Origin of the sequence: Enterococcus sp. HMSC076E04, assembly GCF_001814285.1 — a bacterium.
Classification (GTDB): domain Bacteria; phylum Bacillota; class Bacilli; order Lactobacillales; family Enterococcaceae; genus Enterococcus_B; species Enterococcus_B lactis.
The window spans coordinates 1-56,702 of the sequence record NZ_KV815638.1 but is presented as its reverse complement, the minus strand read 5'-3'; the positions used below and the strand labels follow the sequence as shown (position 1 = coordinate 56,702).

Genomic DNA, 56,702 nt, shown 5'->3' with positions numbered 1-56,702 from the left:
CAAATATCAGGTCCGACAGGCGCAATGGCAGCTATTCTAATGTCCATTGCGGCAACAAAGGGAATGCAAGGTGTGTTGCTTGCTACTTTTTTGGCAGGTCTATTTTTACTTGCAGCAGGACTTTTCCGATTAGGAACACTAACTTCTTTTATCCCAGCACCAGTAATCACAGGATTTACTTCAGGTATTGCTATTATTATTGCATTAGGTCAGATCGATAATTTGTTTGGTGTTCATTCGGAAGGTACAAATGTTATTGAAAAGCTAAGTAGTTATCAAACACTAGGTTTTCCAATAAACATAGCATCTTTGATTATGGGAGGACTAGTCATTTTAGGGATGTTCATCTATCCGAAAAAATGGGCGAAACGAATGCCTAGTTCGCTGTTGGCCATCATTTTAGCAACAGCAGTTACGCTACTGTGTCATTTACCAGTAGCCACTGTTGGTAACATCCCACAAACACTGATCAGCAGTAATCGCTTGGGCTTGGGAGATTTTAGCTTTTCTGCCTTGCAACAAGTAGCCGTTCCGGCCATTAGTATTGCTCTGTTAGGGATGATTGAGAGCTTATTATGTGGTGCTTCTGCTGGTCGAATGGCGAATAAATCATTAGACAGTAACCAAGAATTAGTGGCACAAGGGGTTGGAAATCTATTGCTTCCTTTTTTTGGTGGGATTCCTGCTACTGCAGCCATTGCTCGTACAAGTGTGGCCATCAAATCTGGCGCACAAACCAGATTAGCTGGCATGATCCATGCAGTTGTCTTGTTGCTCTCCATGCTTGTTTTTGCGCCAGTGATGTCACAGATTCCGATGCCGGCACTTGCAGGCGTTTTGATCGTGACAGCTTGGCGTATGAATGAATGGAGAACGATTAAGGAGCTATTTGTTCATAAATATTGGTCAGCTATTCTATTGTTTGTTCTTACAATGATTTGTACAGTCATCTTTGATTTAAGTATTGCTATTGTAATTGGGATTATCGGCGGTTGTGTATTTTTTGTTGTAAAAAGTGCGGCTATCACGATTTCATTAGAAACAATCGATTGGCAAAGAATGGGGCTGCCAGAAACGGAAAAGCTGAATAATTGGACAGTAGTGTACATTAGCGGTCCGCTATTTTTCATGTCTTCAGAGAAACTAAAAAATAAATTGGAAGAACTAAACCATCACGACGGTGTTATCTTCTCCATGCGCGGGGTACCAAGTATTGATTTGACGGCACGTGCAGTTTTTGATGAATTTCAAGAAAAAGCAGAACAGAGAGGACAAACGATTATTTATACTTCCTTGCAGCCAGAAGTAGAAAAACAGCTTTCTCACCTATGGGAATATACATCCACACATCAACATCAAACAGTTGCTCATGCGTTGACAGCATTGCATGCGAAATATACGGCAATGAGCCATTAAAACAATGAAAAAGAACAGACAAGACTGTAAACTAAAAATTACACCGTCTTGTCTGTTCTTTTTAATCTTGTTGTAAAAGTGAAGCTAGTACTTGCCAATCTTGATGGATAACAGGTACAAGGGAACGATTATAAAAAATAGCTGCTGGATGAAAAAGTGGAAGGATACGGTAGTTTTTTTCTGACCATTCGTAGGCATCTTTTTGTTCTGTTAGCTGTAAGACGGGACCTGTATAGAGTTGACCATGGTTTTTGGTAACTGTATATTCTTTACCAAGTAATCGTTGCAGGCCAATATTTCCAAGTGTTGCAATTAATTTTGGCTGGACTTCCATCAGTTCGTAATCCAGTATCGGTGCGTGTGCAAATACTTCGGATCGCGTAGGTGTACGATTTGGATAAACAGTTTCTGTCTGTTGTGTCCGTTTATTGATCCGATGAGTCACGCGATACGGGCGACTCCGTACAGCACTGGTGATATAAACCTCTTCTCGTGTTAAACCAGTGGAAGAAAGTGCCTGCATCAATTCTTTTCCAGCTTGTCCGCTAAAAGGGATGTGTGTATCAATCTCTGTTTTCCCTGGGGCTTCTCCTACAAGCATTAATTTAGGATGAAGAGGTCCTTGCCCAGCGACAAACCCTTCTACAGGACGGCCGTTCATCCTTAAAGAAGCCTCTTGTATCAATTCTGTTGGGTATTCCATTTGTGCTCCTCCTTTTTCTTTTATTATAAGAAGAAAAGAAACGCAATGCGACTATTTTATTTGGCAGAAACGAAGGGGAAAGAAAAGCAGGAGAACGATTGTTTAAATCTTTATTTCATTTTTTGACTTTAAATTTAGTTGACGAACAGCGGCTGTTCTGGTAAGCTAGTACTGTTGTAATTGTGGACTCCACAGCTACAACCGCTCAGAACAAGTAATAAGCACAGCAGATGCTGTCACTTCGGATGGCGAGTCTAAGTATATCAGAAGGAGGTGCTTTATAGCATGTACGCAATTATTAAAACTGGTGGTAAACAAGTAAAAGTTGAAGTTGGACAAGCAATCTATGTTGAAAAACTTGACGTTGAAGCAGGAGAAAAAGTTGTTTTTGACGAAGTTATCTTAGTAGGTGGCGAATCTACAAAAGTAGGCGCTCCAACTGTTGCAGGTGCAACTGTTGAAGGTACTGTTGAAAAACACGGCAAACAAAAGAAAGTCGTTACTTTCAAATACAAACCTAAAAAACATTCACACCGCAAACAAGGTCATCGTCAACCATATACAAAAGTGGTTATCGACGCGATCAACGCTTAATCAGCGTTTGAGAAAGAAGGCCTATATATGATCAAAGGAACATTTAAGCGAAATGACGCAGGTCAGATCGTTTCATTCACTTTGACCGGGCATGCTGATGCTGGTCCTTATGGAAGTGATATCGTTTGTGCAGGTGTTTCTGCGTTAGCGATCAGCACTGTCAACGGGATTGCCTCATTAGCCGGTTTTGAACCGATTGTTGAAATGAATGAAGAAGAAGGCGGTTATCTTTATACCGAAGTCACTTCAGGAATGACACAAGAACAAAACAATATTGCTGAGATTCTATTAGAAAATCTTTTATTAGGTTTACAATCAATAGAAGCTGAAAACTCAGAATATATCCAAATTAAAACAATCAATGATAAATAGGAGGTGCAGACCATGTTGTTATCTATGAATCTACAATTATTTGCCCACAAAAAAGGTGGCGGTTCTACATCTAACGGCCGTGACTCAGAATCAAAACGTCTAGGTGCTAAACGCGCTGATGGACAAACAGTTACAGGTGGATCAATTCTTTACCGTCAACGCGGTACAAAAATCTATCCAGGTGTAAACGTGGGTATCGGTGGAGACGACACTTTATTTGCAAAAGTTGATGGCGTAGTACGTTTCGAACGTAAAGGCCGTAACAAAAAACAAGTGTCTGTTTATCCAGTAGCTCAAGAAGCTTAATTGAATCTTGCGATTAAAGAGGTTGTGACAAGACTTTTGTCACAGCCTCTTCTTTGTTTATAAAAATAAAAGTTGTAATGAAGGATGCGAAGGTTACCATGTCTTTTTACGCTTAATATTTTTTTGCCATCTTGTAATCAGAATGTTTTGATAACGATTGTTTTTATTAATGAAAGCGATATTGTTTGCTATCAGCAGCATCATTGTAGAATAAATAGTGTTCTTTTTCTTGTTTCCAATATAAAAATGGAATTGATATTTTGTGTTCTTTTATCTTCATTACGCTTGTCCCTTCGCTTGTTGTCAACGAAACAAAATCAGGTAAATAGTTGACGAAACGGAAATAAATACATAGTATTATGTTTTGAAGCCTAAGAACAACAGTCTATAGAAAAGGAGCGATACCATTGGCAAAACGCATGGACCGAATTTATATGTATGTCAAAGAAAAAACCGCTCATTTAACAAAGGCAGAATATGACCAAGGAGTAACGACACAAGAAATTGCTGAAGTGTTAGGAATCCAACGAACGAATAGCAGTAAGGATCTGAATCAGCTAGTGCGCGAAGGAAAATTGATAAAGACAGATGGACGACCAGTACGTTACATATATCAAACACTCGCTACGCACGTAAAGCCAGCTGCAAAACATGTGGTCAGTTACAAAGAAACGCCGGTCTCTGAAGAAAAAAATACGCTCCAGATAGATACTAAGGATATCTTTGCAAAAATCATTGGAGCTAATGGTAGCATGAAAAACTCAGTGGAACAGGCAAAAGCTGCGATCTTGTATCCGCCAAGAGGATTAAATTGCTTGATTACAGGACCTACCGGATCAGGAAAGACTTATTTTGCGCACGCGATGTATCATTTTGCCAAAGCACATCATGTAATAGATGAGGAAACGGAACTGATTGTTTTCAATTGTGCTGATTACGCGAATAACCCTGAGCTTTTGATGAGCCATTTATTTGGGTATGCAAAAGGAGCCTTTACAGGTGCAGATGAAGAAAAAATGGGAATTATCGATCAAGCGGATGGTGGTATGCTATTTCTGGATGAAATTCACCGATTGCCTCCAGAAGGTCAAGAAATGATCTTTTACTTTATGGATCACGGGACTTACAGTCGACTTGGAGAAACAACGAAATCTCATGAAGCAAATGTACGAATCGTAGGTGCGACCACAGAAGATCCAGGCTCTTCGCTATTGGAAACTTTTGTTCGGCGTATCCCAATTAATATCAAACTTCCGGCTTTTGAAAAACGTCCTGCAAATGAGAAAGTCGATTTAGTAAAAATTATGATTGCCCACGAAGCGAACCGCACGCAACGAAAGATCTCTTTGACAGAAGATGTAGCAAAAGCACTGATTGGCAGTGTGACTTATGGTAATATAGGTCAATTGAAGTCGAATATCCAGTTAGTATGCGCACGAGGATTTCTAAATCATATGCAATCTCCCGAAATATCGATTACGATTGATGATTTGACAGAAGGGATTCGTAGCGGATTGATTCAATTAGCAAGCAACCGCAGTGCAATGGCAGAGCTTTCTAAAATATTGGAGCCAAAGATAACTGTAGCACCAAACGATACGATCATGAAAATCCAATCAGACTCCTATGAATTACCTTATAATCTATATGATATCATCGGAGATAAAGCAGCTTTGCTGAAGTCGGATGGGTTGGACCAAGAAGCAATCAATCACTTTATTTCTACAGATATCAACATCCATCTGAAGTCTTTTTATAAAGACCATGGGTTTTCTTTTAATGCAGATAGCAAATTAGCAGAATTTGTAGATCCAAAAATCATAGAAGTGACCAATCAGATTTATGTAATGGTCAAAAGATCTTTACCATATGACTTTCAGCAAAACTTTATTTATGCTATGAGCTTGCATATCAGTTCGTTTTTGAAAAAGATCAATTTAGGAGAAGAACGGCATACGAATGATAATATCCGTGAGATGGCATTTGATTTTCCAGATGAATATGCTGTTGCGAAAGAAGTGCGTAGTTATATAGAAACGTATTTTCAAGTGGATATTCCAGAAAGTGAAGACTACTACTTGACTGTTCTACTCGTCTCGTTACGGGCGAACCAAGCAAGCGGCAGAATCGGTGTAGTCGTTGCGGCTCACGGAAACAGTACAGCAAGCAGTATGGTTCAGGTTGTCCAACAGTTGTTAGATGCAGAGAATGTACGAGCAGTAGACATGCCGTTGGATATGGATCCGAAAACAGCTTTAGACCGAATTGAACGCAATGTACAAGAAGTAGATGAAGGAAGCGGGGTCATACTATTAGTGGATATGGGGTCCCTCGCCTCATTTAATTCGCAAATTCAGCGAGACACCGGGATACCTGTACGTACCGTTGACATGGTAACAACTTCTCTAGTTTTGGAAACTGTGCGAAAGGTCTCTGTATTAGGGACAGATTTAGATATGTTGCATGAATCATTGAAGAATTTTCGAGGTTACGCAGAAATATCTTCTGTAGAACCTGTCCAGGAAACAAAACCTATCCATAAGAAAAAAGCTGTTTTGGCCATTTGTGCATCTGGCGAAGGTACAGCGCAAAGAATCAAAGAATTGATCGAACGAGCGGTAAATAAGCGTCAAGAAACAGAATTAGAAGTTCTAGCTTTGTCGATTGTGGAAGTGAAAGAAGAATTGCCAGTTATCCAAAAAGAATATCAGATCATAGCAACTACTGGAATTACTGATTTGAATATCCAAGCACCATTTATTCCTTTAGAGCGCTTCATTGATCAAAATATCGAAGTCATTTTGGATCAGTTGCTTATGGAATCAGAAATGGAAGAAACTGAATTCGTCTCGCTAGATGAAGAGACAGCTAAAAAAACATGTGTTGAGTTTATCTCTGAGAACTTCATCTTTATCAATGGTAGTAAACTAATCGATCCAATGTGGCAATTTTCTACACAAGTCTCTCAGACGATGGGAATTGGCAATGAAGAATATGGTTTTAAGATCAACTTAGTGATGCACGCAGCAGGAATGATCGAACGGATTATTCGAAATGAAACGTTGACGGTGGAAGAAAACGAATTGACGAATACAATGAGTGATCCTCTTTATAATCAATTAACAGCCTCGGTTGTCCTGCTAGAAGATAAGATAAAAGTAAAAGTGCCAATAGAAGAAATGTATTATCTGCTACGTCTAGTGCATAATCAGCTAGATAAAAAAGAATACACTATGCCTTAAATACACAAAAACGATACACTTTCATAGTGTATCGTTTTTGTGTATTGGTTAAGAATCCTTTAAATTCAATTAGTGTATCATAAAAAAGTTGGCACGCTTTTTGCTTATAGTAGTGTGTGCTAGGAGGTGGTTGTTCACACAGAAATGATAGGGGTTTCTGTGAAGTAGTGAGGAAGAAGGAGTTTTGCAGATGGATATTCGATTGGCACGTATAGATGATCGTTTAATCCACGGGCAAGTCGCAACAGTTTGGTCGAAGCAAACAGGTGTTGAACGTATCATTGTGATTAGCGATGTAGTTGCTCAAGATAAATTGAGAAAGTTTCTATTAAAAGAAGCTGCACCGCCGGGAATCACAGCAAATGTAATAACCGTGCAGAAAATGATTCAAATCTATCATAGTGGACTATTATCACGAGCAAAAGTGATGCTTTTATTCACCAATCCCCAAGATGTTGAAGCGGTTGTCCGCTGCGGTGTACAGTTGAAGTCGTTGAATATCGGCGGTATGAGTTTTACTGAAGGCAAATCAATGATTACCAATTTTGTTTCAGTAAATCAACAAGATATTGATTCCTTTCGTTACTTGAACAGTCAAGAAGTGGAGTTAGAGATTCGAAAAGTACCTGCTGACAGGAAAATCCTTTTGATGGAACTACTAGCGAAAATCAAAAAGGTGTAACAAAAATGGTTGTTGGAAAAGGTCAAATAATTCTGTTGTAATGGTTAGCAATTATTAATATTTTTGAATTTGTTACAACAAAAGTAAATAGGAGGTATAAATATGGTAGGGATTATCCTAGCAAGTCATGGACAATTTGCTGAAGGAATCTTACAATCCGGTTCAATGATCTTTGGCGAACAAGAAAACGTCAAAGCCGTGATTTTGAAACCAAGTGAAGGTCCAGATGACTTGAGAGCCAAATTAGAAGAAGCGGTTGCTTCTTTTGATAATCAAGACGAAGTGTTATTCTTAGTTGATTTATGGGGCGGAACACCGTTCAATCAATCAAACACATTATTCGAAGAGCACAAAGATAAATGGGCAATCGTCAGCGGTTTGAATTTGCCAATGTTGATTGAAGCCTATGCATCACGCTTTTCAATGGAATCTGCTCATGAAATTGCAGCGCATATCATTGAAACAGCAAAAGATGGTGTAAAAGTGAAACCGGAAGAATTAGAACCGGCAGAAGCACCGAAAGCAGCAGTTGAAGACGCACAACCTAAAGGAGCACTTCCAGAAGGAACTGTGGTCGGAGACGGGAAAATCAAATATGTATTAGCTCGTGTTGACTCACGTCTGTTACATGGACAAGTTGCGACAGCTTGGACAAAAGCAGTGCAACCAAACCGTATTATCGTTGTTTCAGATGCAGTATCAAAGGATGATCTGCGTAAGAGACTAATCGAACAAGCTGCTCCTCCAGGTGTAAAAGCAAATGTTATTCCTATTAGCAAAATGATCGAAGTCGCAAAAGACCCTCGTTTTGGAAATACCAAAGCATTGCTTTTATTTGAAAATCCTGAAGATGTATTGACAGCTGTTGAAGGTGGCGTGGACATCAAAGAATTAAATGTTGGGTCAATGGCGCATTCGGTTGGTAAAGTCGTTGTAAGTAAAGTATTGTCTATGGGACAAGAAGATGTTGAAGCGTTTGAGAAGCTTGAACAAAAAGGTGTGAAATTCGATGTACGTAAAGTACCTAATGATTCACGCGATAACATGGATGACATTTTGAAAAAAGCAAAAGCTGAATTAGCAAAAGCGTAATAAATAATATTAAAATTTATAGGAGGCTTATCATGTCTATTATTTCAATAATTTTAGTCGTATTAGTTGCCTTTCTAGCTGGTATGGAAGGTATTCTTGATGAATTTCAATTTCATCAACCACTAGTGGCATGTACATTGATCGGTTTAGTTACCGGAAACCTCGAAGCTGGTATCGTACTTGGCGGTACGCTTCAAATGATCGCTTTAGGTTGGGCAAATATCGGTGCTGCTGTAGCACCAGATGCTGCATTAGCATCAGTAGCATCAGCAATTATTTTAGTTTTAGGTGGACAAGGTGTTAAAGGTGTTCCTTCTGCGATCGCGATTGCCGTTCCTTTGGCTGTTGCAGGGTTGTTCTTAACAATGATCGTACGTACAATCGCTGTTCCAATCGTTCATTTGATGGATGCAGCTGCTGAAGAAGGAAACATCCGTACGGTTGAAATGTGGCACATCATTGCTGTATGTTTACAAGGGGTTCGTATCGCGGTCCCAGCAGCAGCATTGCTATTTATCCCAGCACAAACTGTGCAATCATTCCTTGAATCAATGCCAGCATGGTTAACAGATGGTATGGCTATCGGTGGGGGAATGGTCGTAGCTGTAGGTTACGCTTTGGTAATCAACATGATGGCTACAAAAGAAGTATGGCCATTCTTCATTATCGGTTTCGTTGTAGCTGCAATTTCTCAATTAACATTGATTGCTCTAGGTGCTTTAGGTGTTGCATTAGCTCTTATTTACTTGAACCTTTCTAAAATGGGTGGTTCATCAAATAATGGAGGCGGAAGCAACTCTGGTGACCCTTTAGGCGACATTTTGAATGACTATTAATCTTGAAGGAGGAAAATAAAATGGCAGAAGAAAAAATCAAATTATCAAAAAAAGATCGTTTAGCTGTTGCATGGCGCTCTACCTTCATTCAAGGTTCATGGAACTACGAACGTATGCAAAACGGTGGCTGGGCATTTTCTATGATTCCAGCAATCAAAAAATTATACAAAACAAAAGAAGAACGTTCTGCAGCATTGAAACGTCACTTGGAATTCTTTAATACACACCCATACATTGCTTCTCCAATTTTAGGGGTTACATTGGCACTGGAAGAAGAACGTGCGAATGGCGCACCTGTTGATGATGTAGCGATTCAAGGGGTTAAAGTAGGTATGATGGGTCCTTTAGCTGGTGTTGGTGACCCAGTGTTCTGGTTTACAGTACGTCCAATGCTAGGTGCACTAGGTGCTTCATTAGCTATGGGAGGAAATATCCTTGGACCAATCATCTTCTTCTTAGGTTGGAACATTATTCGTTGGGCATTCATGTGGTATACACAAGAATTCGGCTACAGAGCTGGTTCTAAAATTACGGATGACCTTTCTGGCGGATTATTACAAGACGTAACAAAAGGTGCTTCTATTTTAGGGATGTTCGTATTAGCTGCCTTGGTACAAAGATGGGTATCAATCAAATTCTTACCAGTTGTATCAACTGTAAAATTAGATAAAGGTGCTTACATCGAATGGGATAAATTACCTTCAGGTGGTGAAGGAATCAAGAGTGCATTTGAACAAGTTAATAATGGCTTAGCCCTTTCTCCTGAAAAGGTAACAACGTTACAAGACAACTTAGACCAATTGATTCCTGGTTTAGCTGCATTAGGATTAACATTGTTCTGTATGTGGTTGCTTAAGAAAAAAGTTTCTCCAATCGTTATTATCCTTGGCTTATTCGTAGTCGGTGTTGTAGGACACGTCATCGGACTTTTATAATCCATAAAAATATAGCTCGGGCGTTGTCCCGAGCTTTTTTTATATAGTATACTGTGAATAAACAGATATTTGGAGGGAGAAAATGGTTCAATCAATCAATACAAAAGTAGACTTAGTAATTGACGCTACTTCATTTACGGGGCTGACAGATTACGGACAAATCATGATAGGCGATAATGGCTTTGAATTTTACCATGCGCGAGATAGACGCAAATATATCCAAATTCCATGGGAAGAAGTGGATTATGTACTAGCATCGGTCATGCTAAAAGGAAAATGGATTCCTCGATATGCCATTCAAACGAAAAAAAATGGTACATACACATTTTCTTCCAAAGAACCTAAAAAAGTACTTCGTGCGATCAGAGAATATGTAGATGAAGATAGAATGGTACAGTCATTGAGTTTCTTTGATGTAGTGAAACGTGGTATCCGTAGCATGTTTAAACGCAAATAAAAAATAAAGAAAACTTCTAAGGGGAGGTTTTCTTTATTTTTTACTTTGCAGAAGAAAATATGAAATAGCAGAACCAATTATTTGTCCCCTTTAAATCCCTTATGCTAAAATTGATTAGCAAAGAAGGAGGTTATATTATGAGTTGGTTATGGACATTGATTGTTGGAGCTGTGATCGGAGCGATTGCAGGTGCAATCACTAGCAAAGGAAATTCGATGGGCTGTATCACGAATATCATTGCTGGATTAGTTGGTTCAAGTATTGGACAAGCGATTTTCGGCGAATGGGGACCAAAAGCTGCAGGTATGGCACTTATTCCATCTATTTTAGGCGCAGTGATTTTGGTAGCAGTTGTCTCGTTTTTCTTTGGAAAACGGTCATAAGTTTTTTACAAAATAGTAAACTAAAAGGAGTTGCAGCGAGACTGTGACTCCTTTTTGGCTTTCTTTCTTTAAAAGAAAAAGAAGTTTTCCGGAAATTTTTATTTAACTGTCGTGTACGAAGAAAAGTTTGCTATAATAGAAAAAAGCGTGCAAAGAAAGAGGGAGTTTCATTATGATGCTACGTGTAGAAAAATTGCGCAAAAAAATGCAAGAAGAAAATTTGGATTCATTTTTGGTTACCAGTCCGTACAATCTTCGTTACTTAACGAACTTTACAGGTACGACAGGATTAGCTGTTATTACTTTGGAAAAAGCATTTTTTATTACTGATTTTCGTTATACCGAGCAGGCGGCAGCGCAGGCTCAAGGGTTTGAAATTATTAAAAATGTCGGACCTATTTTTGATGAGGTAGCAAACTTAGTACGCAAAGAAGAACTGCACTCATTAGCTTTTGAGGAAACAACAGTCTCATTTTTAGAATATTCGGTTTTAGAAGAAATCATCGATGCGGAATTAGTACCTGTTTCACAGATGATTGAAGAACTTAGAGAAGTGAAAGATGAAGAAGAAATCGCCATTATCGAAAAAGCATGTAATATTGCGGATATGGCTTATGATCACATCCTGAAAATGATCCAACCGGGCATGACTGAGATTGAAGTCGCAAATCAACTAGACTTTTATATGCGTTCTCTTGGCGCTTCAGGTGTTTCTTTTGATACGATCGTTGCTAGCGGATTGCGTTCGGCTATGCCGCATGGTGTAGCAAGCAAGAAACTCATCGAACAAGGTGACTTGATCACGTTGGATTTTGGCTGCTATTACGAAGGGTATGTTTCTGATATGACACGTACATTCGCTATTGGTGATCCTGGAGAAAAATTAAAAGAAATATATCAAGTAGTTCTAGATGCGCAATTAGCGGTTATTGATGCTGCGAAACCAGGAATGACTGGTGTACAATTAGACGCAGTTGCTAGAGATTATATTTCAAAACATGGTTACGGTGAAGCATTTGGACATTCTACAGGACATGGGATCGGTCTGGAGATCCACGAAGGACCGAATGTTTCTTCTCGTGCGGAAAAGCAATTTGTACCAGGAAATGTAATTACTGACGAGCCAGGGATCTACTTACCAGGAATCGGTGGGGTACGTATTGAGGACGATTTGCTGATCACAGAAGATGGCAATCGTGTATTGACTCGTTCACCAAAAGAATTGATCATCTTATAGTCTCGTCCATAAAAGAAGTAAGCGTAAAAATCAGTGTTCACAGACTTTGTTATAGAAAATCGCTTGATTTAATGATACACTATAGAAGAACTTTTAAGCTGTAAGAGATAATAAAGTTGGATATTTTCTCCAATTCATAGCAATTTGCAGCTGATCGGCGGCAGTTTTTTTACCAAATGATCATTATAGCCGCATCATAGAGAATTCGGATGTATCTCGTGCTTAGGCAAAGGGAGGAATAAATAAATGGCAGATGAAAAAAATTTGATTTTAAACGCAAACCAAGATTTGGGAGAGATCGTGATTGCTCCTGAAGTCATCGAAGTAATCATCGGGATTGCTGCTTCTAAAGTAGAAGGCGTATATGGAATGCGCGGAACTTTTGCCAGCAATGTCACTGAATTATTAGGACGAGCAGCTCACGGAAAAGGTGTTTACTTGGCAAATGAGGAAGATGGCTTGAAAGTAGATCTTTACTGCTACCTGGAATATGGTGTTTCAGTTCCTAAAGTTGCAATGGAAATGCAAGAACGGGTTAGCCAGCAAGTCCTTTTCATGACAGATATCGATCTAGCTGAAGTCAATATCCATGTAGTAGCTGTTGTTCCTGAAAAATTAGAACAACCAACAATCGAAGAACTTTTTGAAGACGAAGAGGAAGAGAATGAATAAAGAATTATCAAGACACGAGATTCGGGAGATGGCATTGCAGGCTTTATTTCCGTTAGACTTCAATGCAGACCTAACAAAAGAAGATGCGATTTTCAACGCAATCGAATTAGACCACCGCGACATGATCAATGAAGATGAATCAGAGTTTGTTCCTGTTTATCTTGATACGCTAGTTGGCGGTGTCTGTGCAAAAAAAGATGAATTGGATAAAGTAATCGAAAAACATTTGAAAAACAATTGGCATATCAATCGGATCTCAAAAATGGATTTGGTGATCTTGCGTATCGCGATTTTTGAAATGACTTATGTGACAGATGTACCAGCGGCTGTTGCTTTAAATGAAGCAATTGAGTTGGCAAAAACATTTAGTGATGACCGTTCGCGTAAATTCGTCAACGGTGTTTTATCCAATGTATTAAAAGAATTAGAAGCTGGGGCGTAAGTCCTAGCTTTTTTCTGTGAATCATCATAAACCTGTTATAAATCGGGAAAATTCTATGGTAGAATGAAAACACAAAAAATATCTGGGAGTGGTTAGATGGCAGAATTGATTAACGGAAAAGAATTAGCTGAAAAAATGCAGGCAGACATTGCTGAAAAAATCCAAAAATTGAAAGATAATGGTATCCATCCCGGATTAGTTGTTTTATTGGTAGGGGAAAATCCAGCCAGTCAAACCTATGTAAGAAATAAAGAACGCGTAGCAAAAGAAATCGGAATCCATTCATCAGTAGAGCGTTATCCTGAGACGATTTCTGAAAACGAACTACTTGCAGAAATCGAAAAATACAATCAAGATCCTAGATTTCATGGTATATTGGTCCAATTACCATTGCCAAAGCATATAGATGAAGAAAAGATCCTGTTAGCTATCCGTCCTGAAAAAGACGTAGACGGTTTTCATCCAATGAATTTAGGCAGACTCCTTGCGGGTAAACCGGACAAGATTCCTTGTACGCCATATGGCATCATGAAAATATTTGAAGCTTATTCTATCGATCCGGCGGGTAAACGAGCAGTAGTTATCGGACGAAGCAATATCGTCGGCAAACCGATGGCTCAGCTGCTCTTGATGGCAGATGCAACTGTTACTGTTGCTCATTCTAAAACCGAAAATCTGGCTGAACTGGCACAAGAAGCAGATATCTTAGTCGTAGCGATAGGACGTGGACATTTTGTCACAAAAGAATTCGTAAAACCAGGTGCTGTAGTGATCGATGTAGGGATGAACCGTGATGCTAACGGTAAGCTGATCGGTGATGTGAAATTTGATGAAGTGGAGCCTATTGCAGGCTGGATCACTCCTGTGCCAAAGGGTGTAGGGCCAATGACTATCACAATGCTGATGTATCAAACCGTAAAATCTGCCGAAGCTTTTGGAGCAGGTGAATAAATGGCACAAGAATATTTAACTGTCACTACATTAACGAGGTATTTGAAACGTAAATTTGATGCCGATCCTTATTTAGAACGGGTATATTTAACCGGTGAAATATCGAATTTCCGTTTACGCGCCAATGCCCATCAATATTTCAGCTTAAAAGATGATCATGCAAAAATATCTGCTATTATGTTCAAAGGTGCATTCCAAAAATTACGATTCCAGCCAAAAGAAGGAATGAAAGTCCTTGTTGTTGGGCGTATTTCACTCTATGAAGCGGGAGGTTCGTATCAAATCTATGTAGAGCACATGGAGCCTGATGGAATAGGTGCGTTATATCAAGAATTGGAAGAACGAAAAGAAAAGCTGATGAAGGAAGGCCTTTTTCAAGGTCCTAAAAAAATGTTGCCGCGTTTCCCAAAGCGAATCGCGATTCTTACCAGTCCAAGCGGAGCGGTTATACGCGATATCATCACGACGGTGAAAAGAAGGTATCCAATTGTCCAATTGGTTTTGTTCCCAACCGTTGTACAAGGGAATCAAGCAGCGGACAATGTTGTCAAAAATATCCGACGAGTAGAAGAGATGGGCGATTTTGATACAATGATCATTGGTCGTGGGGGCGGATCGATTGAGGATTTGTGGCCGTTTAATGAAGAACGGGTTGCCCGAGCGATTTATCAAGCCAATACACCGGTGATCTCATCTGTGGGACATGAAACAGATACCACGATCGCTGATTTAGTAGCAGATGTTCGGGCTGCTACTCCAACAGCAGCTGCAGAATTAGCTGTTCCTGTTTTGTCAGAAGAGTTGATGCGCATTCAAGAACGGCAAGCTAGATTGCAGCAGGCGTTTGTACGCCAGATCCAGCGCAAACAAGAACGGTTCGAGCGTGCTCGACGTTCCTATGTCTTTCGGCAGCCTGAAAGATTGTATGAAGGACAGACCATCAAATTAGATCAATTGAAACAGCGATTATATCAAGCTACACAGCAGATTTATCATGCAAAAGAAAAGCAAACGATCGCGTTAAGCCACCAATTGGAACAAGTGGCTCCGCTTTATCGAGTCAAAGCAGCCCGCCAAGAAACTGCTTATCTAGAAAAACGTTTAGAAGAGAAAATCCAACAATATATGAAACAACAGCAGCAGCGTTTTGCTCAAGCTGTTCAATCTCTTGATTTGTTGAGTCCATTGAAAATCATGGGAAGAGGCTACAGCTATACGACGTTAAATGATCAAGTAGTAAAAAGTGTCTCCGAGATTCATCAAGGGGATTTGCTGACAATCCATTATCAAGATGGAATCGTTAAAGGACAAGTACAAGAGATAGATAAAGGAGAATAAGAATATGGAAAATCCAACTTTTGAAGAGTCACTGCAAGAATTAGAAAAAATCGTCATGCAGCTAGAACAAGGAGACGTTCCATTAGAATCAGCTCTAGATTCGTTTAAACGAGGAATGGAATTAAGCAAACATTGCCAAGATACCTTAGCTAAAGCAGAAGAAACTTTGACGAAAATGATGACAGAATCAAATGAAGAAGTTGATTTTGACGGAAACGAGGAAAGCTGAGATGAGATTAACTGACTTTTCAGCTATTCATCTACCTGCTGTAGAAAAAGAAATCTTGTCTTTTTTAGATGAACATACGACGGATAGAGCACTCTGTGATGCGATGACTTATTCAGTGAAAGCAGGTGGAAAAAGAATCCGTCCCTTATTACTTTTAGCGGCCGTTGCTTCCTTTGATGAGCCTATCGATGTTCCCGTCTATCAAGTAGCAGCTGCTTTAGAAATGGTGCATACGTATTCCTTGATCCACGATGATTTGCCTGCGATGGACAATGATGATCTTCGAAGGGGAAAACCTACCAATCACAAAGTATTCGGCGAAGCGTTAGCTATATTGGCTGGAGATGGTTTACTGACAGGCGCATTCCAGCTGATCAGTATGGCACACTTGGGTCATTCTCCTAAGCTTCTGTTGCTTCAGCAATTAGCTGTTTGTGCGGGGTCACAAGGTATGGTGGCTGGACAAGCTGCAGATATCGAAGGAGAATCAAAAAAGCTTTCATTAGAGGAATTAGCATTTATTCATGAAAGAAAGACAGGACGTTTGATTCGTTATGCCTTGCTAGCTGGAGGTATATTAGCGAAGCAACCTGAAGAAATCTTATTGCTACTTCAACGATTAGCCGAACATTTAGGTTTGGCTTTCCAGATAAGAGATGATCTACTTGATGTGATTGGTACAACGAAAACGTTAGGGAAAACAGCTGGCAAAGATGAACGTATGGAAAAAAACACTTACCCGCGTTTATTAGGACTAGAAAAGACACATGAGGCGTTGGAGATTGAGTTGTTATCCGCTAATAAGATCATAGACAAATTAGAAGAGGACGTTTTTTCTTTTGATGGCGGGCTGATGCGCCAGATGATCAAGCAATTTGATGTGGAGAAATGAGGGAAAGAATGGAAAAAGAACGCGTAGATGTATTAGCGGTCAAACAAGGATTATTTGAAACAAGAGAACAAGCCAAACGTTCAGTTATGGCTGGGTTGATTTACAACGAAAAAAACGAGCGGTTTGATAAACCGGGAGAAAAAATTCCAGTAAGTAGTGAATTAAGAGTCAAAGGTAAAAAACTTCCTTATGTTTCTCGGGGTGGATTAAAATTAGAAAAAGCGCTCAAAGCATTTGATCTATCTGTTGAAGGAAAAACATTGTTAGATATCGGTGCTTCCACTGGCGGATTTACTGATGCAGCTTTGCAAAATGGCGCTAAAATGAGTTATGCTTTAGATGTCGGTTACAATCAGCTAGCTTGGAAAATCAGACAAGATCCTAGAGTCGTCGTAATGGAAAGAGTGAATTTTCGTTATGCAAAACCCGATGACTTTACCTTAGGGATTCCAGAAGTTGCTGTCATCGATGTTTCTTTTATTTCACTAAAACTGATGCTGCCTCCATTACATGCTATTTTAAAAGAAGAGGGAGAAGTGATTGCCTTAATCAAACCCCAATTCGAAGCAGGCAGAGAAGCTGTAGGGAAAAACGGAATTGTTCGTGACGCACAGACCCATCAAAAAGTTTTAGAAGACATTTTGTCATTTGCGGCACAAGGTGGATATGATGTGCTGGAAGTAAGTTATTCTCCAATCACGGGGGGAGAAGGAAATATCGAGTTCTTGGCTCACTTGAGGAAGGTACCTGAAAGCGGCACGATCAATCCAGCTATTAATATGGCAGAAGTGGTTTCAAACGCACACGAACAGTTTGACCATAAATAAATTGTAACTGTGAAAATCAAGTGAGAAGTATGCGGATTCTTCTTTATTATACCAAGGAAATAAGCTATCATTGGTTAAGAAGAATAAGCTAAGGAGCGAAGACGTAATGAGAAAAAAAGATCGGCATCGTTTGATTACTCGATTGTTGAGTGAGCAAGATATCCGAAAGCAGGAAGAATTTGTTGAAATCCTGAAAAGCAAAGGAATATCTGTTACTCAAGCTACGATTTCCAGAGATATAAAGGAACTAAAACTGATTAAGGTACCGGCCTCAGATGGCGGCTACCGTTATAGTATACCAGCTGAAACAAATGAAGATGTAAATACTAAATTGGAAAAACTGTTAAAAGACGCTTTCGTAGCAGTTGACCAAATGGAAAAATTTGTTACTTTGAAAACTTTGCCGGGGAATGCTTCGGCAGCAGCGAATTTGATCGATAAGCGCTACAAGAAAGAATTATTTTCGATTATCAATGATGACGATAATGTTTTGATGATTACACGAACTGAAGACCAGGCAGTTTTACTAAAGAAAGACTTCCTGCATTACCTTTAAGTTGAGGAGCGAATGTGATGCTACAAGAAATCAGTATTACTAACTTTGCGATTATTCCGGAATTGCGGCTTTCTTTTCACGAAGGAATGACCGCGCTGACCGGAGAGACTGGTGCGGGTAAATCCATCATTATCGATGCTTTAGGTTTGTTAGCAGGAGGAAGAGGTTCAAGCGATTATATACGTCAAGGCGCAGAAAAATGCATTCTTGAAGGATTGTTTGAACTTCCGAAACAAGAAGGATTCTCTGAATTGATGGTTGAATTAGGTATCGAAACGGATGAAGACAATCTGATCGTTCGACGAGATATGTCGTTGACTGGAAAAAATGTTTGCCGAGTGAATGGTCACATCATCACGCTAGCTAATCTAAGGAAAATCGGCAGTTATTTAGTGGATATCCAAGGGCAAAACGAACATCAGGAACTGCTCCAGCCTGAATCACATCTTGCTTTATTGGATCGTTTTGGAGATGCAGCTTTCCAACAGAAGAAAAAGAGTTATCAGCAAGAATATACCTCTTATCGTGAGCTGGAAAAAAGGGTACGAAAAGTGCAGCAAAATGAAAAATCCTATGTTCAGAGAATAGATATGCTCCATTTCCAGCAAGAAGAAATAGCTGCTGCTGATTTGCAAGTCGGAGAAGAAGAGAAATTAAAAGAAGAAAGAGAAAAACTTAGCAATTATCAAAAAATTGCTGATGGATTAGCTGCAGGCTACGGAGCACTGACGAATAATGAACAAAACAGTGTAGATGGCGTTGGCTTGGCCGTTGCAGAATTGCAAGGGATCGCACATCTAGATGTGGAGTATGAAGCAATTTATGAAAATATCCAAAGTGCTTACTATTTGTTACAAGATGCAATCGGAGACATGAGTCGTCAAATCGATTTGTTGGAGTTAGATGAGAACCGTTTAGAAGAAGTGACTCAACGTCTAGAATTAATCCGACAGTTGAAACGCAAATATGGCGAATCCATTGAGTCGATATTGGCTTACTATGACGAAATCACCGAAGAGCTAGCTTCTTCTGATTTTTCAGAAGGTCAATTGGACAAAATGAAAGAGGAACTAGAGCAAAAAGAGCTTCTACTTCAGCAACAAGCCGCAGATCTTCATGAAGCGCGTAAAAAAATCGCAAAAGAATTGGAAAAATCCATTCTGCATGAATTAAAAAGTCTGTATATGGAAAACACTGAGTTTGAAGTACGTTTCTTAAAAGAAGAAAACAGACAATTGAATCATGATGGGTTTGACCAAATCGAATTCTACATTACGACCAATCCAGGAGAGCCGCTGAAGCCTTTAGTGAAAGTCGCTTCTGGCGGCGAATTATCTCGGATGTTACTGGCTTTGAAAACGATTTTTTCTTCTGAGCAAGGTATGACAAGTATTATCTTTGATGAAGTGGATACAGGTGTAAGTGGAAGAGTTGCACAAGCCATCGCGGATAAAATTTCTCAAATATCGAAATACTCTCAAGTTTTGTGCATCACTCATCTACCGCAAGTCGCCGCAGTCGCCGACTATCAATATTATATCGTGAAAGCAGTGATTGATGGTCGTACGCAAACTTCTGTTTCAGAATTGAAAACAAAAGAAAGAGAAGAAGAAATTGCACGCATGCTAGCTGGAAGTGAGATTACAAAACTGACACTCGAACATGCAAAAGAACTATTGCAACTCGCAAGAAGGACCTGATCCACCTCGTAGTGGTTCAGGTCCTTTTTAGCAGCTGATAGCTATATTTTATTTTTTACATGACACTCATGACAGCAGTCAAGACAACAGACCCAATCGTTAAAATCAGCATCGTCCAAATGACAAATTTTGTTACTTTAGCAAAAGTACTTGTTTGTTTTTTTTCACGCATTGTTTTCAACCTCGTAATTAATTAGTTAATCCAAGTGTACAATCTTTTTGTCTTTTCTACAAGAGGTCTTTTTTATAAAAACTTCCCTTTTTTTAAATAATAGGTAGTTACGATACAAATAAATAATGTTAATAGGACTAGCCAGATAAACGCATCATCTCTTTCAGCAATGGGTAGCTTGATGTTCATCCCATAGATACTTCCGATGATTGTTGGTATAGTTAATATAATCGTTAAAGAAGTTAAAATTTTCATAATATTATTCAAATTATTCGATACAATTGCTGAAAAAGTCTGATTCATTTGTTCTACTAGTTTTAATTGAATGCGAGAAGTAGTCATTGCTTGCTCTGTTTCTACCAATACATCACGCAGATGGTTTTTCAACGCATGATTTTCTTGGAAAAGTTTATTTTGCGCTAATTCTTTCAATGCATCTAAATTAGCAGAAGTCGCTTCTCTGAAATAAACAAGGCTTTTTTGGATATCCATGATTTGATAAAGTTGTTTGTTTTCAGTTGATACTTGAAGTTTGGCTTCCAAAGTATCGCATTGAGATTGAAGCGTAGCTAAATAACTGTTATAAGACAGTGTAACCTGCCAGATGAATTGAAAGAAGATATTGAGATTGGGTGAAACATCGCTTTTTGGAAAGGTTTGACTAAAGACTTTCTTTAAAAATAGTGGTTCATGATTCGTAATTGTGATAAGCTTCTTTTTGGGCGTCAAAATGATAGAGAGCGGGTATGTATCCACTTGAAAATAACCGCTAGGACTTGTTTTAGCAAACGGATATTGTAACAATAATAACGCTGGTTTTGTCAACTTTGATTGATTGAATTCTTCTGTACGGGAATTTTCTGCATCGTCCAATATGGAAGTGATGTAATCTGACGGAATTTCAAATTGATGTGTCAGCTGATGAATCTCTTCTTGATTGGGACGTTCTACACAATACCAGATCGTTTGGTCAGTTTCCTTTCCGGTATTACGCAGTTTCTCATTATCTAATGTAAAATATTTGATCATGATTTTCCTCCTGTTGCCTGTTTCTTTTATTATAACGGATAGGGGATTGGAATACATGGAATGTGTTTGTAAGATATAGAATATAACTGCATAAATTTAAATAAAATGAAACAGTTGTGTAAAGTATATACAGTATACTTGAAGCAACGATAAAAAAGGAGTTTACGTTCATGGGCACATTCACACCACTTATCTTGTTTTGGTATATTTACCCGGTAATCGTTTTGTTTGGTTGCCAATTTCTTGTAAAATTATTTTCGTTAAATCGTCGTTTTAAAATAAAAGCCCCTGATTTGGCGATTCCTTTTTTGTGGGGCGGTATGCATGCGTTGTCTAGAAACACAGCGACAATTTCTATCCTGCCGTTTTTCTTTATTTCTGTTTTACTAATGGGCATCTGTATTGCTGTTTTTCAAGCATATTATTATGAAGAAATCATTTATCCGCGTTATTTCAAGATGACTTGGCGTTTGGTATTTCTGCTGACGATCGTCTTGTACGCGGTCTTGATCATTGTGAATATACTTTCTTACCTATGAAAAAAGCAGAAAAGCTGTAAAAAGTCTTTTAAAAGGCTTTTTGCAGCTTGATTCTTAAAAAAATGTTTATGAATAAAAAAAGTTGTTCCCGGATTTCCTAGAAAAGGTGGTAGAAAGTGGGGGATTGTGGTAGACTAATTTTAGTTAGTGGAGGAATGGGGGGCTTTCAATGTTGATGGGTGAATTCCAACATAATATTGATGCAAAAGGACGTTTAATCGTTCCCTCAAAACTTCGTGAAGAACTTGGCGAAAAGTTTGTTCTGACACGCGGATTGGATGGTTGTCTTTTCGGCTATCCGATGAGCGAATGGGAAAATCTGGAAGCTAAGCTGAACGAAATGCCGTTGGCTAAAAAAGACGCACGTACATTTGTGCGATTCTTCTATTCGGCTGCCACTGAATGCGAACTTGATAAACAAGGACGGATCAATATACCAAGCACGTTAAGAAATTATGCAGCTTTGACAAAAGGGTGCGTAATCATCGGCGTATCTAACCGAATTGAAATTTGGGATGAGACACGATGGGAAGATTTTTCTGCAGAAGCAGAAGAGAATTTTGACGAAATTGCTGAAAATATGATTGATTTCGGACTATAAGAATAGGAAGAGGCTGACTAATGACTGAAACATTTCAACACTATACAGTCATGTTGAAAGAAACGGTAGATGGATTGAACATCAAACCGGATGGCGTTTATGTAGACTGTACACTCGGCGGTGCCGGACATAGTGAATATTTATTGAGCCAACTAAGTTCTAAAGGGCACCTGTATGCGTTTGACCAAGATCAAAAAGCAATCGATCACGCCAAGCTGCGTTTAGCTTCTTATGTCGAACAAGGGATGGTCACATTTATCAAAGCGAATTTCAGAGAATTAGAAGAACGCTTGAGTGAGTATGTAGATAAGGTAGATGGTATTTTGTATGACTTAGGGGTTTCCTCTCCTCAACTAGATGAAGCAGAACGTGGATTTAGTTATCATCAAGATGCACCCTTGGATATGCGTATGGATCAGTCAGCTCCTTTAACCGCTTATCACGTAATTAATGAATATTCCTACCATGAATTAGTAAAGATTTTCTTCCGCTATGGCGAGGAGAAATTTTCCAAACAAATTGCTCGTGAAATCGAACGAGTACGAAAAACAAAACCAATCCAAACAACTGGTGAGCTTGTCGAAATCATTAAACAAGTCATCCCAGCTCCCGCAAGAAGAAAAGGCGGGCATCCTGCAAAAAGAATTTTTCAAGCTGTGCGGATTGCAGTAAATGACGAACTTGGTGCCGAAGAGGCCTCTTTAGAACAGGCAATCCGGTTATTGAAAGTCAATGGAAGAATCAGTGTGATCACATTCCACTCATTAGAAGACAGAATTGTCAAAAGTATGTTTAAAGAATATAGTACGGTTCAAGATTTACCACCGGGACTTCCTGTCATACCTGACGAATTTCAACCGGAACTGAAAGTCATTACTCGTAAACCAATCCTTCCTTCAGAGGAAGAGTTAGCAGAAAACAATCGATCACGCAGTGCAAAGTTACGTATTGCAGAAAAAATAAGAATGAAAGAGGAGTAGAATGATGGCAGAATTAAAGAAAATGCAAGAGTACGAATATGATTTACCTGAATTGGTGGATCAGCCAGAACAACAAATGCCAGATTCTTCTTCGAATCAAGAAATCATTCTTCCACAATCACCAGCAAAACGATTGAAGCAGATTTCTGCTTTGGAAAAAATTGCTGTGGCAAGCGTGGCGATTGCTATTGTTGCTTTGTGTGTTTTAACAGTCATGTTGCGTACAAATATCAGCGGAGCTGAAAAAGAAATCACATCAATACAAACAGAAATCAAGGATAAAAAGCAAGAAAAAACGAGTTTAGAACAAGAAAAAAATGAACTTTCTCGTACTGAACGGATTAAACAAATCGCAGAAGAAAAAGGATTGTCTATTAATGACGACAATTTAAGGAAAGTGAAGTAAATGAGTCTTAAAAATAAAATTCGGCGGTTTATGGAAAAGAAAAATCTAAATCCGATGAACAATCGCAAAAAAGTAGGTATCATTTTATTTGCTACGAGTATTGGATTGTTCTTTTTATTTGCCGTCCGTTTCTCGTATATCGTTATTGGAGGTCATGTTGCTGGTACCTCATTAGCTGAAAAAACAAAACAGTTGTACCAAGGAAGTGAAGTAGTAAAAGCAAAAAGAGGAACGATTTATGATCGTAACGGTGTGGCGCTCGCAGAAGATGCCTCCTCTTATTCAATTAAAGCGATACTCTCAAAAACATATACTTCTGGGGATAAAAAACTGTATGTCGAAGAAAAGAATTTTGATAAAATAGCAGAAATCCTGCATAAGAATCTTTCTATAGACAAAAAAGATGCACTGAATATTTTAGAAGACGGCGCAAAAAAAGAGCTATATCAAGTTGAATTTGGTAGCTATGGGAAAAATATCTCCCAAGAAACCAAGCAAAACATCGAAGCAGATATGAAAAAAGAAGGTGTCGCTGGTCTTTACTTTGTCGACCATCAGGCTCGGATGTATCCAAATGGCGTCTTTTCTTCTCATTTTATCGGATATGCAGTTCCAGACAAAGATGAGAATGGCTTAGTTGGTAAACTAGGTTTGGAGTCTGCTTACAATGATATTTTGAGCGGTAAAGATGGTAAGATTATTTATCAAAAAGATAATTTTCAAAATCCTCTGCCAGGTACAGTAGCAGAAGAAGAAAAAGCTGTTGATGGACAAGATATCTACACGACTTTGGACAGTAGACTACAAAGTTATTTGGAAACACTGATGGATCAAGTAAATGAAGAATATCAACCGGAAGAATTGACAGCAGTCTTGATGAAAGCAAAAACTGGAGAGATTTTGGCGATGGGGCAGCGTCCTACTTTCAATCCCGAAACAATGGAAGGTTTGACTGGAGAAGATGCTATCTGGCGTAATTTCTTGGTACAAGATAGTTATGAGCCAGGATCAACCATGAAGGTTTTCACTACTGCAGCCGCTATCGAAGAAGGAGAATTCAACGAGAATGAAACCTTCCAATCTGGAAAAATCCAAGTAGAAGATGCGACGATCAATGACCATGACTTTGGTGAAAAAGGTGTGCTGACCATGCGTCAAGCTCTTTCATGGTCAAGTAACGTCGGGATGGTCATACTGGAACAGCGATTAGGCGGACGATGGTACAATTATTTACAAAAACTAGGATTTGGACAAAGTACCCATTCTGGATTAGATGACGAAGTAAATGGTGCTTTGCCTACATCAAATATTGTCGACCGAGCAATGAGTGCTTATGGACAAGCGGTAGGTGTGACGAATTTCCAAATGATGAAAGCTTTCACTTCTATTGCGAATAACGGTACAATGATTCAACCTCGATATATCAGCAAAGTAGTGGATCCTCAAACTGGAGAAGAGCGAACAACTCAAACAGAAGTTCTAGGACAACCTTTTTCAAAAGAAACAACAGAAAAAGTCCGTGAATATATGAGAGATGTTGTCGAAAGCGAAAACTACGGTAGTGCTTATGGCGTATATAGTGTACCTGGATACAATGTATCGGCAAAAACCGGAACAGCCCAAATCGCTTCTGATACAGGGGGATACCAAACAGGAGATACAGCCTACCTGTATTCGATTGTGGAGATGGTTCCTTCTGAAGATCCAGACTATGTCTTGTATCTAACAATGAAACACCCTAAGACATATGATCGAATGGCTTTGGCTAAAATCGCAAATCCATTGATGAAACGGGCAATGGATTTTAAAGAAACTGAAGAAGATACGGATACAGAAACCAAAACAGAAAAAGTATCCGTAGCCGATTATCGTAATCTAGAAGCAGATGTTGCAGCAGCGGATGCTCAAAAAAGCGGACTGCAACCTGTCGTTATCGGTAACGGGAAAAAAGTACAAAAACAATCTACTGCCAACGGTGATCAGTTGATCTCTGGAGAAAAACTGATTCTATATACTGGCGGCGACAAGCTGATGCCTGATGTAACTGGATGGTCAAAAGCAGATATCATGAAGCTAGGGAAAATCCTTGGTATCGAAGTTAGTTTTGATGGGGATGGTTATTGTGTCAAACAAGAACTTGCTCCATATGAAAAAATCACAAAAGAAAAACTTAATTTTACTTTAGAAGAATAAGAAGAGAAATAGGAGAGAAAAGAGCATGGAATGGACACAAGCATTGATTCCCATTGTCAGCAGTTGTGCAATGACGATTGCCGCAATGCCGCTATTTATTGGTTACTTTCAAATGAAAAAGCAAGGTCAGGCGATTCGCGAGGAGGGACCAAAGTGGCATAATATCAAAGCCGGAACTCCTACAATGGGCGGCTTAGTGTTTCTGATCGGCTCTATTTTGACAGGGATTTGGGTTGGAGCTTGGCAAAAACAGCTGACTCCTACTCTTTTCATCTTGCTTTTTGTATTAGCATTATATGGAGTAATTGGTTTTCTTGATGATTTTATAAAGATCTTCAAGAAAAGAAACATGGGGCTGAACTCGAAACAGAAACTGATTGGACAGGTTCTAGGGGGAATCATCTTTTATCTTGTTTACCGTTCTGAAGGCTATCCAGGTGTATTGAATTTCTTTGGGCTGGATCTGCCTTTAGGAATCATTTATGGGGTTTTCGCTATCTTCTGGCTTGTTGGATTTTCAAATGCGGTCAATCTGACGGATGGTATCGATGGATTAGTTGCTGGCTTAGGCAGCATCTCTTTTGCAGCTTACGGTCTGATTGCTTGGCATCAGCATCAGTATGATGTATTAATCATTTGTCTCAGTGTCTTAGGTGGTTTACTTGGATTCTTCGTCTATAACCGGAAACCTGCCAAGATTTTTATGGGAGATGTTGGTTCATTAGCTTTGGGCGGACTTTTAGCGGCAATTTCTATGATGCTGAACCAAGAGTGGACATTGCTTTTGATTGGCTTGATTTATGTTATGGAAACTGCAAGTGTGATGCTTCAAGTTACATCCTTTAAACTTACGGGAAAACGAATTTTTAAAATGTCTCCAATCCACCATCATTTTGAAATGTGCGGATGGTCGGAGTGGAAGATTGATACAGTTTTTTGGTTGATCAGCATTGTGACTTCATTGATCACATTATGGATCGTTTGGTAGGAGATGACAGGAAATGAAAAAAATATCAACATATGAAAATAAAAAAGTGCTTGTCTTAGGACTCGCAAAAAGCGGAGTAAGTGCGGCCAAATTATTACATGAATTGGGCGCACTTGTCACCGTTAATGACGGAAAACCTTTTGATGAAAATCCGGAAGCACAAGAATTGCTTTCTTTAGGGATAAAAGTAATAACAGGCAGTCATCCAATCGAATTACTAGATGAAGAATTTTCGTTGATGGTCAAAAATCCTGGGATTCCCTACAGCCATCCTTTAGTAGCAAAAGCCCAAGAAATGGGTATTCCGGTAATTACGGAAGTGGAGCTAGCTTACGAAGTAGCGGAATGCCCAATTATTGGGATTACAGGAACGAATGGAAAAACCACGACAACAACGATGACTGGACTACTACTGAATGCAGGCGTAGACAAAGGAGTTGCCCGTTTAGCAGGAAATATTGGGTATCCAGCAAGTGGTGTCGCGCAAGAAGCGAAACCAGAAGATAAAATCGTGATGGAGTTATCTAGTTTTCAACTCATGGGAATCACAGATTTCCATCCTCATATAGCGGTGATCACCAATATTTATGAAGCACATATTGATTATCATGGCACAAGAAAAGAATACGTCAAAGCTAAATGGAACCTTCAAAAAAATATGACAGCTGAAGATTATCTGGTTCTTAACTGGAATCAGTCAGAACTACAAGAATTAGCGCAAAGAACAAAAGCACGCGTCCTGCCTTTTTCGACAAAAGAAGTGTTGGAAGACGGTGTGTATGCTGACGATCACGCAATTTATTATAGAAAAGAAAAAATAATGGAAATTTCTGAACTTGGCGTACCAGGTACGCATAATGTAGAAAATGCGCTAGCTGCTATTACTGTAGCAAAATTGTATGGTGTATCAAATGAAGCTATACGACAAACGTTGCATTTATTCCATGGCGTGCCGCATCGTACGCAATATGTAGGAGAGATTCAAGGCAGAAAATTTTATAATGATTCAAAAGCAACCAATATTTTAGCGACTAAAATGGCTCTAAGCGGATTTGAAACGGCTAAGGTCGTGTTATTGGCAGGCGGATTAGATAGAGGAAATACATTTGATGAATTGGTTCCTTCACTAAAAGGAATCAAAGCAATGATCGTATTTGGTCAAACAAAAGAAAAATTGATCGATGCTGGAAAAAAAGCAGGCATCGAAACGATAGTAACAGCCGATTCTGTAGAACAAGCAGTTCCTTTAGCATTAGAAAACAGTACAGATGGTGATGTGATTTTATTATCACCAGCGAATGCCAGCTGGGATCAATACCCTAATTTTGAAACTAGAGGAAACCGATTCATGGAAGCTGTGAATCAATTAAAATAGAAAAAGTAGAAGCGAGCGATAAAAAATGAAAATTTTGGTTACAGGCGGAGGAACGGGAGGACATATTTATCCGGCTCTTGCCTTTGTCAATTATGTGAAGACTCAAGAACCGAATGCTGAATTCATGTATGTGGGAGCAAAACGTGGTCTGGAAAATAAAATTGTCCCTGATACAGGAATGCCTTTCCATACTTTGGAGATTCAAGGCTTTAAACGAAAAATTTCCATGCATAATATCAAGACAATCCGATTGTTTCTTAAGAGTATCCGTCAAGCAAAAAAAATCCTCAGTGATTTTCAACCAGATATCGTTATCGGTACTGGAGGATATGTATCCGGAGCGGTAGTGTATGCTGCATCAAAAATGGGAATTCCAACTATTATCCATGAACAAAACAGTGTACCAGGTGTTACCAATAAATTTTTAAGCCGATATGTGGATCGGATCGCTCTTTCATTCAAAGATGCGGCTCCTTTTTTTCCTGAAAACAAATCAGTCCTTGTAGGTAATCCTCGAGCACAAGAAGTAGCAGATACTAAAAAATCAGATATTTTGAAAACATTTGGGTTGGATCCAGAAAAGAAAACAGTCTTGATTTTTGGCGGCAGTCAAGGAGCACTTAAAATCAATCAAGCGGTATCGGTTTTTTTAAGTGAATATATTCCTTCCTCTTATCAAGTCTTGTATGCTTCAGGAGAAAGATATTATGAAGAAATCCTAAATAAAATAAATCCTGAAATACAAAACATTAGTGTCCAGCCTTACATCAAAAACATGGCAGAAGTCATGGCTTCGAGCAATCTGCTAGTGGGACGTGCTGGTGCAACTTCGATCGCAGAATTTACAGCTTTGGGGCTTCCGGCAGTGCTTGTTCCCAGTCCATATGTTACGAATGATCATCAGACTAAAAATGCAATGAGTCTTGTTCATGCAGGAGCAGCAAAAATGATTGCGGATAATGAGCTAACGGGTGAATCACTAAGTCAGACAATTAACGAAATCATGGATGATGAAGAATTGCAAAAGCAAATGTGCCAAGCTTCTAAAGAACAAGGCATCCCTGATGCTTCAAAACGTCTTTATGACGTAGTGAATCAAATAATCAAAAAATAAAGGCGGTGGTCTTAGTGAGTAAGAAAAAAGAACCTAAAAAATTGTCTCATTCGTCTTCTGATGAAAACAATTTGACTCCTTGGCAAAAGGCTAACCGAAAATATCTGGCAGAACAAGGGATGAAAAACCAAGAGCCAAAAAAAGAAGACACACCATTAGACACACCCCTTTCAGATTCTGAAGAAGAAAGAACGGTTCAAGAGGAACAGCAAGAAACAAGCCAGTCAGAAAGCCAGTCCGAGAAAAAAATCGAATTTTTTGAAGAGATCAAGCAAAAGAAAAACGGTGGCCCGTATAACGGTTCTTTTTTGAATCGTCTCCCCAATTTAAAAAGTCAAAGGCATAAAGTACTGTTTCGTCGGTTAGCATTGATTATTACTGTATTGGGCATACCGCTGATTTTTTTGATCTATTATGTTTCTCCTTATAGCAAGCTACAAGCAGTTGCAGTGTCAGGTAATAAGGTAGTCAACAGTCAGGAAATCATCTCTGATACCAAATTGTCATTGGGAGAAAATGTCTGGGGGCAGTATTTCGATCGATCCACTTATATCGAACGGCTAAAAAAAGCACAGCCGAGAATCGAAAAAGCAGCTATACACTTCAAAGGGATAAATGAGTTCGATTTGGATGTGACAGAATACAAAGAAATCGCTTTGATTGCAAAAGATAATCAATACTATCCAGTAATTGAAAATGGAACAGTATTAGATGAAAAAGTAGCAAATCCTACAAAAAATCTCCCTATCTTAGAAGAGTTCAAAGATTCAGCAAAAATCAAAGAATTAACAAAGCAATACAATCAGTTATCATCAGAATTGCAAAAAGCAATCTCTGAAATCAAGTATACACCAAGAGCAAGTAATAAAAACCTGATCCAATTGAACATGAATGATGGCAATCAAGTCATTGTAAATATCAATAATCTTGCGAACCAAATGAAATATTATTCGCAAGTAGCCAAAGACATGGATGAAAAAGGTGTGATCGACATGGAAGTTGGCATCTACTCATATCCTTACAGCAGTACTCAAGAAACGGCAGAATCGGACCAAACGGAAGAAACAACTGGAAGTGAAGAAAACGCGGATCAAACAAATGGGTCAAGTGAAGAGGCAGAAACGCAAGCAGCAGATACACCTGAATCGTCTGATACAAACGGCTCATCTGATTCAAATAATTCAAGTGAAACAAGTCAAATAGAAGACAATCCAAGTACAACTCCGTCAAGTTTAAATGAAAATTGATAAAACAACTTTAAAAAGTAAGAATGTACTTTCTAAAAACCAGTAATTTATGGTAGAATTGAAAGCAGTGAATATATCTATTAATAAGTATATTTTAAAACGGACGCTAGTTGTTCGCTTGTATATGGAATAGTAAGTAGGAGGGAATCCCATTCATGGCAAAAACAGGAATGTATGTAGGCCTTGATATTGGAACGACATCTGTTAAAGTTGTCGTGGCTGAATATATCGACAGCCAAATGAATATTATTGGAGTAGGAAACGCAAAATCAGAAGGGATTAACCGAGGCATTATCGTTGATATCGATAAAACGGTCCAAGCGATACAACGAGCAGTACGACAAGCAGAAGAAAAAGCAGGTATCCAGATCAAAGGCGTAAGTGTCGGTTTGCCAGCAAACATGCTTGAAGTAGAAAATTGCCAGGGAATGATTGCAGTTAACGGAGATTCAAAGGAAATCACCGATGAAGATGTCAGAAATGTGGCTTCTGCTGCCCTTGTTCGTTCAATACCTCCTGAACGTCAAATCGTGTCAATTTTGCCACAAGATTTTACTGTCGATGGATTCGAGGGAATCAAAGACCCTCGTGGAATGATCGGCGTAAGATTAGAAATGTACGGTCTGTTGTTTACCGGACCAAAAACGATCATCCATAACATACGTAAATGCGTGGAAAACGCCGGATTAATCGTCAATGAAATGGTGATTACTCCTTTAGCGCTGACAGAATCAATTCTTTCTGACGGAGAAAAAGATTTTGGTACGATCGTTATTGATATGGGTGGTGGCCAAACGACAACAGCTGTTATGCATGATAAGCAATTGAAGTTTACCAGTCTCGACCAAGAAGGTGGCGAATTTGTCACTAAAGATATCTCTATTGTATTAAATACGTCTTTTAACAATGCAGAAGCGTTGAAAATAAATTACGGGGATGCATATCCAGAACGGACATCACCAGATGAAGAGTTTCCAGTAGATGTAATTGGCCAGTCAGAACCAGTGAAAGTCGATGAACGCTATTTGTCAGAAATTATTTCAGCTCGTATGGAACAGATTTTCAACAAAGCAAAAGATGCATTGGACCAAATCGAAGCATTAGAGTTGCCAGGTGGCGTCGTATTGACAGGCGGAGCTGCTAGTCTTCCAGGTGTTGTGGACTTGGCGCAAGAAATCTTCGGCGTAAATGTGAAACTGTATGTTCCAAATCACATGGGACTGAGAAACCCGGTATTTACAAATGTAATAAGTATCGTTGATTATTCAGCAAACTTGAGCGAAGTGTATCAATTGGCAAAAATTGCTGTTACAGGTGAGACCTCAGCAGCTCGTCAAATGGTAGTTGAACAAGAAACAACAAACACATATGAAAGCTATGAAGCACCTGAAGAAACAGTCTACGATGAGCCGGAACCAAAAGAATCCGGAGAAAATGTAAAAAATAAAATCAAGGGTTTCTTTACAAATATTTTTGATTAATTCATCCTGGGAGGAATAAGATATGGAATTCTCAATTGATAATAATATCAATGACGGCGCAGTAATCAAAGTCATCGGAGTCGGCGGTGGCGGTGGAAATGCTGTGAACCGAATGATTGAAGAAAACGTCAAAGGTGTTGAATTCATTACGGCCAACACAGACGTGCAAGCATTAAAAAATTCAAAAGCTGAAACAGTTATCCAATTAGGACCAAAATATACTCGTGGTTTAGGGGCTGGTTCTCAACCAGAAGTTGGACAAAAAGCGGCAGAAGAAAGTGAACAATCCTTACGAGAAGCTTTAGACGGTGCAGATATGATTTTCATCACTGCAGGAATGGGTGGAGGAACTGGTACAGGTGCTGCGCCAATCGTTGCAGGGATCGCTAGAGAACTGGGCGCATTGACCGTTGGTGTCGTTACACGTCCGTTCACTTTTGAAGGACCTAAACGTGGCCGTTTTGCTGCAGAAGGTATCGCTCGTTTGAAAGAAAATGTCGATACATTATTGATTATCTCAAATAACCGTTTACTAGAAGTTGTAGATAAAAAGACACCAATGCTTGAAGCTTTCCGTGAAGCAGATAACGTTTTACGTCAAGGTGTACAAGGTATCTCTGACTTGATTACGGCACCAGGTTACGTTAACCTCGACTTTGCTGACGTGAAAACAGTGATGGAAAACCAAGGTACAGCATTGATGGGAATCGGTGTAGCTAGTGGAGAAGATCGCGTAGTAGAAGCAACGAAAAAAGCAATCTCCTCTCCATTGCTTGAAACATCTATTGATGGAGCGGAACAAGTACTTCTTAACATCACAGGCGGTTTGGATATGACATTGTTTGAAGCACAAGATGCTTCAGATATCGTAGCAAATGCAGCAACTGGCGATGTAAATATTATTCTAGGTACATCTATCAATGAAGAAATGGGCGATGAAATCCGCGTGACGGTCATCGCAACAGGTATCGATGAATCAAAAAAGGAGCGCAAGTCTAGCCGTCCAGCTAGACAAGCACAAATGCAATCACCTGCTCAAAAGACTGTATTAGATATGGATCAAGCTAAACCAACTTCTGCAGAAGAAGAAAACAGTTTTGGCGATTGGGATATCAGACGTGAACAAAATGTTCGTCCTAGAGTTGATGATTCCAATTTTGACAATATCGAAAAAAAAGAATTTGATACATTCAACCGCGAAGAAACAAAATCTCATGGCGATGATGAATTAAATACGCCACCGTTTTTCCGTCGTAAAAAATAAAGGAGAGGAAGAGCACATGATTGCTGACAACTTGCAGAAAATCAAGCAAGAAATTCAGGATTCGTGTGCTCTTGTTCATCGTGATCCGAAAGAAGTTACATTAGTAGCTGTAACAAAATCTGTTGAATCAGCTCAAGCTGAAGAATTGGTCAGAGCTGGCGTTATGAATTGTGCAGAAAACCGAGTAGATAAACTATTACAAAAGAAACAAGATTTATTTGATTTTCCCGAAATAAAGTGGCATTTAATTGGTAATTTACAGCGCAGAAAGGTAAAATTGATTGTAAATGAAATTGATTACTTTCATGCGTTGGACAGTTTAAGATTAGCAGAAGAAATCCAGAAGCGGTTAGAGAAAGAATTATCCTGTTTTATTGAAGTAAATGTTTCTGGTGAGGAATCAAAACATGGAATTTCACCAGATGAGCTTTTACCGTTTGTGGAATCTTTAGCTGCCTGCACAAAAATCAAGGTTGTTGGGTTAATGACTATGGCGCCTAAAGAAGCTTCTGATGAGCAAATCCATAAAGTGTTTGGTACGCTGAAAGAATTGCGTGATCTTGTTCAAGCAAAAGGTTATGCCCATGCACCATGTAATGAATTAAGCATGGGGATGAGTCAGGATTTTCAAATTGCGATTGAAGAAGGTGCAACATTTATCCGTGTAGGAACAGCGCTATTCAAAGACGAATAAAGGAGGAACAAAAATGCCGCTTTTAAACAGAGGAGCAATTGCTAATTTTTTCGGATTAGCTGATGAGGAAGAGTACGAATACCAAGATTATCCTGAAACAACAAAAAAGGCTGTACAGCCAACTAAAAAAAATACAAAACAGAATCAACCAACTCATTCTGTATCTGCTGCGAATACTCATGAGAAACAAAAAACGGCGACTTCACGTCCTGTAACGCATGAAAGTATTCAGCCGGCTGAAAAGAAAAAAGTAATTGAACTACATCAATCACCTACAAAAACTGTAGCGAAAGAAAGAACAGCTTCAAGAACGTCTACACAACCTAAAGCAAATCTTGCGGGAAAAATCACTGTGATGGAACCAAGAGCTTATTCTGAAGCGATGGCGATTGCTAAACGAATCATCGCTGGAGAAGCAACCTTAGTGAATTTTCATTTAGTGGAAGAAAAGCAAGCGAGAAGAATCGTTGATTTTCTAACAGGGACAGTTTATGCATTAGATGGAGATATCAAACGCGTTGGAGATGAAATTTTTCTTTGTACACCGACAGGGATGGAGATTGACAGTTCAACCGCTCAATCTTTTGCAGATGCGAATTTGTTTGATCTGTAAGAGGAGGAACTACGATTTATATTATTGCGCTATTACTTCATTTAATTGAACGGGCAGCCTATTTCTATAGCATTATCTTGATGGTATATGCTTTGCTCTCTTGGTTTCCAGGCGGTTATCAATCAGGATTAGGACGATTTTTAGCTAAGATCTGTGAACCGTATATCAGTTTATTCGATCGTCTGCCTTTAAGGATCGGTCCTTTGGATTTCACGATTTTAGGGGCCATTCTAATCTTGAACTTAGCCGTACAAGGATTAGCACAGATCGTTATATGGATAACTATCCATATAGTTTATTGATTCAAGCAACAAAATCTTTATTCTCAGAATAGATAGGAGGGGAAAATTTTGGATGCAAATGTATACCAGCACTTTCGGGCAGATGAACGGGCATTTATCGACTCAGTAGGTGATTGGATTGAACAAGTTCAAGGACAATATGCGCCATATCTGACTGAATTTCTTGACCCCAGACAATCCTATATTTTAGAAACACTGATTCGTCAAAGCAGTGATTTGCGTTTCATGTTTTATGGTGGATATGAACAGGCAGAAAGAAAAAGATGTTTGATTTTCCCCGATTATTACGAACCTGTAGAGGAAGATTTTGAAACAGCATTGTATGAAATCCATTATCCTAGCAAATTTGCCAGTCTAAGTCATGGGAAAATCCTTGGGACTTTAGTGGGAACAGGTATCAAACGCTCTTACTTTGGCGATATCATCTCAGATGGCGATCGCTGGCAAGTATTTATTGCAAATGAGGTGGATCATTTTGTTGCTGCACAAGTAACAAAGATTGGAAAAGTTGCTGTACGCTTGGAACCAATCAAATACACAGAAATGATTTTGCCGAAAGACAGCTGGACACAAGAAAGAGGGACTGTTAGTTCTATGCGACTGGACAGTGTGATCTCTGAGATTTATAATATTTCCAGACAGCGGTCCAAGCAGCTGATCGAAGCTGGTAAAGTAAAAGTGAATTGGACAGAAAATACAAGACCTGATTTTGTACTTGAACTATTAGATATTATTTCAGTCAGGGGTTACGGCAGAGTCCAGATCCAAGAACTTGAGGGGAAGACGAAAAAAGAAAAGTACAGGGTGTTGTTCGGTGTATTACGTAAATAAAATAAAAAGGTGGTTTACTCATGGCTTTAACTCCATTAGATATCCAAAATAAGACATTCCCAACAAAAATGCGGGGATATAATCAAGACGAAGTAGATGATTTCTTAGATTTAGTTGTTCGTGACTACGAAGAATTGACTCAAAGAAATCGTGAATTAGAAAAAGCAGTCAAACATTCAGAAGAAAAACTTGAGTATTTCAATGAATTGAAAGATGCATTGAACCAATCGATCATCGTAGCTCAAGACACAGCGGATAAAGTAAAAACAAGTGCAAGTAAAGAATCTGAAGTGATCGTTACTTCTGCACAAAACAAAGCAGATGAGTTAGTTGCGAATGCTGAAAAACGTGCACACCAATTAACAACTGATGCAGAAGAAAAAGCAAGAAAAATCTTGACAGATGCAACAGAAAAAGCAAGACAGCTTGCGACAGAAACAGAAGATCTTAAGAAAAAGACACGAGTATTCCATCAACGTATCAGCTTGATGCTTGAATCTCAATTGGAACAAGTGAAAAGTCCAGAATGGGACGAAATTTTACAACCATTCTCTAGCTATGTGACTGACAGCCATGAAGTGATCAAAGAAGTTTTAGCAAAACAGCTTGACAACGAAAATGATACTGATGTAAACTCAGACACAGGAGTCATAGAAGCACCTATGACGGCATTTGATACACAGGCTATCGATATCTCAATCGTACCTGGTGAACATGAAAACGAGTAGAACAGAAAAGCACTTTGTTATTCTTAAAGCGAGCCGATGAGAGTGGAAGATCGGTAAGACACTGCATCGTGAAAGATCCTCTACTTGAGACTGCTTTTCTGAAACTAGAGTAAGAAGCAGCGGCTGACCTCGTTATTGGTCACAGAGAGTTTGCATTAGATAGATGCAACTAAATTTGGGTGGTACCACGGCATGTTCGTCCCTTGCGGCTGAACATGCCTTTTTGTGTCCGGAAAATAAACGAAGGAGTGAATGGTTGAATGAAAATGAAAGAAACCTTGCAATTAGGAAAAACAAAATTCCCTATGCGTGGTAATTTGCCAAACCGAGAAGGCGAATGGCAAAAAGAATGGGAAGAAAATCAAATCTACCAAAAAAGACAAGAATTGAACGAAGGAAAACCTAGCTTTGTTCTTCATGATGGACCTCCTTATGCCAATGGAAATATCCATTTAGGGCACTCATTGAATAAAATCAGTAAAGACATTATCATTCGTTCAAAATCAATGTCTGGCTACCGCGCACCATATGTTCCAGGATGGGATACACATGGATTGCCAATCGAACAAGTGTTGGCTAATAAAGGCGTGAAACGTAAAGAAATGTCCATGGCAGAATATTTGGAAAAATGTCGTGAATATGCACTTTCCCAAGTAGATAAACAACGAGAAGATTTCAAACGCCTAGGAGTTGCAGGAGATTGGGAACATCCCTATGTTACATTAGACCCTTCGTATGAAGCTGCACAAGTACGCGTATTTGGTAAAATGGCTGAAAAAGGCTATATTTACAAAGGATTGAAACCCATTTACTGGTCTCCGTCAAGTGAGTCTTCTTTAGCGGAAGCTGAAATTGAATATAAAGATGTAAAATCTCCATCTATTTTTGTAGCTTTCAATGTCAAAGACGGCAAAGGCATCCTTGATGAAGATACAGCTTTCGTCATTTGGACGACAACACCATGGACATTGCCAGCAAACCAAGGTATTGCTGTAAATCCCAAATTTACGTATGTACTGGTCGAAGCTGATGGCCGTAAGTTTGTTGTAGCAAAAGATTTGCTAGAAACAGTTCAAACAGAAATCGGTTGGGAAAATGTAACGGTTCTAAAAGAATTTGCTGGCCAAGAAATGGAATATATGACTGCAAGTCATCCATTCTATGACCGTGAATCGCTCGTAATTTTAGGTGACCATGTTACTTTAGACGCTGGTACTGGATTAGTCCATACTGCTCCAGGACACGGGGAAGATGACTATATCGCCGGTAGCAAATATAAACTATCTGTAGTGTCACCTGTAGACTCAAAAGGGTTGTTTACAGAAGAAGCTCCTGGATTTGAAGGAATCTTTTATGATAAAGCAAATCCTATGATTACTGATTTATTAAAGGAAAAAGGAGCTTTGCTGAAACTAGATTTCTTTACCCATAGTTATCCTCACGATTGGCGGACGAAAAAACCTGTGATTTATCGTGCAACTCCACAATGGTTTGCATCTATCGATAAATTCCGTCAGAATATTTTGGATGAAGTAGAAAAAGTAGATTGGGTTATTCCATGGGGAAAAACACGTTTATATAATATGATCCGTGATCGCGGCGACTGGGTCATTTCTCGTCAACGTGCATGGGGAGTGCCGCTTCCGATTTTCTATGCTGAAAATGGTGAAGCAATCATCACGCCAGAAACAATCGAACATGTAGCAAAATTATTCGCTGAACATGGATCAATCATCTGGTTTGAAAAAGAAGCAAAAGAACTTCTTCCTGAAGGATTTACTCACCCAGGTTCTCCTAATGGCGAATTTACAAAAGAAAAAGATATCATGGATGTCTGGTTTGATTCTGGTTCTTCTCATGAAGCTGTTTTACGTCAACGACCAGAATTATCATTCCCAGCAGATATGTACTTAGAAGGATCAGACCAATATCGTGGCTGGTTCAACTCAAGTATCACGACAAGTGTGGCTATCAATGGCGTAGCACCATATAAATCAGTTATTTCTCAAGGATTTGCTTTAGATGGCGAAGGCCGTAAGATGAGTAAATCTTTAGGAAATATCATTGCACCAGAAAAAGTGATCAAACAATTTGGTGCAGATATCCTTCGCTTGTGGGTATCTAGTGTCGATTATGAAGCAGATGTCCGTGTATCGATGGATATCTTAAGTCAAGTGGCAGAGGTATATCGTAAGATCAGAAATACGATGCGTTTCTTATTAGCGAATACAGAAGATTTCGATCCTAAAAAAGATACTGTTTCGTACAATGATTTACGCTCTGTAGACAAATACATGACCGTACGATTGAACCAAGTAATCAAAGAAATCAGAGAAGAAGGATATGACAAATATAATTTCATGCATATTTACCGTACAGTTATGAACTTCTTGACTGTTGATCTATCGTCCTTCTACCTGGATTTTGCTAAAGATGTGGTTTATATCGAAGCAGAAGATGATTATCAACGTCGTTGCATGCAAACTGTTTTCTATCAAACAGCTGTAGCTTTGACGAAACTATTGACGCCTATCATTCCACATACGGCGGAAGAAATCTGGTCATTCCTGAAAGAAGAAGAAGCATACGTTCAGTTAAGCGAATTTCCTGGCTATGAAGATTTTGCGAACCAAGAGGAATTGATGGACACTTGGGCTGCTTTCATGGATTTCCGTGACAAGGTCTTAAAAGCATTGGAAGAAGCAAGAAATAGCAAATTGATTGGTAAATCATTGGAAGCAAAACTAACTGTTTATCCAAAACAACAAGTTCGTGAAATGTTAAAAGCTTTGGATGCAGATATTGCACAATTGCTGATCGTTTCCCCAGACTACTTTGAAGTAATGGAAGCAGATGTACAAGTGCCAGATAATGCTGTGGTATTTGATGATGTTGCTATTACAGTGGAAAAAGCAGACGGAGAAACGTGCGATCGCTGTCGCCAAGTTCGTAAAGATGTAGGAGTAGATGAAAAACTTCCTCATCTATGCGGTCGTTGTGCAAAAATCGTTGAAGAATTCTATCCTGAAGCTGTATCTGAAGGATTCGAAGAAAAGTAAAATGGAAAAGGGGTTGTGACATGTTTTTTGTCACAACCCCTTTTGTTATCAATCGATTAATTTTCCACGTTCGCGATACCAGTTATCTGGTTGCCAGATCCATTCGAATCCGTCTTTTTCGAGTAGTTCGAAAGCTGCTTTAGGCCCCATTGATCCGGCTTTGTAGTTTGGAAAGTCCGGTTGTGTTTGGTCCCAAGCTTTGCGAATGACATCCACGATATGCCAAGATTGAGCGACTTCTTCCCAATGAGAGAAATTCGTTCCATCACCATTCAACGCATCTAGCAGTAATTTTTCGTAAGCTTCTGGGCTATTTTCAACCATTTCTGCACTATTTCGAAATTCTAATTTGATTGGTTCCGTTTCAAACCCTTGACCTACTTCTTTTCCATTCAGGGATAAAGAAAATCCTTCAGTTGGCTGGATATAGATCGTTAGAACATTCGGTGGGAGTGTCGTATCGTCACATGGTTCATCGACAGATGTTTTGAATACATTAACAGGAACCTGTTTGAACACGATATTGATCCGAGTACCTTTTTCAGTCAAACGTTTGCCTGTACGCACATAGAAGGGAACACCAGACCAACGGAAGTTGTCGATAGTGAATTTTCCTGCGACGAAGGTTTCGGTCTCTGATTGAGCATCCACTTTGTCTTCTTCTCGATAACCTTTGAATTGTACGCCATCTAATTCACCTTGAGCATATTGTCCACGAACGAAGTTTTCTAACACTTCTTCTTCGTTGTAGATGCGGATTGCTTTCAATGCTTTGATCTTTTCTGTACGGATTTCTTTTTCGGAAAATGCTACTGGTGGTTCCATTGCAAGTAATGCTACAACTTGCAAAATATGATTTTGCACCATGTCTTTCAGTGCGCCACTATGATCGTAGTAGCCCCCGCGATCTTCTACACCAAGGTTTTCACCAAAAGTGATTTGGATATTATCGATGTAACGATTATTCCATTGAGCCTCAAAAATATTATTGGCAAAACGGATAGCTGAGATGTTTTGGATCATTTCTTTCCCTAAATAATGATCGATCCTGAAAATATCTTGTTCAGGGAATACTTCTCTGATTTGCTGATTCAATTCGAAAGCAGATTGGTAATCCGATCCAAACGGTTTTTCTATAATCAAACGATTGAAGCCATTTTTTGTCATAATGTTTTGTGATTTTAAATGAGAAACGATCGTTCCGAAAAATTGAGGTGCCATGGCCAAATAATAGACGCGATTGCCGTTTAACTGATAGTGTCCATCTAATCGGTCAGACAATTCTTTTAATGTTTGATAATGTGTTGAATCATTTACATCATGGGATTGGTAGTAAAAATGACTAGCAAAAGTAGTTGCTTCTTCATCAGAAGGATTCAATGCACGGATCGTTTCTTTGACAACTTCACGGTAGTGTTCATCGCTCCAAGGACGGCGAGCGGTTCCAATCACGGCAAAATGCTCGCCTAAATTTCCTTTTCTGTAAAGGCGGAACAAAGACGGGTACAATTTACGTTGGGCTAGGTCACCTGTGCCGCCGAATATCGTAAACAATACATTTTTTTCATTAGACATGTAGATACACTCCTTTATATTTTATCGACAAAAATCGTGCTGGCCGCCTTGAAGCTGACGGGTATTTTCTTTCTATCATTTTGGATAGTGATTGGTCCTTCATAAGCTGCGATATCAACGATCTCATACTCTTCGTTGATATTCAGGTCAATTGTGACTAAGTAATCCAACAATTCTTTTTCATCAAGCACTCGTGCGATACGCACTTTTGTACCGACAGGATAGGATTCTAGTGTTTGTCGGCGTTCTTCATGGACGACTTCCTCTTTTTTAGGAATCGATCCTCCATGAGGACAATGTTCAGGATGATTCAAATAGTTTTCTAAATGATCTGCAAGATGTTCCGAAGTCACATGTTCCAATACTTCAGCATCATCGTGGACTTCATTCCAGCTATAGTCTAAATGTTCAACTAAAAAAACTTCCCATAAACGATGTTTGCGAATCAAACTGCTAGCTTTTTGCAGTCCGCTTGCAGTCAATTGTACACCTTGATAAGGGGAATGTTCTACAAGCTCTTCTTTCACAAGTTTAGAAATCATTTCACTGACAGATGCAGCCGAGACATCCAGGCTAGATACGATTTGTTTATTGTTGACTTTCGTTGTATCTCCGCCTAGTTCTAAAATGATTTTCAAATAATCTTCTCGATTTGGTGTCATATTCGATCATCCTTTCATGGTAAAAACCATCATTAGTAAGTGTAACAAAAAAAACGTTAATTGACTATTTTTCTAAATAAAAAACAAAGGATTTTTGGACGTTTTTACAACAAAAAACGAAAGACGAGAAAGAAGACTCATACTTTCGTTTATAGATATATATTGGGAGGTGTCTATTTTTCAGATGTCAACTTATACGAGATATCTGCAGATTCATCATAAAGAGTTTGTTCGGGATAAGAAAAGACAAGATAAAAACCGTATTGATCACGTACGACTAAACGCTGTTCATCTATTTCTACCACAGATGTGCCAAGTGACTGACCGTTGATCAAAAACGTGTAATCAGATGTAATCTGTAATTGTTGTTTTTGCTGGCTATCACTGAAGAACCATGTACCTTGATACCTCGAGAGTCTTTCAGATTTTTCTGCTTGTTTTTTCTTTTTCAAGTAAATCCAACTTGAGAGAACGGCAACGAGTGAACCAAGAAAATAGATCATTTTTTTTATCACCAAATCACTCCTTTATGAGAAAATCATCGTATAGAAACATTCTTCCTTCTTTATTTCATTGTACCGAATAAAAACTAAAATTTCTCTAAGACTTTCGACTGGTTTTTTTACTGTTTTTCCACAAATTATGATAGGATACATAGTAGGAAGACAGGTGACATAATTTGAAGTATCAGCAAGTTGAAACAGCTTTTTTTATTGACCGCCCGAATCGGTTTATTGCACATTGCATGAAAAAAGACGGAGAAATGATTATCGCGCATGTCAAAAATACAGGCAGAGGAAAAGAGGTCCTGATAACGGGCGCTGAAGTGGCTATTGTATTTGCTCCTGGACCTAAAAGGAAAACCGACTATGATTTGATTGCTGTAAAAAAGAAGGGTGATTGGTTCAATATCGATAGTCAATTGCCTAATCAGTTGGCAACTGACGGTATTTTAGACGGCACGATCCTTTTACCAGGATTAACTGGTCCATTTACAGCATGCAAGCGGGAAGTAACTTATCTTCACTCCAAATTTGATATTTATTTGGAGACGGCGGCCGGACAAAAAGCATTTGTTGAAGTCAAAGGTATGACGCTTGAAAATAAAGCAATTGGTGCTTTTCCTGATGCGCCTACACTCAGAGGATTGAAACATGTTGGAGAATTAGCGTATGCCGCACAAGATGGTTATGCCGCTTATGTCTTGTTTATTGCTCAATTCGAACATCTTCATTTCGCAACGATCCATGAAGAAATGCAACCAGCACTAGCTGATATGGTTCGACATGCGCAGCAAAGTGGAGTGCAAATCCTCGCCTATAATTGTCAAGTAACGGCAGATGAGGTAACTGTCAAGCAGGCTATCCCATTTGATGTAGCTATCCCGTTTGAAGATCCTATACAATAGAAAGAAGGTAAAAAAATGATCAACTTAGGTATTATTGGAACAAATTGGATCACTCATCAATTTGTCCAAGCAGCTTTGAGCACAAAAAAATATGAATTGACAGCGGTATATTCTAGACATTTGGAAAAAGCACAGGAATTTGGTTCTCATTATGAAGGGGATATCGAATTTGCAACAGATTTGAAGACTTTTTTCAATATTGCTCATATGGACACTGTTTATATAGCTTCTCCAAATAGTCTTCATTTTAGTCAGACTAAGCAAGCAATTTTGGCAGGTAAAAATGTAATAGTGGAAAAGCCAGCTTTTTCGACGCCAAAAGAAATGGATGAAATCATCCATTTGGCAAATGAACACAATGTGTATTTTTTTGAAGCAGCAAGAAATATCCATGAATCAGGTTTTAAAAAGATTGCCGATTACTTACCATTAAAAGACGAGATAATCGGTGCAAATTTCAGCTATATGAAATATTCTTCGCGTTATGACCAAGTATTAGATGGAGAAGAACCAAATATCTTCTCGACTCATTTCTCAGGTGGTGCATTGATGGATTTAGGTGTTTACCTTGTGTATGCAACTGTCGCTTGGTTTGGAATGCCAAAAGAAGTCCATTATTTCCCAAGAAAGATTTCTACTGGTGTGGATGGTCTTGGATGGGGAATCTTGCGTTATGATACTTTCGATGTATCGATCCAACCAGGTAAAATCGGTGATTCTTATCTGCCATCAGAGATCTATTTTGACTCAGGAACGCTAGTGATGAATGGCGTCAATGCAATCGAACAAGCAGAGTTTCATGATCGGGTACACGAAGAAATCATTGACTTAGCAGTAACAGCTGCAGAAAATCCAATGGCAGATGAAGCAGAGGATTTTGCCAATGTCATGACTCATCCGAAAGATCCAGCTTGGGGATTATTGTATGAAGAGTGGATCGAGCTAGCTAGAAATGTGAACCAAGTGATTTATGATTTAAGAAAAAATGGTGGCATCAAATTCGATGCAGATAATGAGGAAGATTTTTAATGAACGAATTTGTACAAGTATTTCCCGAAAATTGGCAGAAAAATTATGAGAATAAAGGATTTATTACACCTTCTCTTATTCAACAGGCAGTTTTTCAGCCATTAAGCAATAAACAAAGCATAGTAGCCATCTCTCCAACAGGTTCAGGTAAAACACTGGCTTATCTTTGGCCGTTACTACTAAACGTAGAGCCAGGTGAAGCAAGTGCATTGGTTATCTTTGCATCTTCTCAAGAACTAGCTATTCAAGTAGCAGATGTTGCACGTGAATGGGGAAAAGACAAAGAATTGAAAGTCCAATCTTTGGTGGGCGGAGCAAACGTTAAACGACAAATTGAAGGTTTGAAGAAAAAACCAGAAATCTTGATTGGTACACCAGGAAGAATATTGGAATTGATGAAAGCTAAAAAAATAAAAGCACATCAAGTGAAAACAATGGTATTTGATGAAGCAGACCAGCTATTTGATGCGGGGAACAGCCAAATCATTGATCAGATTCTTCATCAAGCTCCGACAGAATATCAGCTAGCCTTTTTTTCAGCAACAGCAGATCGTTCCCTTGAAAGCATTGAAAAAATCACTGGGAAAACGTTTGAGACGATCGACGTGACAGCAGAAGATGATTCTCAAAAAGGCTTGAGACATTACTTTTTACGAGTGCCAATACGAAAGAAAGATGAATATCTAAGACGTCTCACTCACATAGAAGATTTTCAAGGTCTGATTTTCTTTAATCAACTGACTGAATTAGGTGTGATGGAAGAAAAATTGCTGTATAGAGGGGTACCTGTAGGAAGCCTGGCCTCTGATCAAAACAAGCTGCTCCGAAAAGCGGCGTTGGAACAATTCAAAAAGAAAAAGATCAGCGCACTTTTGACCACAGATGTGGCGGCTAGAGGTTTAGATATTACAGGACTTCCTTATGTCGTGAATGCAGAAGTGCCGTTAAGTGAAGAAGCTTACTTGCATCGTTCTGGAAGAACTGGTCGAATGGGCAATGAAGGAACAGTGATCACACTCGTACAAGATAACAATTTAAGAGATTTGAAACGACTTTTACGTCCGACAAACATAACACTTGAAGAGATTTTTCTGCACGGAGGAAAGTTACAAACGGATCAACCAATCAAAGAAGATGTAGCTACCGCAGCGAATAACAAGTATAAGAAATCTTTTCCTGGGAAAGAACAAAATCCAGAGCATAACAAAAACAAATCAAGAAAAAAAGTTAAAAATAAATCAAAAAAAGAGAGAAATAAAGGAGCAAGGCGCAAATAAGCGCCTTTTTATGCTATGATTATGAAAACGGGAACAAAATTGGTTGCCAGAGGAGGGATTATGTGAAAGAACGTCAAGAAGAGATCTTGCATCTATTGACAGAAAACCAACAAGGATTGACAGCAAGTGATGTAGCTGAGCGCTTGAATATTGATCGAAGCAATGCAAGCCGATATTTAAGCGAACTGTATAAGGCTCATCATATTGTAAAAACCGCTGGCCGACCAGTCGTTTACTCCTTGCCAACGGAAAAATCAAAATCTGATGAAGTACATGTCGACTCTTCTACGCAAGTGACTTTTGAAACGCTCGTTGGAGAAAATGATTCTTTAAAAGTCAGCATACAGCAGGCAAAAGCAGCGATTCTTTATCCGCCGCGGGGGCTGCATACCATTATTTTTGGAGAAACTGGTACAGGGAAGTCGATGTTTGCGGAATGTATGTATCATTTTGCAATCGAATCTGAAATGCTTTCAGCCGATGCGCCATTTGTTTCTTTCAATTGTGCGGATTATGCTCAAAATCCCCAACTGCTCTTTGGACACATCTTTGGGGTCAAAAAAGGGGCTTACACAGGAGCAGCGCAAGACAGTCCTGGTCTAATCGCCAAAGCAGACGGCGGTATATTGTTTTTAGATGAGATCCACCGTTTACCACCGGAAGGGCAGGAAATGCTGTTTACTTTCATCGATAAAGGTATCTATCGTCCACTTGGAGAAAGTGCACAAGTACATGAAGCATCAGTTCAGATCATTGGGGCAACGACTGAATCTTCAGAAAGCTTCTTGACTACCTTCAACCGACGGATCCCTATGGCTATCACCTTGCCAAACCTTGCTTCGCGTTCATTGGATGAGCGTTATGAGATCATCTCTCTTTTTATCAAACAAGAAGCGAACCGTTTGAATCAACGTATCGATATCGAAAAAGAAGCGATTCTTGCCTTCATGCTTTATGATGCGGAAGGGAATATCGGTCAAGTGAAACGAGACCTGAAATTAGTCTGTGCAAAATCTTTTTTACATTACCGAACGCATCATGAGAAAAAGCTGATCATTCGAAAAGAAGAACTTTCCCTTCAAGTACAAAAAGGACTACTGAAAATCAAGGAAATACCAGAACGCCTCGACCGATTCATGGACAGTAAGAGCCAGTATTTGACATTTGAACCAGGGTTTGCTGATGTCGTCTGGTCACAAGATCCAGAAAGAAACATGCAAGTCTACAACGATATTGAGGAAAAAGTTACTTCTCTTTCTGAAACCGGTGTGGAGAACATCGATTTGGAGACGCTCATTTCAAAAGATGTAGATGCTTATTTTCAGACATATGTCAAAGAATTGACTAAAAGTTCAATCCCGAAAGATCTTTTGCCAGATGAAATCTGGCGGTTAACCAATCAATTGTATGATGTGGCTGAAAAACGGTTAGACCGTATTTATAATGAAAAAGCTCGTTTTGCTTTTGCTTTGCATTTGCAAAGTACATTGGATCGTGTGAGAGAAGGACATATGATTGTCCATCCAGATTTGAATAACGTACGAAAAAATTTTAAGAGGGAATTCCAGGTAGCAATCGATCTTTCGACAATCATTGAAGAAGAAGAACAAGTCGAGATTCCTTTTGATGAAATTGGCTTTATCAGTATGTTTCTTTCTATCAATTTAGGAGAAAGTGAGCCCGTTAAAGAAAACAAAGTAGATGTTCTTGTACTGATGCACGGCAGACAGACCGCTTCAAGTATGTTGGAGATGGCGCAAGAACTATTAGGAACAAAAGTAGGGAAAGCTTTTAATATGCCACTGGTTATGGAAGTTCAAACAATGTATGAAGAGGTCCTACAATATGTCAAAAATTATCAGGGGCATTTGACGAATGGCTTGCTTTTGTTAACAGATATGGGATCATTAAACACCTTCAGTGATTTGATTTATGAAGAGACTGGCATTCGGACGAAAGCTATCACAATGACAAGTACGATGATTGTGATAGAAGCGATACGGATGGCAAGTGTTGGAAGAAGCTTAGAAGAAATCTATCAAAATATTCAGCTCTCCTTTGAATCAATCGTACGTGATCAGTTCAAAGCGGAAAAATCTGAAACTTTACAGCGTAAAAAAGCCGTCATCGTGACATGTTTTACTGGTGAGGGAGTAGCTGCCAAATTGTATCAACGGATTATGCCGGTGATTAATCAAGACAAAGTAGAACTGATCCAGATGCAGTTTTTAGAACGCGAATCATTCAAAAAACACATTGATGCCTTATTGGAAGAATACGAGATCAAAGCAATTGCAGGAACGGTTGACGTTGATTATCAAAATATCCCATTTTTTTCCGCCTATGACGTTTTTGATGATGAAAAATTGAATGTTTTAAAGCGTATAGCTGATGATGAGATTCCAACAGCTAAAATTGTTGATTCGCTTTCAGGATCATTAAGTGATGTCTTTTCTATTGATGAATTGATCCGCTCATTGCAAAAAACAGTTCAGCAGATCCAGACAGATTTGTCGATTATCGTAGAACCAGGAGTAGATACTGGAATTGTCATCCATTTAGCCTTCATGCTAGACGGATTGATCAAAAAAGAAACGCATCGGCAATTTGAGAAACTATCTATTTTCTCAAAAATTTACCGTTTGGAAATGGATATCATTCGAGCAAACTTGATGGCACTGGAACGGAAATATCAGGTAAAAATTTCAGAAGATGATATCGCGTTTCTTACACAAATGTTTCTTGAAAACAAAATAAAAAAATAAACACACTAATCATACTGTTTACACACTGGATATCAGTGTGCGCACTATATAAAAGAGCTAAAAAGCATGAAAACGCTATTTTAGCTCTTTTTTTCTTGGCATGCTTCTTGCATTATATAAAAGTGTAAAAACAATAAAAGGAGTGTTAAAAATGGCAAAAAAAACAATTATGTTAGTTTGTTCAGCAGGGATGAGTACGAGTTTATTGGTCACAAAAATGCAAAAAGCAGCGGAAGAAAAAGGAATGGAAGCTGATATTTTTGCTGTTTCTGCCTCAGATGCAGATAATAATTTAGAATCTAAGAATGTCGATGTTTTATTATTAGGTCCTCAAGTACGTTTCATGAAAGCTCAATTCGAACAAAAACTTGCGCCTAAAGGTATTCCGTTAGATGTCATCAATATGCAGGACTATGGCATGATGAATGGAGAAAAAGTACTTGCACAAGCAGAAAATCTAATGAAATAAATCAAGTATGCAGTTGGGGGATAACAACGTGGAAGATCAACAAAATCTAGAAGCCATCATGGGACTCATCATGTTTGGCGGTAATGCAAAGAGCGACGCAATGGAAGCGATTGCGGCTGCTAAAATCGGTGATTTCGAGTTAGCGGATAGAAAAATCGCTGATGCAGAAGAATCACTTATACAAGCACATCATGCACAAACAGACATGTTGACACAAGAAGCACAAGGAAATCATATGCAAGTGACGTTATTGAATGTTCATAGTCAAGATCATTTAATGACGTCTATTGCGTTTACTGATTTAGCAAAAGAAATCATCGAACTTTATCGTCGCGTATACAGCGAATAAATACAACTTCTTTTTTGAACGGAAGAAGAAAAATTTTTGAACGGATTTTTTATTTTGTTATAAAGAGAACTCTCTTTATATAAAAAACTTATAGGAGGAAGTAAAAAATGAACGGACTAACAAGTTGGATGGAGAAATACATCCTGCCGGTTGCCGCAAAAATCGGAGCGCAAAAACATTTAGTTGCTTTGCGTGATGCTTTTATCGGCACACTGCCCGCAACAATGGCGGGATCAGTCGCTGTAATGATCAATGCAATTATTCGAGATTTACCGCAACAGTTTAACAGTACCTACGCTGACAGTTTAGCAGCAGACAAAGGAATCTTTGCCGTATTGAATGTCATCATCGGAATCAATGGTTTTGTCTGGAACGGTACACTAGCAATCGCCGGATTGATTTTTGCCTTTTCTTGGGGGTATAATCTTGCCCGAGCTTATGGAGTAAATGATCTAGCTGGGGGGATCGTTGGTCTAGCTACCTTGATTCAAGGTATTTCCTTTGGTCCAGCATTATCAGCAGCATTAGATGTGAATGTCCCTTCAAATGTCGCAGATGCAATCAATAGTTCTGAGATTGGTGCAACGATTGCAGATGGCACACTGTCAGTTGGATTATGGGGTTGGCTGAAACTAGATCATTTGAATGGAAACGCTTATTTTACAGTTATGATCATGGGGGCAATTTCAGTCATTATTTTTTGTAAATTGATGCTTGCTAACATTACGATCAAAATGCCTGATTCAGTACCACCAGCAGTATCTAAAGCATTTGCAGCCATTTTACCAGCGACGATCGCTTTATACGTCATTGCTATTATCAATTATATCGTAGGTCGTGTAGCTGATGGGCAACTAATCATCGATTTGGTGCAAAAATATATTGCAGAACCATTCCTAGGATTATCCCAAGGGTTGGGAGCAGTATTGATCGTCACAGTGTTTGTTCAAGTATTCTGGTTCTTTGGTATTCATGGACCAAATGTATTGGCACCAGTGCTAGAGGGAATCTGGGGACAAGCACAACTAATCAATATTGATATTTTCCAAAAAGGTTATAACGGAAAAACTGGTACACCAGCCGTGTTAGACGCAATCGAAGATGGAAAAGCTTATATGTGGGTCCGTGGATCGTTCGATGCTTTTGCATGGTTTGGCGGATCAGGTGGAACGATCGTCTTACTGATAGCTATCTTGATTTTCTCTAAACGAGCGGATTATTTAACAGTAGCTAAATTATCCATTGGACCTGGTATTTTCAATATCAACGAGCCAGTGATGTTTGGTCTGCCGATCGTATTGAATGCCATCATGTTCATCCCATTCTTGATTGCTCCAGTAGTTGCGACAGCTATCGGTTGGTTAGCAACTTACTTTGGACTTGTAGCACCAGTTTCGCAACAAGTTACATGGGTAGTACCGCCGTTCTTATTGTCATTCTTAGCAACAGGAGCGGATTGGCGAGCACCAATCGTAACGTTGGTATGTATGGTCGTGACTTTCTTGATTTGGGCACCGTTTGTCATTTCTGCAAACAAAATGGACCCTGCCGCAGGCGAACAACAATAAGATGAATCTGAGGAGCGGGACGCTTTAAGTTTCGTTCCTCATAATGAATTTTCGAGGAGGAACTGAAATGATTTCAATTGCCAGTGCAATGCAACAAGATGCAATCAAAGAATTGTTAGAAGGATACAATGAAGAAGGAATGACATTTACGTTTAAAGAAAAACAAGGAATCAAAATGTTCTTTGAAACAAGTGCAGAAGATCCGGAAGCTGCGGCTAAAAAAGCAAAGGAACTAATCAAAGCACAGCCTTGGGGAACAGTCCTTTATTTTCAGTCAACAGCTGTTTAAGAAAATGGTTCAAAAAGATAGGATGGTTGATATGATAAAAAACGGTTTATTTTTATGTAGTATTGGTTCTTTGATCGTATTGTATAGTTTGAATCCACATTCGCAAAGGTATGATTTGTATAGTATGGTCACGGGTCTTTTCCTAACAGGATTAGGAATCTACTTCTTCATGAAGGGGAAAAAAAGAGAAGAAGCAAAGGAGAAAAATAACTAATGGAAATCACAAAAAAATTAAATATTCCAGCGTCGTTTTTTTACGATAAAGTTATGGATTCTGTTCTTTTCGATGTACGTAAAGCGACCGGCAAATCAGTGACCAGAAAACAGCTGAAAAATTTGGAGTACGTCAAACAATTCTCGCAAAATAACCGGGCTCGTATAAAAATCGAAGAAGTCATTGAAAACCAGTCTTATAAGTTTCGTACATCGACAACGAAGAATGAATTCGTTGTTCATTATCAAATCAAACCAGTAGACGATTCGACCTGTGAGGTTCATTACACAGAAAAAATGGAGTCTTATGGCATGCTTCAAAAGTTGAATGATATGCTTTTAGGAACAATCTTGATGTACTTTAAGCGGAGACGTTTCAAAAAAATGCTAGAGATGATCGAAGCAACGTATTAAACCAGTGAAAAAATGGTACTATTTAGTTATTGAAAAATGAAGTAAGCTAGAAGAGATTTTTCAGAGGGAGCGAGGTCTTTCCTGAGATTCCTCACTAGTTTTTTTGTAGGAAGGGGCAGCAAAATGACAAAACAAGTAAGAGAGCTAGGGGGATCTTCGATTGAGGAAATGTTTGCTTTAGCCACATATGCATTTAATGGGGCAGATACACCTGAAAGGAGAGAACGTTTTCGTACACTTGCGGAGAATTCCTGGAATTACGGTTTTTTTGATGAGGAGGATCGGCTAACAAGTCAAGTCATGGCGACTCCTTTTCCAGTGAATTTTTACGGACAAGAGTATTTAATGGCCGGTATTGGCTATGTTGCTTCTTATCCTGAAGCAAGGGGACAAGGCGGAATCAATCAGATCATGGAAAAGATCCTTGAAGATTGCCGTGATCGTAAAGTAAGCTTATCTTATCTGGCGCCATTCTCCTATCTCTTCTATCGGCGCTATGGCTATGAACAATCGTTTGATAAAATCAGGTATCAACTAAACAGTCGTGACGTGCCGTTTACCAAAAAAAAATCTGGCAAGATGAAGCGTATGAATTTCGAAGATGCAAAAGCTGCAATCAAACGAATTTATGAACAGATGCCTGAAAACCAACGAGCTGGTCTGAAGCGCGAAGACTGGTGGTATACGTATAAATTCAAGCAAAAAGGTAATTACCAGTTTGCTTTGTATTTTGATGAGACTGGGGAAGCAACGGGCTATGTCGTTTACCAGCTTGCAGCGTCTTCCTTTATTATTGTGGAATGGGGATTTTTGAATCATGATACCTTTTGCAGTCTTGTCCGCTTTGTAAGTTCCCATAACGGTGCTTTTGAAACATTTGAATATTCATGTGGCTACGGTGGCAATGATCAAAATTATCTATTAGCAAATCCATTTGCTTCTGTAACGATCACACCTTATATGATGGCGAGGATCGTAGATATTTCTTTGTTTTTGGAAAAATATCCATTTAGAAAGAAACAAGCTGCCTTTGCCCTTCAGATAGAAGAAGATCAGTATGCAAAATGGAATGAAGGAATCGTGGAAGTAATGATCAAAAATGGAAAAAACCATCTCTCAAAAGTAGAACAAACAGCATTACCGATCGTTCGCGGAAGTATCCAACATATCACACAGCTATTATTAGGATATCGTAAAGTTGAAGAGCTGGTATTCCAAGAGAGGATACAGGTGGCAAAAGAATATGAAGAAACGTTAAGCTCGATCTTGCCACAGCAACAGCCAATCCTTAATGACTATTTTTGATAAAAAAAGGGTGATGACAATATTTTTGTCACCACCCTTTTGTTTTTTCGTTTGGCATTTGAAGGAAAATGTTAAAGTAAATCCTCTTTTTTCGTAAATTTGAATTTTTTGTTTTCTTTTGTTTTAGGGTTTTCTTTTTTGTGGTCTTGGATTGCTTCTTTCGTAATCTTTTCCCGATTTTTTTTAGATGAATCTAAGCGTTCGGCATATACTTTTTCTTTTGGCTTATCATTCATTGGAAAGAACCTCCCTGTATTATTTCATTCTACTCCTAGTTTATCATCTGTTAAGAGCTAGTGGAAACGATTTGCCTAACTTACAAGCTGATTTTTTTAGCAGATAAGCTTGCAAGTAAAAAACAAACAAGCTACAATTGATTTATTGAAATTGTTCCTGTAGCTCAGTAGGATAGAGCAATCGCCTCCTAAGCGATAGGTCGCTGGTTCAATTCCAGTCAGGAACGTACAAATAACCCCTGCATCCTTTGTGATACTGGGGTTTGTTTTATATTTGTGCCAAAAATGTGCCAAACTAGTTATCATTTTTATATAAACTATCGAACACAGCATTGATTTTTTCTTTATCCTGATCTTCAAGCTCTCGAACAATATGAAGGTAAGTAGACATTGTGGTTTCTAAACTGCTATGTCCTAAACGTTTCGATACACTAAGTATATTTACTCCTTGATAAAGTAAAATAGATGCATGTGTATGCCTTAGTCCATGCAAAGTAAATTGCTTTTCAATCCCTAATTCTTTTAATTTTTTGCGCAAATATTTGCTGACGGCATTTGATGAAACTAATCCATTTTTTAAGTTGAAAAAAACAAAATTATGAGGGTTTTTAACTTCAAACTTCTCGAATAATTCTTTTTGATTGATTTTAAACTTTTTTAAGAGATTAATCGTATGTTTATCAATGGAAATTTTCCTATTTGAGGTTTCGTTTTTTGTTTTTCCCCATTCATTTAATTTATAATTCCATGTTTTATTAATAGTGATGATTTGATCTTCGAAATCGATATCTTCCCATGTTAATCCTAGAAGTTCAGCAAATCGCATTCCAGTAGCACCAGCAACTAACACGAGCATAGGAGAAGAGTACTGCGCAGAAAGGTTTTCTTCTACGAGTTTCATTAAAGATTTAAATTGATCATAATCTAAATATTTATCTTCTTTTGGCTTCAATGAATTTTTTCCTTTGATTACTGCTTTTCTAGTTGGATCAAACGGAATTAATCCTTCTTCTACGGCATCTTTCAGCGACGATCTAATATGGTTATTGAACTTAATAACGGTAGACTTTACATGGTCTTTAGCATACTTATTTAAAAAGCGTTGATATCCAACTCTATCTAAATCAGAAATCAACACTGCTGGCATATATTTCTTTATGTTCATTAACGTATCTTCGTATTTTCTATAAGTGATAGGAGATACTGTTCCTTCTTTATAAAGTTGCATCCAATCCTCAAAGTAATCTGATAATAATAGATTTTTGCGATCCCCTTTAAGGCCTTTGTTCAAGTTATATTCTAATTCGTTGGCGGCATCTTTTGCTTCGCCTTTTGTCTTAAATCCTGATTTTCTTATCTTCGTGTATTTTCCGTCATCTTTTTTGTATGAAATTTCGTATTGCCAACTATTTCCACGTTTGACTAATCTTGCCATAATTGAATCTACTCTCTTTCTCTGATACAATAGGCACTGTAAAGAAGCCTATTGTGTAGGTTTGTTTTTAACACGTCCACGAACTTTGGCGAGGGAGGGGCGTGTTTTTTATTTAAACATATTCATTATGAACCAAATGCAAAATAAACCCAATGGCAACATAAATATAAAACAACCAATTTGCGAGATGAAACTTCCAGTTTTTTCTATACGTTCACCAGATTTCTGCATCTTTTCTCCGGCTCTGTATAGTTTAGAATTTGCTAATCTTGATTCATAGTTGTAAAAAACTTGATGTACTTCTTCAGGAGAAAATTTTCCTCCACAATTAGGGCATTGGGTTGTGTTGAAAGTTAAAATAAAGTCTTTCTTACAAAAATTACAATTTATTTTTATCCGCTCTTTCTCCAAATCCATTTTTAACTCCTCATTTTTATGGTATGATTTTACTGGAGAATCTTAGAAATAAGGTTTCTAGTCCGTGTTGCAGCACGGGCTTTTTTTATATAAGAAAACGATAAGCGCTTTCTGGTAGTCCGTAAAGATTTTTTAATTCCTCGATTTTTCTAGGATATTGATCGTTGTCTTCTTTGTATAGAGAAACAATGAGATTAGCAGCAAAACAATTAGCTTCGCTTTCAGATTTGCTTCTAGATGTTCTTGTTGATACGTAATAGCTAGATAAGCCACGATGAAAAATAGCGTGACCTAATTCGTGAGCGCAAATGTAGAATCTTTCCTCAGAGTCTCGCAGTTCATCATTTAAAAAGATTATTGCACGATCTCTAATTTCTTGAAACTGCCCTTTGGGATTTTCGATAAAAGGAACGTATTGAATTTTAATGCCCATCTTTTTACAAATATAGAAAGGATTAGCGGACTGGTATTTCCGCTTCAATTCCTCGACTAAATTAATCGTATCCATCTCCATAAGCTCACATCTTTTTGCCTTTTTCTTTGTCTTCTTTCACAATATCCCAGAAAGTCGCTATCAGGATATCTTTTACGCGCTGTATTTGTTCGGGTGTCAATGTTTCCCCACCATAAGACATATTAACATTTGAATCTAGTAGTTTATCAAGTTCAACCACTTCCTCTTTTGTAGCCCATTTGGGAACATTATTATTTCCCAATAAATAATCAGTTGTGACACCAAAATAATCAGCAACTTTCTTTAAGTTCTCAGATTTTGGCGAGGCTTTATCCCATCTTCTTATTTGTCCATTAGAGATGCCCACCTGTCTTTCTACTTCTGCTATAGTCACGTGCTTTTCGTCTGCTAATTCTTTAATCTTAGTAACTAAACTCATTATTATCAACCTTTCAAAGCTGAAAAGAAAATAAATAGCTTAAAAGTTATATTTTTGGTTGATAATTAGCTTTTAAGCTAGTATATTTAATTCGTAAGCTAAATTGTTAGCTAAATAAGAGCAACAAAAAACTCTACTAATTTAAAACATTCTCTCGGTCGCCAAACTTAGAAATGTTATTTTAGAGGCTTTTTATAAGTCTTATTTAACTATGTATTCATAATAGCTTAAAAGCTAATAGGTGTCAACGATTTAGCTAATTTTTTAGCTTACAAATTATTTGTTTAGAAAGGAGCTATTTTTATGTCTGAGAATTTAGACTTAAAAATTCGAGCGGAGATGAGAAAAAGAAGAATGACTTTCAAAGAACTAGCTGCGCTTGTTGGTATTTCAGGAGCTTATTTATCAGATATTCTAAACGGCAATCGTGATGGTAAAAAAGCTCAAGAACACATAGAAACTGTAAAAAAAATATTAGGTATTTAATAGGAGGGACAGCTAATGCAATATCTAGAAGCGAAAATCCCAGTTCCAGAAGGCTATGTAATTATATCCCAAGTGGATTATGAGGAGTTAAAAAAAGCTGATGATACTGGTAGATGGATGACGTTGCCAGAAGTACTAGAACGGATTAACAGAAAATATGATTGGTTTACTTCTAAAGTTTTAAAGAACCCAAAATATAGAGATATTATCGATATCGAGAAAAACAAAAATGGATTTGTCTATTATCCAGTTGAAGGAAGAGACACATATCTATTTTTAAGAAGTAAAACACTTGAATTTTTAGAAACAAATTTTTCGGAAATCTTAAGGAGGCAAGCGGATGGGAAAATTTAATAGAGCATTAGTATTCAGCGCACCACTAATTATCTACGCTTTAGGTCTTTGGGGAAGCAGGCAAGCGTTGATAGGAACGA

62 protein-coding genes, 1 tRNA gene and 1 other annotated feature (1 of these 64 running past the window's edge) are annotated in these 56,702 nt (G+C 38.6%); of the genes, 52 read left to right on the top strand and 11 right to left on the bottom strand.

From position 1 onward, the window contains the following. Nucleotides 1-1,416: the 3' portion of a SulP family inorganic anion transporter gene (locus tag HMPREF2961_RS14000; RefSeq protein ID WP_002315418.1), read on the top strand. 216 nt of this gene lie to the left of the window's left edge; the window shows 1,416 of its 1,632 coding nt (coding positions 217-1,632); its start codon lies beyond the left edge, outside the window; it ends in the stop codon at nucleotides 1,414-1,416. Between the two features lie 61 nt (nucleotides 1,417-1,477). Here the strand turns inward: HMPREF2961_RS14000 and HMPREF2961_RS13995 are convergent, their stop codons facing one another. Next, on the bottom strand, nucleotides 1,478-2,119 hold the full coding sequence (locus tag HMPREF2961_RS13995; RefSeq protein ID WP_002315417.1) for a uracil-DNA glycosylase: 642 nt from the start codon (nucleotides 2,117-2,119) through the stop codon (nucleotides 1,478-1,480). Between the two features lie 189 nt (nucleotides 2,120-2,308). Continuing rightward, nucleotides 2,309-2,385: a sequence feature (ribosomal protein L21 leader region), on the top strand. 19 nt (nucleotides 2,386-2,404) lie between these two features. Between HMPREF2961_RS13995 and rplU the strand changes: the two genes are divergently transcribed. The 20 genes from rplU to recN all read left to right on the top strand — a co-directional run bounded on the left by rplU (nucleotide 2,405) and on the right by recN (nucleotide 19,862). After that, nucleotides 2,405-2,713: a 50S ribosomal protein L21 gene (gene rplU / locus HMPREF2961_RS13990; protein ID WP_002289450.1), complete on the top strand. Its 309-nt coding sequence runs from the start codon at nucleotides 2,405-2,407 to the stop codon at nucleotides 2,711-2,713. A 27-nt stretch (nucleotides 2,714-2,740) separates the two neighbouring features. Beyond that, complete coding sequence (locus HMPREF2961_RS13985) at nucleotides 2,741-3,085, top strand: ribosomal-processing cysteine protease Prp (protein WP_002289451.1); 345 nt, start codon at nucleotides 2,741-2,743, stop codon at nucleotides 3,083-3,085. 12 nt (nucleotides 3,086-3,097) lie between these two features. Then, nucleotides 3,098-3,391: a 50S ribosomal protein L27 gene (gene rpmA, locus HMPREF2961_RS13980; RefSeq protein WP_002289452.1), complete on the top strand. Its 294-nt coding sequence runs from the start codon at nucleotides 3,098-3,100 to the stop codon at nucleotides 3,389-3,391. A gap of 434 nt (nucleotides 3,392-3,825) precedes the next feature. Further along, nucleotides 3,826-6,633, top strand: a complete 2,808-nt coding sequence (locus HMPREF2961_RS13975; protein WP_029743353.1) for a sigma-54-dependent transcriptional regulator — start codon at nucleotides 3,826-3,828, stop codon at nucleotides 6,631-6,633. 190 nt (nucleotides 6,634-6,823) lie between these two features. Continuing rightward, the gene (locus tag HMPREF2961_RS13970) at nucleotides 6,824-7,315 is read left to right on the top strand and encodes a mannose/fructose/sorbose PTS transporter subunit IIB (RefSeq protein ID WP_002289455.1); all 492 of its coding nucleotides are present in this window, start codon (nucleotides 6,824-6,826) and stop codon (nucleotides 7,313-7,315) included. A gap of 102 nt (nucleotides 7,316-7,417) precedes the next feature. Next, entirely contained in the window at nucleotides 7,418-8,407 is a 990-nt protein-coding gene (locus HMPREF2961_RS13965; protein WP_002289456.1) for a mannose/fructose/sorbose PTS transporter subunit IIB, read from the top strand. 32 nt (nucleotides 8,408-8,439) lie between these two features. Continuing rightward, on the top strand, nucleotides 8,440-9,243 hold the full coding sequence (locus tag HMPREF2961_RS13960; RefSeq protein WP_002310261.1) for a PTS mannose/fructose/sorbose transporter subunit IIC: 804 nt from the start codon (nucleotides 8,440-8,442) through the stop codon (nucleotides 9,241-9,243). A gap of 20 nt (nucleotides 9,244-9,263) precedes the next feature. Continuing rightward, complete coding sequence (locus HMPREF2961_RS13955; RefSeq protein ID WP_002310262.1) at nucleotides 9,264-10,178, top strand: PTS system mannose/fructose/sorbose family transporter subunit IID; 915 nt, start codon at nucleotides 9,264-9,266, stop codon at nucleotides 10,176-10,178. 82 nt (nucleotides 10,179-10,260) lie between these two features. Continuing rightward, nucleotides 10,261-10,635 (top strand): DUF956 family protein, encoded by a 375-nt coding sequence (locus HMPREF2961_RS13950; protein ID WP_002286668.1) that lies wholly within the window; start codon nucleotides 10,261-10,263, stop codon nucleotides 10,633-10,635. 137 nt (nucleotides 10,636-10,772) lie between these two features. After that, nucleotides 10,773-11,018 carry a GlsB/YeaQ/YmgE family stress response membrane protein gene (locus HMPREF2961_RS13945; protein WP_002291892.1) on the top strand — a complete coding sequence of 82 codons (246 nt, stop codon included), beginning with the start codon at nucleotides 10,773-10,775 and terminating at the stop codon, nucleotides 11,016-11,018. A 172-nt stretch (nucleotides 11,019-11,190) separates the two neighbouring features. Next, nucleotides 11,191-12,255, top strand: a complete 1,065-nt coding sequence (locus HMPREF2961_RS13940; protein ID WP_002315415.1) for a M24 family metallopeptidase — start codon at nucleotides 11,191-11,193, stop codon at nucleotides 12,253-12,255. A 246-nt stretch (nucleotides 12,256-12,501) separates the two neighbouring features. Next, nucleotides 12,502-12,927, top strand: coding sequence for an Asp23/Gls24 family envelope stress response protein (locus HMPREF2961_RS13935; RefSeq protein WP_002291889.1), 426 nt, complete (start codon nucleotides 12,502-12,504; stop codon nucleotides 12,925-12,927). After that, nucleotides 12,920-13,369 carry a transcription antitermination factor NusB gene (gene nusB, locus HMPREF2961_RS13930; protein WP_002286662.1) on the top strand — a complete coding sequence of 150 codons (450 nt, stop codon included), beginning with the start codon at nucleotides 12,920-12,922 and terminating at the stop codon, nucleotides 13,367-13,369. The genes HMPREF2961_RS13935 and nusB overlap by 8 nt, the downstream gene beginning before the upstream one ends. 96 nt (nucleotides 13,370-13,465) lie before the next feature. Further along, complete coding sequence (locus HMPREF2961_RS13925; RefSeq protein WP_002315414.1) at nucleotides 13,466-14,320, top strand: bifunctional methylenetetrahydrofolate dehydrogenase/methenyltetrahydrofolate cyclohydrolase; 855 nt, start codon at nucleotides 13,466-13,468, stop codon at nucleotides 14,318-14,320. Further along, on the top strand, nucleotides 14,321-15,658 hold the full coding sequence (gene xseA / locus HMPREF2961_RS13920; protein WP_002315413.1) for an exodeoxyribonuclease VII large subunit: 1,338 nt from the start codon (nucleotides 14,321-14,323) through the stop codon (nucleotides 15,656-15,658). A 4-nt stretch (nucleotides 15,659-15,662) separates the two neighbouring features. Next, nucleotides 15,663-15,887, top strand: coding sequence for an exodeoxyribonuclease VII small subunit (locus HMPREF2961_RS13915; RefSeq protein ID WP_002286657.1), 225 nt, complete (start codon nucleotides 15,663-15,665; stop codon nucleotides 15,885-15,887). Nucleotide 15,888: 1 nt separating this feature from the next. Then, the gene (locus HMPREF2961_RS13910; RefSeq protein ID WP_002315412.1) at nucleotides 15,889-16,779 is read left to right on the top strand and encodes a polyprenyl synthetase family protein; all 891 of its coding nucleotides are present in this window, start codon (nucleotides 15,889-15,891) and stop codon (nucleotides 16,777-16,779) included. Nucleotides 16,780-16,787: 8 nt separating this feature from the next. Continuing rightward, nucleotides 16,788-17,606 carry a TlyA family RNA methyltransferase gene (locus HMPREF2961_RS13905; RefSeq protein WP_002315411.1) on the top strand — a complete coding sequence of 273 codons (819 nt, stop codon included), beginning with the start codon at nucleotides 16,788-16,790 and terminating at the stop codon, nucleotides 17,604-17,606. A gap of 106 nt (nucleotides 17,607-17,712) precedes the next feature. Next, complete coding sequence (locus HMPREF2961_RS13900) at nucleotides 17,713-18,162, top strand: arginine repressor (RefSeq protein ID WP_002291879.1); 450 nt, start codon at nucleotides 17,713-17,715, stop codon at nucleotides 18,160-18,162. A 17-nt stretch (nucleotides 18,163-18,179) separates the two neighbouring features. Then, nucleotides 18,180-19,862 carry a DNA repair protein RecN gene (gene recN, locus HMPREF2961_RS13895; protein WP_025477278.1) on the top strand — a complete coding sequence of 561 codons (1,683 nt, stop codon included), beginning with the start codon at nucleotides 18,180-18,182 and terminating at the stop codon, nucleotides 19,860-19,862. A gap of 55 nt (nucleotides 19,863-19,917) precedes the next feature. Here the strand turns inward: recN and HMPREF2961_RS13890 are convergent, their stop codons facing one another. Then, nucleotides 19,918-20,034 carry a DUF4044 domain-containing protein gene (locus HMPREF2961_RS13890; protein WP_002291876.1) on the bottom strand — a complete coding sequence of 39 codons (117 nt, stop codon included), beginning with the start codon at nucleotides 20,032-20,034 and terminating at the stop codon, nucleotides 19,918-19,920. A gap of 72 nt (nucleotides 20,035-20,106) precedes the next feature. Next, nucleotides 20,107-21,063: a magnesium transporter CorA family protein gene (locus HMPREF2961_RS13885; protein WP_002291874.1), complete on the bottom strand. Its 957-nt coding sequence runs from the start codon at nucleotides 21,061-21,063 to the stop codon at nucleotides 20,107-20,109. Between the two features lie 170 nt (nucleotides 21,064-21,233). Here HMPREF2961_RS13885 and HMPREF2961_RS13880 point away from each other — a divergent pair, with 170 nt between their 5' ends. From HMPREF2961_RS13880 to ileS, 17 genes are all read left to right on the top strand, one after another. After that, on the top strand, nucleotides 21,234-21,602 hold the full coding sequence (locus HMPREF2961_RS13880) for a DUF3397 domain-containing protein (protein WP_002291871.1): 369 nt from the start codon (nucleotides 21,234-21,236) through the stop codon (nucleotides 21,600-21,602). 169 nt (nucleotides 21,603-21,771) lie between these two features. Continuing rightward, a complete protein-coding gene (mraZ, locus tag HMPREF2961_RS13875; protein ID WP_002291870.1) occupies nucleotides 21,772-22,203 on the top strand; it encodes a division/cell wall cluster transcriptional repressor MraZ in 432 nt (143 codons plus the stop codon). A gap of 20 nt (nucleotides 22,204-22,223) precedes the next feature. Further along, nucleotides 22,224-23,183, top strand: coding sequence for a 16S rRNA (cytosine(1402)-N(4))-methyltransferase RsmH (gene rsmH, locus HMPREF2961_RS13870; protein ID WP_002291868.1), 960 nt, complete (start codon nucleotides 22,224-22,226; stop codon nucleotides 23,181-23,183). Between the two features lie 4 nt (nucleotides 23,184-23,187). Continuing rightward, nucleotides 23,188-23,589: a cell division protein FtsL gene (gene ftsL, locus HMPREF2961_RS13865; RefSeq protein WP_002291866.1), complete on the top strand. Its 402-nt coding sequence runs from the start codon at nucleotides 23,188-23,190 to the stop codon at nucleotides 23,587-23,589. After that, entirely contained in the window at nucleotides 23,590-25,782 is a 2,193-nt protein-coding gene (locus HMPREF2961_RS13860) for a penicillin-binding transpeptidase domain-containing protein (RefSeq protein ID WP_002310275.1), read from the top strand. A 25-nt stretch (nucleotides 25,783-25,807) separates the two neighbouring features. Continuing rightward, nucleotides 25,808-26,770, top strand: coding sequence for a phospho-N-acetylmuramoyl-pentapeptide-transferase (gene mraY / locus HMPREF2961_RS13855; protein ID WP_002291862.1), 963 nt, complete (start codon nucleotides 25,808-25,810; stop codon nucleotides 26,768-26,770). A gap of 13 nt (nucleotides 26,771-26,783) precedes the next feature. Continuing rightward, the gene (gene murD, locus HMPREF2961_RS13850; RefSeq protein WP_002315409.1) at nucleotides 26,784-28,145 is read left to right on the top strand and encodes a UDP-N-acetylmuramoyl-L-alanine--D-glutamate ligase; all 1,362 of its coding nucleotides are present in this window, start codon (nucleotides 26,784-26,786) and stop codon (nucleotides 28,143-28,145) included. A 25-nt stretch (nucleotides 28,146-28,170) separates the two neighbouring features. Further along, on the top strand, nucleotides 28,171-29,259 hold the full coding sequence (gene murG, locus HMPREF2961_RS13845; protein ID WP_070705076.1) for an undecaprenyldiphospho-muramoylpentapeptide beta-N-acetylglucosaminyltransferase: 1,089 nt from the start codon (nucleotides 28,171-28,173) through the stop codon (nucleotides 29,257-29,259). Between the two features lie 14 nt (nucleotides 29,260-29,273). After that, nucleotides 29,274-30,506 (top strand): cell division protein FtsQ/DivIB, encoded by a 1,233-nt coding sequence (locus tag HMPREF2961_RS13840; protein ID WP_025477277.1) that lies wholly within the window; start codon nucleotides 29,274-29,276, stop codon nucleotides 30,504-30,506. A 155-nt stretch (nucleotides 30,507-30,661) separates the two neighbouring features. Continuing rightward, complete coding sequence (gene ftsA / locus HMPREF2961_RS13835; protein WP_002291855.1) at nucleotides 30,662-31,987, top strand: cell division protein FtsA; 1,326 nt, start codon at nucleotides 30,662-30,664, stop codon at nucleotides 31,985-31,987. 22 nt (nucleotides 31,988-32,009) lie between these two features. Further along, entirely contained in the window at nucleotides 32,010-33,251 is a 1,242-nt protein-coding gene (gene ftsZ, locus HMPREF2961_RS13830) for a cell division protein FtsZ (protein WP_002291854.1), read from the top strand. 16 nt (nucleotides 33,252-33,267) lie between these two features. Continuing rightward, entirely contained in the window at nucleotides 33,268-33,945 is a 678-nt protein-coding gene (locus tag HMPREF2961_RS13825) for a YggS family pyridoxal phosphate-dependent enzyme (protein WP_002310280.1), read from the top strand. 13 nt (nucleotides 33,946-33,958) lie between these two features. Further along, nucleotides 33,959-34,558 (top strand): cell division protein SepF, encoded by a 600-nt coding sequence (locus HMPREF2961_RS13820; RefSeq protein ID WP_002315407.1) that lies wholly within the window; start codon nucleotides 33,959-33,961, stop codon nucleotides 34,556-34,558. 23 nt (nucleotides 34,559-34,581) lie between these two features. After that, complete coding sequence (locus tag HMPREF2961_RS13815) at nucleotides 34,582-34,860, top strand: YggT family protein (protein WP_033705006.1); 279 nt, start codon at nucleotides 34,582-34,584, stop codon at nucleotides 34,858-34,860. 48 nt (nucleotides 34,861-34,908) lie between these two features. Then, the gene (locus HMPREF2961_RS13810) at nucleotides 34,909-35,691 is read left to right on the top strand and encodes a YlmH family RNA-binding protein (RefSeq protein WP_002291847.1); all 783 of its coding nucleotides are present in this window, start codon (nucleotides 34,909-34,911) and stop codon (nucleotides 35,689-35,691) included. A 20-nt stretch (nucleotides 35,692-35,711) separates the two neighbouring features. Continuing rightward, nucleotides 35,712-36,419 (top strand): DivIVA domain-containing protein, encoded by a 708-nt coding sequence (locus HMPREF2961_RS13805; protein WP_002291846.1) that lies wholly within the window; start codon nucleotides 35,712-35,714, stop codon nucleotides 36,417-36,419. 260 nt (nucleotides 36,420-36,679) lie between these two features. Beyond that, nucleotides 36,680-39,478: an isoleucine--tRNA ligase gene (ileS, locus tag HMPREF2961_RS13800; protein WP_070705073.1), complete on the top strand. Its 2,799-nt coding sequence runs from the start codon at nucleotides 36,680-36,682 to the stop codon at nucleotides 39,476-39,478. Between the two features lie 48 nt (nucleotides 39,479-39,526). Here ileS and zwf read toward each other — a convergent pair whose 3' ends face one another. From zwf to HMPREF2961_RS13785, 3 genes are all read right to left on the bottom strand, one after another. After that, a complete protein-coding gene (zwf, locus tag HMPREF2961_RS13795) occupies nucleotides 39,527-41,053 on the bottom strand; it encodes a glucose-6-phosphate dehydrogenase (RefSeq protein WP_002291842.1) in 1,527 nt (508 codons plus the stop codon). A 14-nt stretch (nucleotides 41,054-41,067) separates the two neighbouring features. Then, on the bottom strand, nucleotides 41,068-41,715 hold the full coding sequence (locus HMPREF2961_RS13790; RefSeq protein ID WP_002286616.1) for a transcriptional regulator EfaR: 648 nt from the start codon (nucleotides 41,713-41,715) through the stop codon (nucleotides 41,068-41,070). Nucleotides 41,716-41,888: 173 nt separating this feature from the next. After that, complete coding sequence (locus HMPREF2961_RS13785; protein WP_002315403.1) at nucleotides 41,889-42,218, bottom strand: DUF4828 domain-containing protein; 330 nt, start codon at nucleotides 42,216-42,218, stop codon at nucleotides 41,889-41,891. A gap of 176 nt (nucleotides 42,219-42,394) precedes the next feature. Here HMPREF2961_RS13785 and sfsA point away from each other — a divergent pair, with 176 nt between their 5' ends. The 11 genes from sfsA to eis all read left to right on the top strand — a co-directional run bounded on the left by sfsA (nucleotide 42,395) and on the right by eis (nucleotide 52,801). Continuing rightward, entirely contained in the window at nucleotides 42,395-43,123 is a 729-nt protein-coding gene (gene sfsA, locus HMPREF2961_RS13780; RefSeq protein WP_002315402.1) for a DNA/RNA nuclease SfsA, read from the top strand. 15 nt (nucleotides 43,124-43,138) lie between these two features. Beyond that, nucleotides 43,139-44,152: a Gfo/Idh/MocA family protein gene (locus HMPREF2961_RS13775; protein WP_002315401.1), complete on the top strand. Its 1,014-nt coding sequence runs from the start codon at nucleotides 43,139-43,141 to the stop codon at nucleotides 44,150-44,152. Then, nucleotides 44,152-45,429, top strand: a complete 1,278-nt coding sequence (locus tag HMPREF2961_RS13770) for a DEAD/DEAH box helicase (protein WP_002315400.1) — start codon at nucleotides 44,152-44,154, stop codon at nucleotides 45,427-45,429. Before HMPREF2961_RS13775 ends, HMPREF2961_RS13770 begins: the two co-directional genes overlap by 1 nt. 62 nt (nucleotides 45,430-45,491) lie before the next feature. Beyond that, nucleotides 45,492-48,194, top strand: coding sequence for a sigma-54-dependent transcriptional regulator (locus tag HMPREF2961_RS13765; RefSeq protein WP_070705071.1), 2,703 nt, complete (start codon nucleotides 45,492-45,494; stop codon nucleotides 48,192-48,194). A 151-nt stretch (nucleotides 48,195-48,345) separates the two neighbouring features. Then, nucleotides 48,346-48,663: a PTS sugar transporter subunit IIB gene (locus HMPREF2961_RS13760; protein ID WP_002286606.1), complete on the top strand. Its 318-nt coding sequence runs from the start codon at nucleotides 48,346-48,348 to the stop codon at nucleotides 48,661-48,663. Nucleotides 48,664-48,691: 28 nt separating this feature from the next. Continuing rightward, entirely contained in the window at nucleotides 48,692-49,012 is a 321-nt protein-coding gene (locus HMPREF2961_RS13755) for a PTS lactose/cellobiose transporter subunit IIA (RefSeq protein WP_070705068.1), read from the top strand. A 107-nt stretch (nucleotides 49,013-49,119) separates the two neighbouring features. Further along, nucleotides 49,120-50,580 (top strand): PTS sugar transporter subunit IIC, encoded by a 1,461-nt coding sequence (locus tag HMPREF2961_RS13750; RefSeq protein ID WP_002292902.1) that lies wholly within the window; start codon nucleotides 49,120-49,122, stop codon nucleotides 50,578-50,580. 67 nt (nucleotides 50,581-50,647) lie between these two features. Further along, a complete protein-coding gene (locus HMPREF2961_RS13745; RefSeq protein ID WP_002292901.1) occupies nucleotides 50,648-50,869 on the top strand; it encodes a hypothetical protein in 222 nt (73 codons plus the stop codon). A gap of 31 nt (nucleotides 50,870-50,900) precedes the next feature. After that, complete coding sequence (locus HMPREF2961_RS13740) at nucleotides 50,901-51,083, top strand: DUF3188 domain-containing protein (protein ID WP_002286596.1); 183 nt, start codon at nucleotides 50,901-50,903, stop codon at nucleotides 51,081-51,083. After that, complete coding sequence (locus tag HMPREF2961_RS13735) at nucleotides 51,083-51,496, top strand: DUF3284 domain-containing protein (protein ID WP_002315398.1); 414 nt, start codon at nucleotides 51,083-51,085, stop codon at nucleotides 51,494-51,496. The genes HMPREF2961_RS13740 and HMPREF2961_RS13735 overlap by 1 nt, the downstream gene beginning before the upstream one ends. A gap of 123 nt (nucleotides 51,497-51,619) precedes the next feature. Beyond that, nucleotides 51,620-52,801, top strand: a complete 1,182-nt coding sequence (gene eis / locus HMPREF2961_RS13730) for a GNAT family N-acetyltransferase (RefSeq protein WP_070705065.1) — start codon at nucleotides 51,620-51,622, stop codon at nucleotides 52,799-52,801. A gap of 71 nt (nucleotides 52,802-52,872) precedes the next feature. On the opposite strand, the gene HMPREF2961_RS15480 is transcribed toward eis, so the two are convergent. After that, complete coding sequence (locus HMPREF2961_RS15480) at nucleotides 52,873-53,037, bottom strand: hypothetical protein (RefSeq protein WP_002286676.1); 165 nt, start codon at nucleotides 53,035-53,037, stop codon at nucleotides 52,873-52,875. A 153-nt stretch (nucleotides 53,038-53,190) separates the two neighbouring features. Here HMPREF2961_RS15480 and HMPREF2961_RS13720 point away from each other — a divergent pair. After that, nucleotides 53,191-53,264, top strand: a tRNA-Arg gene (locus HMPREF2961_RS13720). Between the two features lie 68 nt (nucleotides 53,265-53,332). On the opposite strand, the gene HMPREF2961_RS13715 is transcribed toward HMPREF2961_RS13720, so the two are convergent. The 4 genes from HMPREF2961_RS13715 to HMPREF2961_RS13700 form a co-directional block, all read right to left on the bottom strand. Next, nucleotides 53,333-54,472 (bottom strand): site-specific integrase, encoded by a 1,140-nt coding sequence (locus tag HMPREF2961_RS13715; protein ID WP_024636542.1) that lies wholly within the window; start codon nucleotides 54,470-54,472, stop codon nucleotides 53,333-53,335. Between the two features lie 108 nt (nucleotides 54,473-54,580). Next, nucleotides 54,581-54,889, bottom strand: coding sequence for a hypothetical protein (locus tag HMPREF2961_RS13710; RefSeq protein ID WP_002337454.1), 309 nt, complete (start codon nucleotides 54,887-54,889; stop codon nucleotides 54,581-54,583). 85 nt (nucleotides 54,890-54,974) lie between these two features. Next, nucleotides 54,975-55,403, bottom strand: coding sequence for an ImmA/IrrE family metallo-endopeptidase (locus tag HMPREF2961_RS13705; protein WP_024636541.1), 429 nt, complete (start codon nucleotides 55,401-55,403; stop codon nucleotides 54,975-54,977). A gap of 4 nt (nucleotides 55,404-55,407) precedes the next feature. Next, the gene (locus tag HMPREF2961_RS13700) at nucleotides 55,408-55,782 is read right to left on the bottom strand and encodes a helix-turn-helix domain-containing protein (RefSeq protein WP_002315392.1); all 375 of its coding nucleotides are present in this window, start codon (nucleotides 55,780-55,782) and stop codon (nucleotides 55,408-55,410) included. 303 nt (nucleotides 55,783-56,085) lie between these two features. Here HMPREF2961_RS13700 and HMPREF2961_RS13695 point away from each other — a divergent pair, with 303 nt between their 5' ends. Together HMPREF2961_RS13695 and HMPREF2961_RS13690 are read left to right on the top strand one after the other, a co-directional pair. Beyond that, a complete protein-coding gene (locus HMPREF2961_RS13695) occupies nucleotides 56,086-56,268 on the top strand; it encodes a helix-turn-helix domain-containing protein (protein WP_010722429.1) in 183 nt (60 codons plus the stop codon). Nucleotides 56,269-56,283: 15 nt separating this feature from the next. Beyond that, complete coding sequence (locus HMPREF2961_RS13690) at nucleotides 56,284-56,622, top strand: DUF771 domain-containing protein (protein WP_024636540.1); 339 nt, start codon at nucleotides 56,284-56,286, stop codon at nucleotides 56,620-56,622. The last annotated feature ends 80 nt before the right edge of the window (nucleotides 56,623-56,702 follow it).

Bases quoted from the DNA above. Each gene is read 5' to 3' on its own strand.
- HMPREF2961_RS15480 (WP_002286676.1), bottom strand. From the start codon at position 53,037: ATGAATGATAAGCCAAAAGAAAAAGTATATGCCGAACGCTTAGATTCA.
- nusB (WP_002286662.1), top strand. From the start codon at position 12,920: ATGAATAAAGAATTATCAAGACACGAGATTCGGGAGATGGCATTGCAG.
- HMPREF2961_RS13770 (WP_002315400.1), top strand. From the start codon at position 44,152: ATGAACGAATTTGTACAAGTATTTCCCGAAAATTGGCAGAAAAATTAT.
- HMPREF2961_RS13955 (WP_002310262.1), top strand. From the start codon at position 9,264: ATGGCAGAAGAAAAAATCAAATTATCAAAAAAAGATCGTTTAGCTGTT.
- HMPREF2961_RS13945 (WP_002291892.1), top strand. From the start codon at position 10,773: ATGAGTTGGTTATGGACATTGATTGTTGGAGCTGTGATCGGAGCGATT.
- HMPREF2961_RS13740 (WP_002286596.1), top strand. From the start codon at position 50,901: ATGATAAAAAACGGTTTATTTTTATGTAGTATTGGTTCTTTGATCGTA.
- HMPREF2961_RS13965 (WP_002289456.1), top strand. From the start codon at position 7,418: ATGGTAGGGATTATCCTAGCAAGTCATGGACAATTTGCTGAAGGAATC.
- rsmH (WP_002291868.1), top strand. From the start codon at position 22,224: ATGACTGAAACATTTCAACACTATACAGTCATGTTGAAAGAAACGGTA.
- HMPREF2961_RS13690 (WP_024636540.1), top strand. From the start codon at position 56,284: ATGCAATATCTAGAAGCGAAAATCCCAGTTCCAGAAGGCTATGTAATT.
- HMPREF2961_RS13935 (WP_002291889.1), top strand. From the start codon at position 12,502: ATGGCAGATGAAAAAAATTTGATTTTAAACGCAAACCAAGATTTGGGA.
- HMPREF2961_RS13750 (WP_002292902.1), top strand. From the start codon at position 49,120: ATGAACGGACTAACAAGTTGGATGGAGAAATACATCCTGCCGGTTGCC.
- HMPREF2961_RS13885 (WP_002291874.1), bottom strand. From the start codon at position 21,063: ATGATCAAATATTTTACATTAGATAATGAGAAACTGCGTAATACCGGA.
- HMPREF2961_RS13925 (WP_002315414.1), top strand. From the start codon at position 13,466: ATGGCAGAATTGATTAACGGAAAAGAATTAGCTGAAAAAATGCAGGCA.
- mraZ (WP_002291870.1), top strand. From the start codon at position 21,772: ATGTTGATGGGTGAATTCCAACATAATATTGATGCAAAAGGACGTTTA.
- HMPREF2961_RS13915 (WP_002286657.1), top strand. From the start codon at position 15,663: ATGGAAAATCCAACTTTTGAAGAGTCACTGCAAGAATTAGAAAAAATC.
- HMPREF2961_RS13700 (WP_002315392.1), bottom strand. From the start codon at position 55,782: ATGAGTTTAGTTACTAAGATTAAAGAATTAGCAGACGAAAAGCACGTG.
- HMPREF2961_RS13880 (WP_002291871.1), top strand. From the start codon at position 21,234: ATGGGCACATTCACACCACTTATCTTGTTTTGGTATATTTACCCGGTA.
- ftsZ (WP_002291854.1), top strand. From the start codon at position 32,010: ATGGAATTCTCAATTGATAATAATATCAATGACGGCGCAGTAATCAAA.
- HMPREF2961_RS13825 (WP_002310280.1), top strand. From the start codon at position 33,268: ATGATTGCTGACAACTTGCAGAAAATCAAGCAAGAAATTCAGGATTCG.
- xseA (WP_002315413.1), top strand. From the start codon at position 14,321: ATGGCACAAGAATATTTAACTGTCACTACATTAACGAGGTATTTGAAA.
- HMPREF2961_RS13970 (WP_002289455.1), top strand. From the start codon at position 6,824: ATGGATATTCGATTGGCACGTATAGATGATCGTTTAATCCACGGGCAA.
- ftsA (WP_002291855.1), top strand. From the start codon at position 30,662: ATGGCAAAAACAGGAATGTATGTAGGCCTTGATATTGGAACGACATCT.
- murG (WP_070705076.1), top strand. From the start codon at position 28,171: ATGAAAATTTTGGTTACAGGCGGAGGAACGGGAGGACATATTTATCCG.
- HMPREF2961_RS13975 (WP_029743353.1), top strand. From the start codon at position 3,826: ATGTATGTCAAAGAAAAAACCGCTCATTTAACAAAGGCAGAATATGAC.
- HMPREF2961_RS13890 (WP_002291876.1), bottom strand. From the start codon at position 20,034: ATGCGTGAAAAAAAACAAACAAGTACTTTTGCTAAAGTAACAAAATTT.
- HMPREF2961_RS13985 (WP_002289451.1), top strand. From the start codon at position 2,741: ATGATCAAAGGAACATTTAAGCGAAATGACGCAGGTCAGATCGTTTCA.
- HMPREF2961_RS13910 (WP_002315412.1), top strand. From the start codon at position 15,889: ATGAGATTAACTGACTTTTCAGCTATTCATCTACCTGCTGTAGAAAAA.
- HMPREF2961_RS13715 (WP_024636542.1), bottom strand. From the start codon at position 54,472: ATGGCAAGATTAGTCAAACGTGGAAATAGTTGGCAATACGAAATTTCA.
- ileS (WP_070705073.1), top strand. From the start codon at position 36,680: ATGAAAATGAAAGAAACCTTGCAATTAGGAAAAACAAAATTCCCTATG.
- HMPREF2961_RS13860 (WP_002310275.1), top strand. From the start codon at position 23,590: ATGAGTCTTAAAAATAAAATTCGGCGGTTTATGGAAAAGAAAAATCTA.
- HMPREF2961_RS13775 (WP_002315401.1), top strand. From the start codon at position 43,139: ATGATCAACTTAGGTATTATTGGAACAAATTGGATCACTCATCAATTT.
- eis (WP_070705065.1), top strand. From the start codon at position 51,620: ATGACAAAACAAGTAAGAGAGCTAGGGGGATCTTCGATTGAGGAAATG.
- HMPREF2961_RS13950 (WP_002286668.1), top strand. From the start codon at position 10,261: ATGGTTCAATCAATCAATACAAAAGTAGACTTAGTAATTGACGCTACT.
- HMPREF2961_RS13745 (WP_002292901.1), top strand. From the start codon at position 50,648: ATGATTTCAATTGCCAGTGCAATGCAACAAGATGCAATCAAAGAATTG.
- HMPREF2961_RS13900 (WP_002291879.1), top strand. From the start codon at position 17,713: ATGAGAAAAAAAGATCGGCATCGTTTGATTACTCGATTGTTGAGTGAG.
- HMPREF2961_RS13960 (WP_002310261.1), top strand. From the start codon at position 8,440: ATGTCTATTATTTCAATAATTTTAGTCGTATTAGTTGCCTTTCTAGCT.
- HMPREF2961_RS13820 (WP_002315407.1), top strand. From the start codon at position 33,959: ATGCCGCTTTTAAACAGAGGAGCAATTGCTAATTTTTTCGGATTAGCT.
- HMPREF2961_RS13995 (WP_002315417.1), bottom strand. From the start codon at position 2,119: ATGGAATACCCAACAGAATTGATACAAGAGGCTTCTTTAAGGATGAAC.
- HMPREF2961_RS13940 (WP_002315415.1), top strand. From the start codon at position 11,191: ATGATGCTACGTGTAGAAAAATTGCGCAAAAAAATGCAAGAAGAAAAT.
- HMPREF2961_RS13805 (WP_002291846.1), top strand. From the start codon at position 35,712: ATGGCTTTAACTCCATTAGATATCCAAAATAAGACATTCCCAACAAAA.
- HMPREF2961_RS13785 (WP_002315403.1), bottom strand. From the start codon at position 42,218: ATGATCTATTTTCTTGGTTCACTCGTTGCCGTTCTCTCAAGTTGGATT.
- HMPREF2961_RS13710 (WP_002337454.1), bottom strand. From the start codon at position 54,889: ATGGATTTGGAGAAAGAGCGGATAAAAATAAATTGTAATTTTTGTAAG.
- mraY (WP_002291862.1), top strand. From the start codon at position 25,808: ATGGAATGGACACAAGCATTGATTCCCATTGTCAGCAGTTGTGCAATG.
- recN (WP_025477278.1), top strand. From the start codon at position 18,180: ATGCTACAAGAAATCAGTATTACTAACTTTGCGATTATTCCGGAATTG.
- ftsL (WP_002291866.1), top strand. From the start codon at position 23,188: ATGGCAGAATTAAAGAAAATGCAAGAGTACGAATATGATTTACCTGAA.
- HMPREF2961_RS13790 (WP_002286616.1), bottom strand. From the start codon at position 41,715: ATGACACCAAATCGAGAAGATTATTTGAAAATCATTTTAGAACTAGGC.
- HMPREF2961_RS13760 (WP_002286606.1), top strand. From the start codon at position 48,346: ATGGCAAAAAAAACAATTATGTTAGTTTGTTCAGCAGGGATGAGTACG.
- rplU (WP_002289450.1), top strand. From the start codon at position 2,405: ATGTACGCAATTATTAAAACTGGTGGTAAACAAGTAAAAGTTGAAGTT.
- HMPREF2961_RS13705 (WP_024636541.1), bottom strand. From the start codon at position 55,403: ATGGAGATGGATACGATTAATTTAGTCGAGGAATTGAAGCGGAAATAC.
- rpmA (WP_002289452.1), top strand. From the start codon at position 3,098: ATGTTGTTATCTATGAATCTACAATTATTTGCCCACAAAAAAGGTGGC.
- HMPREF2961_RS13695 (WP_010722429.1), top strand. From the start codon at position 56,086: ATGTCTGAGAATTTAGACTTAAAAATTCGAGCGGAGATGAGAAAAAGA.
- HMPREF2961_RS13905 (WP_002315411.1), top strand. From the start codon at position 16,788: ATGGAAAAAGAACGCGTAGATGTATTAGCGGTCAAACAAGGATTATTT.
- HMPREF2961_RS13735 (WP_002315398.1), top strand. From the start codon at position 51,083: ATGGAAATCACAAAAAAATTAAATATTCCAGCGTCGTTTTTTTACGAT.
- murD (WP_002315409.1), top strand. From the start codon at position 26,784: ATGAAAAAAATATCAACATATGAAAATAAAAAAGTGCTTGTCTTAGGA.
- zwf (WP_002291842.1), bottom strand. From the start codon at position 41,053: ATGTCTAATGAAAAAAATGTATTGTTTACGATATTCGGCGGCACAGGT.